The sequence below is a fragment of the Novimethylophilus kurashikiensis genome, from assembly GCF_003112435.1.
Taxonomy (GTDB): Bacteria; Pseudomonadota; Gammaproteobacteria; order Burkholderiales; family Methylophilaceae; genus Novimethylophilus; species Novimethylophilus kurashikiensis.
This window is the reverse complement of sequence record NZ_BDOQ01000003.1, coordinates 57672-114768: the sequence shown is the minus strand read 5'-3', so window position 1 is coordinate 114768 and position 57097 is coordinate 57672. Positions and strand designations below refer to the sequence as shown.

Here is a 57097-nt window from a genome sequence, read left to right as displayed (position 1 = left end):
ATATCGCTTGCTATGGAATGGCAAGCAGTGGCATGCCGATGTGATGTTGCCGGCCTGCGTGCGTGGGCGGCATGATTGGTTGCTGCGGTTGGAAACCGGGGATCGTGTCTACGACATCCCCTTCGTCAGCCAGTAACTATTCTGCCTTGACCGGCACGCGAACGTTCTGAGTGTTCAGCTTGCCTTGGCTGTCTTTGATGGACAGCGTTAATTCGATGTTTTCCCCGGCCTTTAGCGGCTTTTTCAGATCGAACAGCATGAAGTGAAAGCCGCTTGGCTCCAGCTTGACTGCGGTTCCGGCGGGTAGGTCAAGGATGTCTTTCATCCGCATTTTCATGACGCCGTTCTTCATCGACATCTCATGAATTTCCACGCTGTCTGCCACAGAGGTCTTGATGCCCACGAGCTTGGCTGCCTTGTCGCTGGTCAATGTCATGTAGGCAGCACCGACATCCTGGCCGGGCACCGTAGCGCGCGCCCAGGCATTGGCAACGGTAACGCCGGCATGCACCGCTTGGCTAATTGCGAGTAAAAGCAGGGCGAGCAACGCTTTATTCATGGTGCGGATCTTCCGGTAGTTGTTCTTTTTCTGGAATGCGGTAACTCTCGGTTGCCCACTGACCCAGGTCGATCAGCTTGCAGCGCTGGGAGCAGAACGGGCGATAGGGGTTGTCGGTACGGTATTCAATCAATTCGCCGCAGGTGGGGCAGGCGACTTTTTTGCGGGGAGCGGATAGCACGGCTTATAAATTGCAAAGAATGAGGTCGAAGCTTACGTCGGCATCGAACGGGCGGGGCTTTTGTGCGCCGTCCAGGCAGTTGAAACGGATGTTGATCGCATATTTGTTGGCACTCACCTCAGGGAAGCAGGTCGCTTCGTCAGAGAGTGTGACACGCAACATCTGCGCAGGTTTCGCGCCGCCCAACATTTGCTGGAACGCGCCTTGTTGGGCCACATAGCGCGTCTTGGAGCCGCTGCCGCGCAGGATGTGCAGGATGATGCGCAAGGCGTCGTAGAGCGGCAGTAGCGGCGCCAGCCAGCCTTCGATGCCTTCGCGGCGCAGTTCTGCCGGCTGCGCCAGCCAATAGTGGTAGGAGGGAACATCGAATTCGCAGGCACCACCAGGCATCACGGCACGTTGTTTGATGCCCATGAGCCAATCGTTCTCGCGCAGCGGTTGGCCGATGCGACCGGTCATGCCGCGCAGGCTGGCGCTGGTTTTTTCGATTTCGCCGACGACTTCATTCAAGACTTCTTCGGCAATGACGGGATTGCCGCGCAAGCCTTCCATCACCATGCGCTGGCGATCGAGTTCGTGCATCAGGTCGGTTTTGAGGTCGGAGCGGTCGACGAGGTCGAGAATCTGGAAGATGCTAAGCAGGGCGCAGTGATGACTGAACTCATCGGCCCCGGCGGCGTGGTGCTGCACCTTGATGAACAGGTCTTCGAGCCTGAGCAGGACGCGGACGCGTTCATTGAAAGGGTAGTCGTACGTGATCACTGATGTTCAGTTATGGCATAGGTTGTGCAGGCCGCAGTTTCATGCGGATTATGAAGTTGATTACCTAACTATGCAAGCCTTAAATACTTTTTGTGAAAATCGCTGATTTGTTTTTTCAGATTTTCGAGAGACGAATCGTTCAGGATGACATCATCTGCGCCATTCAATCTCGCCTTGCGGGAAATCTGCGCATCAATGATGGCCTGGGCTTCCGATTCACTTAATTTGCTGCGCGACATGGCACGTTGTATTTGCAATGGTTCCGGGCAATCGACCACGAGGATACGCTGAATCAGCGTGCGGTAAGAGTCGGTTTCGAACAGAAGCGGAACCACGAGTATGCGATAGGGTGCCTCGGTAGGCTGTGCAAGTTGCTCGGCGACGGCTTGGCGAATGCGAGGATGGAGGATGTCTTCCAGGCGCTTTTTTGCGGTAACGTCTTCGAACACCCGCTTGCGCATGGCAGCACGGTCTAGTGCGCCTTCTGTACCAATGAATTCGGGGCCGAAAGCAGCGGAAATTTCGGCGATTGCAGGTTTCCCGGGGGCGGTCAGTTCATGCGCAATGCGGTCGGTGTCGATCACTTCGGCGCCTAGCGTGGCAAACAAATCCGCTGCCGTGCTTTTCCCGCTGCCGATGCCGCCTGTAAGGCCGATGACCAGCATCGTTACGCCCCCAGGTAGAGCTGGGCGAGCTGCGGCCCCCAGAACAAGGCTGCGATACCACCGAGCGCCAGATAGGGACCGAATGGAATGGGTACGCTGCGCCCATGCTTGGCCAGCAGGATGAGTCCGATACCGACGATAGATCCAACCAACGAGGAGAGCAGGATCACGGCCGGCAGTAGCTGCCAGCCGAACCAGGCCCCGATTGCCGCCAATAGCTTGAAATCGCCATAGCCCATGCCTTCCTTGCCGGTTACGAGCTTAAACAACCAATACACCGACCATAGCGCAAGGTAGCCGGCTATGGCGCCGATGACGGCGGATTTAAGGTCGGTAAATCCATTTGAGAGATTGAACGCCAGGCCGATCCAGAGTAGCGGCAGGGTGAGGTCGTCCGGCAACAGCTGGCTGTCGAAATCGATGAAGGTGAGCGCGACAAGGCAGGCTACGAATAAAAACGCAACAAAAGCCTGTAACCCGAACCCAAATTTCCATGCGACTGCCCCTGCCAGCAGGCCGGTGAGAAGCTCCACCAAGGGGTAGCGCGGACTGATGCGGGTTTGGCAGCCGGCGCATTTGCCGCGTAGGAACAGATAACTGACGACGGGGATGTTTTCCATCGCCGAGATGGCATGGCCACAGGATGGGCAGGCCGAGCGCGGCACCATGAGGTTATAGGTTTCGACGGTGACGTTTTCTTCGTTGTTGAGTTCTGCGCATTGCTGCCGCCATTCGCGCTCCATCATTCGCGGCAGACGGTGAATGACGACGTTGAGGAAACTGCCAATCATCAGCCCGAAGAACACGGCAATCGCGGCAAACACAAGGGGTTGGTCGTTCAGGATTTCTATCATGGGTGCGATGATGGCATTTACGATGTAAAACTGGCAAGCTGGATCAGGCTGAGGTTGCGGGAGAATCGGGTAAAATCGTGCAGATGTATACCCTTATTCGTCCCTTGCTGTTCCGCCTCGACGCGGAGCGTACCCATCATCTCACGCTGAACGGCCTTGATACTGCATATAAACTCGGCTTGACCCGCCTCTTAGGGAAAATGCCTGAATGCAAGCCTCGTCAAGTCATGGGGCTGACTTTTCCTAATCCTGTCGGTTTGGCCGCAGGGTTGGACAAGAATGGCGCGCACATCGACGCCTTGGCTTCGCTGGGATTCGGATTTATCGAAGTCGGCACCGTGACGCCGCGTCCGCAACCGGGTAATCCCTTGCCTCGCTTGTTCCGCATCCCGGAGGCGCAAGGCATTATCAATCGGTTCGGATTCAACAACGAAGGCGTGGATGCCTTGATCGCGAATGTCGAGCGCGCGGAATATCGCGGCATTCTCGGCATCAACATCGGCAAGAATTTCGATACGCCCATCGAGCGTGCTACCGAGGATTACCTCATTTGCCTGCGCAAAGTGTATGCCCATGCCAGCTATGTCACGGTCAACATCTCCTCGCCCAACACCAAGAATCTGCGGCAATTGCAGGACAAGGAAGCGTTGGAAGGCTTGTTGTCTGCGTTGAAACAGGCGCAGGCAGAGCTTGCTGACCAGCACGACAAATATGTTCCCATTGCGCTCAAGATCGCGCCTGATCTCGAGCCGGAACAGATCCGTGAAATTGCTGAGCTACTCGTGGCGCATCGCCTGGACGCGGTGATTGCGACCAATACGACGCTTTCTCGCGAGGGTGTTGAGGGCTTGCCGAATGCGGCTGAAACGGGGGGACTTTCCGGCGCGCCGGTACGAGAAAAATCCACGGCGGTGATCCGCCAACTGGCTACCGCACTGGATGGTGCGCTCCCTATCATCGGTGTCGGCGGCATCGTGCAAGGGCGGGATGCCGTGGAGAAAATCGATGCCGGCGCCAGCCTGGTGCAGCTATATAGCGGCTTGATTTATCGCGGGCCGGCCTTGATCAAGGAAGCTTGTGCGGCCCTGGGGTGATTCAAGTTTTGGGCAATAAAAAAGGCGGCATTGGCCGCCTTTTTTATTGGTTGCTCGATAGGTTTACATCACACCTTCGTCGGCCGATTCTGCCGGCTCCGGCGCCTGCGATCCTTCGAAGCTGAGCGAAACGTTGCCATCAGGCCCGATATCCACGGTCACGCTACCGCCGTTGGCCAGCTTGCCGAACAGCAGCTCGTCGGCCAATGCCTTGCGGATGGTGTCCTGGATGAGGCGCGCCATGGGGCGTGCGCCCATTTGTGGATCGAAGCCGTTCTTGGCGAGGTAATCCTTGAGCGCGTCGGTGAAGTGGATTTCCACCTTCTTCTCGTGCAGCTGATCTTCCAACTGCATGAGGAACTTGTCGACCACGCGCAGGATGATCTCGTGATCCAGCGCACGGAACGAGATGATCGCATCCAGGCGGTTGCGGAATTCCGGTGTAAATAACCGTTTAATCTCACCCATCTCGTCGCCTGTGCTGGAGTTCTGCACGAAGCCCATGCTGCCCTTGGACAAGGTTTCGGCGCCCGCATTGGTCGTCATGATGATGGTGACATTGCGGAAATCCGCCTTGCGGCCGTTGTTGTCGGTCAGCGTGCCGTGGTCCATCACTTGCAGCAGGATGTTGTAGATGTCTGGGTGCGCCTTCTCGATTTCGTCCAGTAGCAACACCGAGTACGGATGCTTGGTAATGGCTTCCGTCATCAGGCCGCCCTGCTCGAACCCCACATAGCCCGGAGGCGCGCCGATGAGACGCGATACGGCATGGCGTTCCATGTATTCGGACATATCGAAGCGCACGAGCTCGATACCCAACGTATACGCCAGTTGGCGAGCGACTTCGGTCTTGCCAACACCGGTGGGCCCGCTAAACAGGAAGGCGCCGATAGGCTTGGCCGTATTGCCCAAGCCGCTGCGCGACATCTTGATGGCGGCAGCCAATGCATCGATGGCGGCGTCCTGGCCGAAGACCACGGACTTAAGGTCGCGGTCCAGCGTCTTGAGGGCGTTGCGGTCGTCCGAGGAAATGTTCTTGGACGGGATGCGCGCAATCTTGGCAATGATTTCCTCGATCTCCTTGTTGCCTATCACCTTCTTCTGACGAGATTTCGGCAGGATGCGCTGAGCCGCACCGGCTTCATCGATAACGTCGATGGCTTTGTCCGGCAAATGGCGGTCGTTGATGTACTTGGCCGACAGTTCAGCCGCCGTAGAAAGCGCAGCAGACGTGTACTTCACACTATGATGCGCTTCGAAGCGCGACTTCAAGCCCTTGAGAATATCGACGGTCTCGGCGATAGACGGCTCTTCCACGTCGATCTTCTGGAAACGACGGGAAAGCGCGTGATCTTTTTCGAAGATGCCGCGATATTCCTGATAGGTGGTCGCGCCGATGCACTTCAACTGACCATTGGACAGCGCCGGCTTGAGCAGGTTGGAAGCATCCAGCGAGCCGCCGGAAGCAGCACCCGCCCCGATCAGCGTGTGGATCTCGTCGATGAACAGGATCGCATTCGGATTGCCGCCTAATTTCTTCAACACGGCTTTTAGGCGCTGCTCGAAATCGCCGCGATACTTGGTTCCGGCGAGCAGGGCACCCATGTCGAGGGAGTAAATAGTCGCATTGGACAGGATTTCCGGCACATCGCCTTCTACGATGAGGCGTGCCAATCCTTCGGCAATCGCAGTCTTGCCTACTCCGGCTTCGCCAACCAGCAATGGGTTGTTTTTGCGGCGGCGGCATAAGGTTTGAATCACGCGTTCGAGTTCGAGCGAGCGGCCAATCAGCGGATCGATCTTACCGGCTGCAACTTGCGCATTCAGGTTGACCGTGAAGTTTTCCAGCGCGTTGCTGCCGGATTGTTCCTGTTCGGTTTCCTGCTCGGTGGTCGCACGCTTCTCGGCGTTGCTTTCCGCCGTCTTGGTGATGCCATGGGCGATGTAGTTGACTACGTCGAGGCGCGTCACGCCATGCTGGTGCAGGAAGAATACGGCGTGCGAATCTTTCTCGCCGTAGATCGCCACGAGGACATTGGCCCCTGTGACCTCTTTCTTGCCCGAGGACTGGACGTGCAGGATGGCGCGCTGGATCACGCGCTGGAAGCCCAGCGTGGGCTGGGTATCGACCTCGGCACTGCCGGAGACGACAGGCGTGTGTTCGGTGATGTAATCGGTGAGTTCGCGCCGCAACGTTTCAATGTCGACCGCGCAAGCTCGCAATACCTGGGCTGCTGTCGGATTATCGAGCATCGCTAGCAGCAGGTGCTCTACCGTTATCAGCTCATGGCGTTGCTGGCGTGCTTCCATGAACGCCATATGCAGGGAAACCTCGAGCTCTTGTGCAATCACTTTAACTTTCCTCCATCACGCATTGCAGCGGATGCTGATGTTCGCGGGCGAAACTGGTGACCTGTTGAACCTTGGTCTCGGCGACATCCCGCGGATAAATGCCGCATACTCCGGCGCCTTCGTTATGTACTTTGAGCATGATTTGCGTCGCTTGTTCACGGCTCTTGGAAAAGAACCGCTGCAACACCACCACGACAAATTCCATGGGAGTGAAATCGTCGTTCAGCAACAGGACCTTATAGAGGGGAGGGGGCTTGAGCCGGGTGTCGCCCGTTTGTTCTTTCAAGCGCTCTACAAATTTCGTGCTTCCCATGTTTGACCTATTTTGACCCTATCGGTGAATTTTTCAAGTCCCGGAAACCAAGAAATTTACGGCACGATTCGCACGCTTTTTACAACTTTATCCTGTGCCTGGATAACCTCCAAGGTGTGATCCGCGATCCTGAAACTGGTTCCCGGCTCGGGAATGTCCTCGAAATACTCCAATACCAGGCCGTTCAAGGTCTTGGGTCCTTCCAATGGGAATTTCAATTTAAGCTTGCGGTTGAGCTCGCGCAAAGTGGTGGCGCCGTCCACCAGCCAGCTGCCGTCGTTTTGGCGATGGAATGCGGTCGAGATCGATGGCGATTGCGTGGTGAATTCGCCGACGATTTCCTCCAGGATGTCTTCCAGCGTGACCAGGCCCTTGAGTTCGCCGTATTCGTCGACCACGAGTGCAAGCCGCTGCTGGTTTTCCTGGAATTGCTGCAACTGGGTGTAAAGCGGCGTTCCCATCGGCACGAAATACGGCTCGCTCATGACCTCCTTCAATGCTTCGATGGTCAGGTCGCCCGATTGCACTTGATGCAACACCTTGCGGATGTGCAGCACGCCGATCACTTCTTCCGCCTGACCTGCACGGACCGGCAATCGGGTGTGATGACTAGTGGCGATCTGGTTGGCAATGGCTTCGATCGGTGCATCGAAATCGATCGTCTCGATCTGGGTGTGCGCCACCATCACATCGTCGACCGTGATTTTTTCCAATTCGAAGAGATTGAGCAGGATGCTCTGGTGCTTCTTGGGAATGAAATTGCCGGCTTCGGTAATGATGGTGCGCAGTTCTTCCATCGTCACGGCATGCACGGTTTCGCTGAAATTCGGCTTGAGGCCGAGTATGGCTAGGATCGCCCGAACGAATAGATTGACGAACCAGGTGATGGGCTGCGTCACCTTGAGCAGGAAATACAGCACGTAACTCGATGCGAAGGCGATGCGTTCTGGGTAGGCAGCAGCAATGACCTTGGGCGAAATTTCGCTGAAGACCAGGATGGAGAACGCGATGCTGAGTGTCGAGAAGGTGAGTACCAGTTCGCCTTGGCCGAAGAGGCGCACGGCAATGATGGTTGCCAAGGTGGTGGTGGCCGAAACCGAGAATGTGCTGCCAAGCAAGATCACGCCGAGCAATTTGTCGGTCTTGGCCAATAAGGAGTTGGCGAGCCGTGCCCCGTGGTGGCCTTCCTTGGCCAAGTGGCGTAATCGGTAACGGTTGACGGCCATCAGGCCGGTTTCTGCTGCAGAGAAAAAGGCAGAGGTGGCGAGCAGCGCAACTAATGCGCCGAACAACGCCGATAAAGGGGTGTCGTCCAAAGTGGGAATTTAAGGCAGGAGATGACAGTAGTTTCCCCGCGAACGGGGAAACTTGTCAAGAAAACTCAGGGAGTTGCGTCAGCAGCTTCTTTCTTCTCGACCTTCACCAGGTCGTCGCGCGAAATGCCCAACCACATGACGATGGGGCTGGCGACCAGCACGGAAGAATAAATGCCGAACAGGATGCCGATGGTTAGCGCCAGCGCGAAGTTGTGCAGCACTTCACCGCCGAAGAACAGCATGGACAGCACCATGGTCTGCGTCATGGCGTGGGTGATGATGGTGCGCGACATGGTGCGCGTAATGGCGTTGTCGATGATTTCTGCCACGCTGGCCTTGCGCATCTTGCGGAAGTTCTCGCGTACTCGGTCGAACACCACCACGGATTCGTTCACCGAGTAACCCAGCACGGCCAGTACGGCCGCCAGCACGGTGAGGTTGAACTCCCACTGGAAGAAGGCGAAGAAGCCCAGGATGATGACCACATCGTGCATGTTGGCGATGATGGCCGACACGGCGAAGCGCCATTCGAAGCGCAGCGCGAGATAGCCCATGATGCCCAGCGATACTAGCAGCAGCGCCATTGCACCGTTGTCGTACAGCTCTTCGCCCACCTGCGGGCCGACGAACTCGATGCGGCGCATGGTGACGGCGTCGTCGTCTTTCTTCAAGGCCGTGAGGACGCTTTCGGACAACTTGGCACTGGTGACACCTTTTTTCACCGGCAGGCGAATCAGCACATCGTGGCTGGTGCCGAAGTTCTGTACAGAAGCTTCGTTGAGGCCAATGCTGTCCATGGACTTGCGGATCTTGGTGATGTCCGCAGGATGCGGATAGGCCACTTCCATCACGGTGCCACCGGTGAAGTCGACGCCGAAGTTCAAGCCTTTGGTCGCCAGGAAGAAGATCGCCAGGATGAAGGTGACGAGCGAGATGGAGGTGGTCAGACGCCCATAGCTCATGAAGGGAATGTCGTGCTTGATTCTGAATAATTCCATTTTTCTTTCCTAGCCGATGGCGACGTGAGTCAGCTTGCGGCGATGGCCGTAAACCAGGTTGACTATCCCGCGGGAAACCAGCACGGCGCTGAACATCGAGGTCAGAATGCCGAGGACGTGGACGATGGCGAAGCCGCGTACCGGGCCGGAACCGAAGCTGAACAGCATGATGCCGACGATCAGCGTGGTTACGTTGGAGTCCAGGATGGTGTCGAAAGCGCGGTCGTAGCCAGCGTGAATTGCCGCTTGCGGCGAGTTGCCGTTGCGCAGTTCCTCGCGGATACGTTCGTTGATCAGCACGTTGGCGTCGATGGCCATACCCAGCGTCAGTGCGATAGCAGCGAGGCCAGGCAGTGTCAGCGTGGCTTGCAGCAGCGACAGCACGGCGACGAGCAGCAGCAGGTTGACGCCCAGCGCCAACACCGAAATGCCGCCCATGACGAGGTAATACAGGATCATCATGATCGCGATGGCGGTGAAGCCCCAGAGCGTGGAATGCACGCCGCGCTTGATGTTTTCCTCACCCATGCTGGGGCCGACGGTACGCTCTTCGACGATGTCCATCGGAGCGGCCAATGCACCGGCGCGCAGCAGCAGCGAAACGTCGGTCGCTTCCTGAACGTTCTTCATGCCGGTGATCTGGACGCGGCCGCCGCCGATTTCCTCGCGGATCACAGGGGCGGTAATGACCTCGGTCAAGCCTTTTTCCACCAACAGGATGGCCATGCGCTTGCCGACGTTTTCACGTGTCACTTGCTTGAAGATGCGGGCGCCACGTCCATCCAGGTTGACGTGGACGGCGGACTGGCCAGTTTGTTGTTCGATACCGGGGCTGGCGTCGGTGATGTATTCGCCGGTCAGCACCACCTGCTTTTTGACCAGCACGGGGATGCCGTTGCGCTCGATATAGAGCTCGTCGCCGAAGGGCACGGGGTCGTTCTTGGTGGCAGGGATCGGATGATCTTCATCCACCAGGCGAATTTCCAGGGTTGCCGTACGACCGAGGATTTCCTTGGCCTTGGCGGTGTCTTGCACGCCCGGCAACTGCACCACGATGCGATCCAGGCCTTGCTGCTGGATGATGGGTTCGGCCACGCCGAGTTCATTGACGCGGTTGTGCAGCGTAGTGATGTTCTGCTTCAAGGCGAAATCCTGGATGCGCTTTTGCGCTTGCAGGCCCAGGGTGGCGACCAGCAGTTTGTCGCCGTTGCTGCCTTCAGCTTCCTTGACGGTCAGGTCAGGGAAGTTCTTGCCGATTTCGTTCTCGGCCTTGGCGAGTTCGGCTGCATCCTTGAACTTGACCTGTACCGATTGGCCTTCGCGGCTTACGCCGTTATAGGCAATGCGCTTCTCGCGCAGTACTGAACGGATATCGCCGGAGTAGCGTTCGACGGCCTTGTCGATGGCGGCTTTCATGTCGACTTGCAGCAGGAAGTGCACGCCGCCGCGGAGGTCCAGGCCCAGGTACATAGGCAGGGCGCCGATCCCTTGCAGCCAGGCCGGGGAGCGCGACAGCAGATTGAGCGCCACGACATAGCCGCTGCCCAGCTTATTGGCCACAAGATCCTTGGCCTTGATCTGCGTATCCGGGTCGCTGAAGCGCACCTTGATGCTGTTCTTCTCCAGCGCAATCGTTTCGTAGGCCAGCTTTTCCTGCTTGAGCAGGGATTCGACTTCACCCATCAGCGCCGGATCGACATTCCCGGCGCTCTTGGCGGTCGTGATCTGAATGGCCGGCGATTCGCCGAAGAGGTTGGGGAGGGAATACAGCCCGCCGAGCAGCAGCGCGACGGCAATAAAGATGTACTTCCAGAGCGGATAGCGATTCATGGCGCGGCCTTAAGGGTTACAGGCTTTTGATGGTGCCCTTGGGCAACAGGGTCTGGATGGTGTGCTTTTGCACGTTGATCACGACTTCGGGTGCGATCTCAACGCTCACAAAGCTTTCGCCGACCTTCACCACCTTGCCGACGACGCCGCCCGAGGTGGCGATTTCGTCGTTCTTTTGCAGTGCAGCGAGCATCTTGCTGTGTTCCTTGGCCTGCTTCATCTGCGGGCGAATCAGCATGAAATAGAACAATACGAAGATGACGACGATCGGCAAAAAGCTGGTCAGGGTCGGCGCGGCTGCAGCGACGTCGGCTGCGTAGGCATTGCTGATGAACACGGGGATATTCCTTAAATTAACAAGCGAAAAATGTCGAGGATTCTAGCACAGCGAATTTCTTTGACGCTCGAACTCGGCGACGAAGGCAGCAAAGGTACCGGATTCAATGGCGCTGCGCATGCCTTGCATGAGTTCCTGGTAGTAATGCAGGTTGTGAATCGTGTTGAGGCGGGCGCCGAGGATTTCGCCTACCCGATGCAGATGGTGCAAATAGGCACGGGTGAAATTGCGGCAGGTATAGCAGGCGCAATCGGGGTCCAATGGGGCAGTGTCATCCTTATATTTGGCGTTCTTGATCTTGACGTCGCCGTGACGGGTGAAAAGCCACCCATTGCGGGCATTTCGCGTTGGCATCACGCAGTCGAACATATCCACGCCGCGGCTGACGGCGGCGACCAAATCCTCGGGGGTGCCGACCCCCATCAGGTAGCGTGGTTTATCCGCCGGCATTTGCTTGGGCAAATGGTCGAGAATCCGCAGCATGTCCTCCTTCGGTTCGCCAACCGATAGCCCGCCGATGGCATAGCCATCGAAGCCGATATCCGTGAGGCCGCGCAGCGACACGTCGCGCAAATCCTCATACATGCCGCCCTGGATGATGCCGAACAAGGCATTCGGATTGCCTTCATGAGCAGACTTGGAGCGCGCGGCCCAACGCAGCGACAGTTCCATCGAGGCTTTAGCCTGGTCGTGGCTCGCGGGGTAGGGCGTACATTCGTCGAAGATCATGACGATGTCGGAATTCAAGACTTTTTGAATCCGCATTGATTCTTCGGGGGTGAGGAAGCAGGCGTCGCCGTTGATGGGCGAGCGGAATTTCACCCCTTCCTCGGTGATCTTGCGCAAATCTCCCAAGCTCCATACCTGGAAGCCACCGGAATCGGTGAGGATAGGGCCGTCCCAGCCCATGAAACGATGTAACCCGCCGTGTGCAGCGATGACCTCCAACCCTGGGCGCAGCCACAGGTGGAATGTGTTGCCGAGGACGATGTGCGCCCCGATTTCTCTGATTTCGGCCGGGCTCATGGCCTTGACCGTGCCGTAGGTGCCGACCGGCATGAAGGCCGGGGTCTGCACCGTGCCGTGCGCTAAGGTCAATGTGCCGCGTCGCGCGGCCTGGTGGGTGTGGATAACATTGAATTGCATGATGGGGCGGCATACTACCACACAGGCCTTTTTTGCGACTTTGCTATACTAGAACGCATGGAAAACCCACAAATCGACCGTCGCCGCCGCGCCCGTCCGCTGCTCGACCCCAAATTGCGCGAACGTGGCATTTATTTATTGCCCAACCTGTTTACGACGGCTGCACTGTTCGCCGGCTTTTATTCCATCGTGCAGGCCATGAACGGGCAGTTCGAACTGGCTGCCATCGCTATTTTCATCGCCATGGTGCTGGATGGCCTCGATGGCCGGGTGGCACGCCTTACGCATACCCAAAGCGCATTCGGTGCAGAATACGATTCTCTTTCTGACATGGTCTCGTTCGGCGTGGCGCCCGCGCTGGTGATGTATGTCTGGGCCTTGCAGCCCATGGGCAAGCTGGGGTGGATTGCGGCCTTCATCTATTGTTCCGGCGCCGCCTTGCGCTTGGCGCGGTTTAATACCAAGCTCGATGAGAGCGACAAACGGTATTTCCAGGGGTTGCCCAGTCCATCCGCTGCGGCATTGCAGGCCGGGCTGGTGTGGGTGGCGACGTCCTACAACATCGATGGCAAGCAGATTTTCTTCGGCTGGCTGCACATGAAATGGCTGGCCTGGGGTATGACCGTGTTCGGCGGGCTGACCATGGTGAGCGATCTTCGCTATTTCAGCGGCAAGGATTTCAACTTGCGGCGTAGTGTCCCCTTTGTCGTTATCTTGTTGATTGTTTTAGCCTTTGTGCTGGTTTCCTACAGTCCTCCTGAAGTGTTGTTCGTGCTCTTTGTGCTTTATGGCCTGTCGGGGTATGTGGGCTGGGCTATGCGCCTTCTTCGCAAGCCTGAAAAACAGTAGCGTCTGCGTTTAATTTCTCGCCGGAAAACGGTACAATGCCGTCCTTTTAGATTGCATCTATTAGGATCGCGTAATGGCTAACCAAGAAGTGGATCAGAGCAAGCGGCGCTTTCTGATTGCCGCGACGACGGCAATGGGCGGTGTCGCCACTGCTGCTGTGGCCGTACCTTTCGTCATGAGCATGCTGCCGTCCGAGCGTGCCAAGGCGGCAGGGGCCCCGGTGGAAGTGGATATTTCCAAAATCGAGCCCGGTGCCATGGTTACCGTGGAATGGCGCGGTAAACCGGTGTGGTTGATCAACCGCAACCAGGAAATGCTGGACAATCTCGTCAAGCACGACGAAAAGCTTTCCGACCCCAAGCTCGACGTTCCCCAGCAACCCGAATACGCAAAGAACGCCACGCGTTCGCGCAAGCCCAATCTCATGGTGCTTGTCGGTATCTGTACCCACCTCGGTTGTTCCCCGACTTCCAAGCTCAAGGCCGGTGAAGAAGGCATGGGTTCCGATTGGCCGGGCGGTTTCTTCTGCCCCTGCCACGGTTCCAAGTTCGACTTGTCCGGTCGTGTGTTCAAGGGCTCTCCGGCCCCGATCAATCTGGAAGTCCCGCCGCACTACTACATCAGCGACTCGCGTCTCTTGATCGGTGAAGACGGGAAGGGAGCTTAAGCCATGCAAAAATATCTCACCTGCGCGTTGAACTGGGTGGATGAGCGTTTCCCGCTTACCGCCAACTGGAAGGCGCACCTTTCCGAGTACTACGCTCCGAAGAACTTCAACTTCTGGTATTTCTTCGGTTCGTTGGCCATGCTGGTGCTAGCGATCCAGATCATCACCGGTATTTTCCTGACCATGAACTACAAGCCGGATGCCGAACTCGCGTTCGCTTCCGTCGAGTACATCATGCGCGACGTGAACTGGGGCTGGCTGATTCGCTACATGCATTCCACCGGCGCTTCCATGTTCTTCGTGGTGGTTTACCTGCACATGTTCCGCGGTTTGCTTTACGGTTCCTACCGTGGCCCGCGCGAACTGATCTGGCTGTTCGGCGTGGGTATTTTCCTGTGCCTGATGGGCGAAGCCTTCTTCGGTTACCTGCTCCCCTGGGGCCAGATGTCCTACTGGGGCGCACAGGTGATCATCAACCTGTTCACCTCCATCCCTTTCATCGGTCCGGATGTCTCCCTGTGGTTGCGCGGCGACTACATGGTGTCCGATGCCACCCTCAACCGCTTCTTCGCCTTCCACGTGATCGCGTTGCCGCTGGTGCTGGTGGGGCTGGTCGTGGCACACATCATTGCGCTGCACGAAGTGGGATCCAACAACCCAGACGGCATCGAGATCAAGAAGAACAAGGATCCGGTGACGCATATTCCGCTCGATGGCATTCCCTTCCATCCTTACTACACGGTGAAGGATATCGTCGGCGTCGTCGTGTTCCTGATGGTGTTCTCCGCGATCGTGTTCTTCGCGCCTGAGATGGGCGGCTACTTCCTCGAAGCCAACAACTTCATCCCGGCCGACCCGCTCAAGACCCCGCCGCACATTGCGCCGGTCTGGTACTTCACGCCGTACTACTCCATCCTGCGTGCCGTGCCGCCGTTGTTCAACTCGCAGTTCCCTGGCGTGGTTGCCATGGGCGCCTCGGTGATGGCCTTCGCTGCACTGCCCTGGCTGGACAAGAGCCCGGTCAAGTCCATCCGCTACCGTGGTCCCAAGTACAAGTCCTGGCTCGCGGCTTTCGTGGTGAGCTTCCTCATCCTGGGTTACCTCGGTACTGAGCCTTCCAACGTCTGGGGCCAGTTCGGCGCCGGCGTGCCTCTGGTGGGCGGTGCCGACCGCGCAACTGTGGTGGCGCGCGTGCTGACCGTGGTGTATTTCCTGTTCTTCGCGTTGATGCCTTGGTACACGAAGAGCGACAAGACCAAGCCGGTTCCAGAAAGGGTTACGGGATAATGAAAAAGCTGATTTCACTGCTGGCGCTGGTCATGCCTTTGCTGGCCCAGGCCAATGAAGGCGTCCACCTGGACAAGGCCCCGATCAATCCGGCCAACCAGGCTTCGCTGCAACGCGGCGCCAAGATGTTTGTCAATTACTGTTTGAATTGCCACTCGGCATCGTCCATGCGTTACAACCGGTTGAAAGATATCGGTCTGACCGAGGACGAGATCAAGGGCAACCTGATGTTCGCCGGTGAAAAAGTTGGCGAGCCCATGGGCATCGCGATGAACAAGAAGGAAGCCAAGGGCTGGTTCGGTGCAACGCCGCCTGACTTGTCCGTGATTGGTCGTTCACGCGGCGCGGATTGGCTCTATACCTATCTGCGTGGTTTCTACCGTGACGAGACTCGTCCGACCGGCTGGAACAACGTTGCGTTCGATAAGGTAGGCATGCCGCACGTGCTCTACGAATTGCAAGGCGTCCAAACCCTGCAAACCGAAGAAGTCAAGGATGCGGATGGCAACAAGGTTGAAACGCACAAGCTGGTACTGGACAAGCCGGGCAAGCTGTCGCCTGCCGAGTACGACGCGACTGTGGCCGACCTGGTGAACTATCTCATGTTCATGAGCGAACCGGCCAAGACGACGCGCATGAAACTCGGCATCCTGGTACTACTGTTCCTGGGGTTGATGTTCATCCCGGCGTATTATCTCAAGAAAGAGTATTGGAAAGACGTGCATTAATCGGCTAATTTGCCGTATTACATCCAGCGGGGTACGCGGAGGTTATTCTCTGCGTTCCCCGCGGTTTCATTTCAGAGGTTGAAAACTAATCATGATGACACTTTACTCCGGCACCACCTGCCCCTACAGCCAACGTTGCCGTATCGTGCTGTTCGAAAAGGGCATGGATTTCGAAGTGATCGACGTTGACGTCAGCAATAAGCCTGACGACCTCATCGAGCTCAGCCCCGACGGTCGCCTGCCGGTGCTGGTCGAGCGCGATTTGCGCCTCGATATCTCCAATATCATCAATGAGTACATCGACGAGCGTTTCCCGCATCCGCAACTGATGCCGGCCGACCCGGTCATGCGAGCTCGTGCTCGCCTGTTCCTGCACAACTTCGAGGAACAGTTGTTCGCGCATATCGCCGATATCGAGAAGGAAACCAAGAACGCAGCCAAGGCACGCGCCGCTATTCGCGACGGCTTGACCATGATTGCGCCTATTTTCACCAAGCAGTCCTACATGCTGGGCGAAGAGTTCTCCATGGTCGACGTGGCTATCGCACCGTTGCTATGGCGCCTCAACCACTACGGCATCGAATTGCCCAAGCAGGCTGCACCTTTGCTCAAGTACGCGGAACGCATTTTCTCCCGCCCGGCATACATCGAAGCAATGACGCCGTCCGAAAAGGCAATGCGTAAGTAAATATCAGCTGGAAACACCATGGAACCGACTTCGACCAAGCCCTATATGATTCGCGCACTCTATGAATGGTGCGTGGATAACGGCTTTACGCCGCACCTGATGGTGGCGGTAGATAGCGGTACGCGCGTACCGATGAGTTATGTGAAGAACGGCGAGATTGTCCTCAACATTAACTATTCGGCTACCAAGGATTTGATGATGGGCAACGATGCCATCACCTTCTCCGCGCGCTTCAACGGGGTTTCCAGCGACATTTACGTGCCCATCAGTGCTGTGCGCGGCATCTTTGCTCGCGAGAGCGGACAGGGCATGTTCTTCGACCCGGAGCCGCAATCCGCCGCGCAGTTCGAGCCAACGCCCGGCCCCAGCGGCAATTCTCCCGCACCTCCGCCCAAAGGTCGCCCCAGCCTTAAAGTGGTCAAGTAGAGGCATTCGTCCAGCGAGTTCTGGTAGAATGCCGAACTTTCCAAAGCCGGCGTAGCTCAGTTGGTAGAGCAGCGCACTTGTAATGCGAAGGTCACCAGTTCGATTCCGGTCGCCGGCACCATCTGTTTGGATATAGATATAACCAAGCAGATAGCATTTTATAAAGCCCGCAAATGCGGGCTTTATTGTTGTTAATCAATCCAAATATTTCCCTGCTTGAGAACAATCAAGCTGTAAGTAAGCCATTTAAAAAGGCTTGCTCAGTTTACCTTGGGTATGTCGCTCCATTGGGTGGTGTAAGCCGGGCTTAAATGCGCTTGCCGCATTGCCCATGAGTGCTCTATGCCTTGCGCGGCAATCGTGAGCTTGGCTTTGCCGAAGCGTCGGTTTACCTGGTCGATGGCTTCCATCAGTCTGGATGCACGTTGTGTCGTTTCTGCCGATTGGAAAAGATCGCCTTGCGCGACGGTTGCATTGCTGAGTTCACCTAGAACAATCCCTGCTTTCTGATATCTGTGCCCCGCGCGGTAGATACGTTGCAGCCCATTCAAGGCTGCATGCACCATATGGAACGTGTCGTGAGTGGGTGCCTCGAATGGGAGCGTGATCGAATTCCCATAAAAGGGTTGTTCGGTGTGAGGGCTGGTTCGAATCATGACTTGAATGATGCTGGCCTTGGAGTGCTGTGCCCGCATTTTCTCGGCCGCCCGGGCGGTATGGTAGGTGACGGCCTGTTTAAGATCGTTTAACTCGGACACGCATACGCCAAAGGACCGGCTGCTGACGATTTGCTTTTTAGGCGGTGCGATTTCTTCGAGGGATAGGCAGGAAACCCCATTAAGCTCGCGCACGATTTTCTCGATCACCACACTGTAATGCTGACGTAGGTGACGAGGCTGAGCGCGCTTGAGGTCCAGCGCGGAGCGGATGCCTAATTTATGCAGTTGTAATGCCATTCGCGTCCCTATCCCCCATACGGTCTCGACAGGTAGCTGCTCTAGCCATAAATCTAATGTCGATTCTGGCGTTGTCGAAATATCGCAAATCTCGTTGAATCCCCCTGTTTTCTTACCCAAGTGATTAGCCAGCTTGGCCAATGTCTTGCTCGGACCCATGCCGACAGAAACCGGCAACCCGGTCCACCGATCAACTGTGGATCGAATGGATTGCCCGAGTTCGGTGAAGGATGTCTTTTCCGGTCGGGCGACCCAAAGGAATGATTCGTCAATGGAATACACCTCCTGTGCGAACCCGAAATGGGCTAGGGTCGCCATGACCCTGGTACTCATGTCGGCATAGAGCGGGTAGTTCGATGAGAAGACATGAACACCTTCCTGTTGGGCAAACTTGGCGGTTTGAAACCAGGGTGCTCCCATCTTGATCCCTAATGCCTTGGCCTCGTTGCTGCGTGAGATGATGCAGCCGTCGTTATTGGACAAGACGACAACCGGTTTTCGTGCGAGGTCGGGTCTGAAGACACGCTCACAGGAAACGTAGAAATTATTGACGTCTACCAATGCGATAGTCGAACGGGTCATTTGAATTTCCTCATGATGCCGGTGACCTTGCCCCAGATTTCCCAATCGTCTTTGCCACTAGTGGGCATGGGCAAATCTCGATGGTTAGCTGCCAACAGGCAAAGGGTATTGGATGAATCGCGGCCAAGTATCCTGATCAGAAATTCGTTTTCCGCAAGCGCGACCACGATATCGCCGGGATGGGGTGGGGGCGTACGGTCGATGACAAGGATGTCCCCATGCAAGATTCCAATATCCAGCAGGGAGTCGCCTTGCATGGTCATGAAAAAAGTAGCGGATTTATTGCTGACGAGATACTCGGTCGGGCTGAGCGCCGCTTGTACATAATCGTCGGCAGGCGATGGAAACCCGGCGGCAATTTTTGATAGCAGGAGCGGGATGCGGGTAAGAGGTCGGTCGCGGTAGGTAACAAATCCAGATGGCGGGATGATTGCAGTTGGCCGCGCGGTCAATCTCGGCTGGGGTGACACTGAAAGCATGTAAGATAAATCTCAAATTGTACGATCGTACAATTAAAGCATTTCAACAGCCACTTGAAAAGAGGCATAAAGCGCTACGACCTTTTTAAGGTCGTCAATTCGGATCAAAACATCGCGAGAACTTTCATATTTGCAATTTATCTGATGGCAGTAGGGCGTCGAATACCCCGATAAATTACATCCTTTGGAGCCTTGATGATGCGAACTTTGATCGTGGCAGCAGTTGTAATGCTATGGGCAGAAAATGTCAGCGCAGATCCTTCGCCGCAGTTGGTGCTGCAAGTACACCAGGCGGTAGTGCAGGTGCATGTGGAGGACAAGCACGGGGAACACGGGCTGGGTTCTGGCGTCGTCATTGCGCCAGATTATGTCGCCACCAATTGCCATGTGTTGGCCAACGCCCGTGGCGTCCTGGCGGCCCAGGGCGAGGACAATTATTTTCCTGTCGCACTCAAGACCGATTGGCGGCATGACCTGTGCCTGCTTAAGTTCGAGCGCCTGCCGCTCAAGCCGATTGTGCTGGGCGACACGAGCCAGTTGCATTACGAGCAATCGGTATTCTCGATCGGGCATTCCAACGGTTCGGTGGCGCCGATCATCACCTTCGGCAAGGTCAAGGCCATTTATCCGCTGGACGACAGCCGCATCATCCGTACCTCGTCTGCGTTCAGGATGGGGGCGAGCGGCAGCGCCTTGTTCAACGACGATGGCGTGCTGGTGGGCATCAATACTTTCAAGAGTCCGGGGCGTAACGGCTATTACTACGCGCTGCCGGTAGAGTGGATCAAGCGATTGATGGATGCGCCGGAAGTCGCCCTGACAGCGGCCACGGAACCCCCGTTCTGGGATGTGCCTGAAACCCAGCGTCCCTATTTCATGCGCATCGTGCCGCCTTTGCAGGCCGAGCAATGGGATGAACTGGGACAGCTATCCACTGCCTGGTCGCAACAGGAACCGGCCAATGCGGAAGCCTGGTACAACCTTGGACTTGCTGAAGAGCATCAGGGCAAGAACACAGAGGCAGAAGCCCATTTTCACAAGGCGATGGAAATCAATCCGCAGCATGCAGGGGCACTCTACGAATTAGGTCTGATGGCCTCGCGCCAGGGCAACCAGGCCGAGATGCATCGTGTCGTAGCGGCGTTGGCAGGACTCGACGGGGATATGGCGGAAGAATTAAAGCAGGCGACGGGCTGTGCCACCCAATGCTGAACAGGTGTCATGGTCGAAAAGGGCGCCGCAAGGCGCCTTTTTAATGTCCGACTATTGCTGTGCTAATATTGAGGCCATTTTTCGCCTGATCGAGCACTCATGCGCTATCCCGTTACTATCTTGCTTGCGCTCTTTTGCGCAGCCTGCGGTTCTTATTCCGCCAATCTTCCTTCCATCAAGCCTTACAAGATGGATATCCAGCAGGGCAATGTCGTCACGCCCAAGATGATGATGCAACTGCGTCCCGGCATGTCGAAGTCGCAGGTCCGATTCATCATGGGTACGCCGCTTCTGATCGATACATTCCATGCCGATCGCTGGGACTATTTCTACCAGATGCGTAAGGAAGGCAAGATCATCGAGCAGCGCCGCGTGATTCTCGAGTTCGATGGCGACGCTCTGGCTCGTGTGCGTGGTGATGTCATCCCCGCCGGTTCCGATGCCTCGGCCGTGGCTGAACCATCCAAGACCGAACCCAAGTCGATCGCCAAGCCCAAGGAAAAGGAAAAAGGCTGGCTCGACAAGCTGAAATTCTGGGGAGATGACGAAGAGGCTCCCAAGGCGCCAGCCAAGGCCGCAGAACCTGTGAAACCCCTAGAAACGATCAAGCCCGCAGAGTCCGCCAAGTCCATGGCGGCGCCTGCACCTGCTCCGGAAAGGGCGCCAACTGTCGAGCCTGAAGCTGCACCTGCGCAGACGGAATCCCTGCCGCCTTTGGTCGACCCAAGTATGCAGCCAAAGTCGGAATCGGCTGTGCCTCAGGAGGTACCGGCCAAGTCGGTAGCTCCGGCATCTGCTCCTAAGGCCGAAACCAAACCTATCCCGAGCAAGCCGGCTGTCGAAACCAAGCCTGCAAAGGCGCAACCCGATGCTAAGGCGATGACCGCTCCCGAACCGCCTAACGATTTGCCGCCGGAAGATTCCCCGGATTTTTTTGAAAAAATGCTAGAGAAAATTGGCTTCTAACATGCTGAACGTTGTGATTGCCGGAAGCACCGGCCGTATGGGGCATGCCCTACTAGAAGGCGTTGTTGCCGATCCTGAATTGCGTCTTCATGCAGCCCTGGATCGGGTCGGTGCGCCCGCCTTGGGCCGTGATGCTGGCGAGCTGATCGGCGCGCCTTGCGGCGTTGCCGTGACTTCAGACTTGAACGCCGCTCTGCAAGGTGCCGACGTGCTGGTCGATTTCACCCGTCCCGAACCGAGCATGGAATATCTTGCTGCGTGCCGCAAAGTCGGTACCAAGCTTGTTATCGGCACCACTGGGTTCACGCCCGAGCAAAAGCAGGCCATTAGCGATGCGGCTAAGGATATCGCCATCGTGTTCGCGCCCAACATGAGCGTGGGCGTGACCTTGCTGATCAACCTTGTGCAGGCGGCTGCCAAGGTGCTGTCCGAAGGCTACGATATCGAGGTCATTGAGGCACATCACCGTCATAAGGTGGATGCTCCTTCGGGCACTGCGCTGCGCCTAGGTGAAGCCGCTGCTGCAGCATTGGGTCGCGATCTTGCCCAATGTGCAGTCTACGGTCGTGAAGGCGTGACCGGTGAACGCGATCCTTCCACGATCGGATTCGCCACTGTTCGTGGCGGTGATGTGGTGGGCGACCACACCGTGCTCTTCGCTGGTATCGGCGAACGCGTGGAGCTCACTCACAAGGCCAGCAGCCGCGCTACGTTTGCACTGGGCGCCTTGCGTGCTGCCAAGTTCCTGGCTGACAAACCTAACGGTCTGTTCGACATGCAGGACGTGCTCGGCCTGCGCTAAAACCTTCGACTTGGCTCCCGGTTTTTGTATCCGGAGCCGAGTCGACCCGAATACCAGTACTACCTGAAGCAATAGTTGGTGCAATCGCCATTGCTTTAGCGGTTCCCGGGGTCCATGATTTCCCCGTTCAGCTGGCTGCCTCCTCTATCTAGATATTGAGATTAGGGAAACCCTGAATGTGCACTAGGGAAATACCTATCTTGAGATCAGTTTCCTCTCATAGTTATCCTGTGAAATTTGATGTTTAATCATGTAGGTAAGTGATGGGAGTGAGGATTAGTCCCACAGTCGATTCAATCCTGACTTTACATGGGACGAAGTTAATACCACGCTGAAGTCAGCCTTGACGCAATAATTCCAACAAACGGCGAATAATAAAAAGTCGGCTATCAACGATGTCCATCAAACTCAAGATCTTCCTCTACCTGCTGTTTCCCATCTTTGCGGCGGATGTGCTGATTCAGCTTTATGACTTTGTGGGGATGCGGGCCAATACCGTACAGCAGATTCGTCATGCCCAACTTGAGAACGCAGAAAATAACGCCAATCGTGTGGATGCCTTGCTGAATCGGGTGAGCGCCGTTGCCAGCACCACAGCCCAATTTCTATCCGTCAACGAGGATTTATCCGAGCAATCCTTGTATCAGGTCCTGAAGCATGTTGTAGGGAGTAACTCGCTGATTTATGGAGCTGCGATTGCTTTCGAACCGGGCGAGTTTGAAGGGCGAAAGCTATTCTGTCCCTATGTCTTCCGTTCGCCGTCCGGTGTGAAAGGCATGGATATCGGAACCCAAGCCTATGACTATACGCAGCCGCAATGGGAATGGTATTACCTGCCCAGAAAGTTGTCGAAACCGGTATGGACCGAGCCTTATTTCGATCGAGGTGCGGGCAATATCAAGATGGTGACGTTTTCCGTGCCGTTCTATCGGCATTGGCATGTGGCCGGGATTGCGACAGTGGATCTCGACCTTGGGCGTATGCTTGATTTTGCCGATATCAAGAAACCCGCAAATGGAGATGCCGAGTTTTATATCCTCAGTAAAAGCGGCATGCTCTTGTTTCCGCAAGGAAAGACCGCGCAAATCGACTCTCTGGCGACCAGCGTGCCGGGCTTGAAGAAGGATGATGCAGCCATGCTGCAACCCTTGCTGAATGCTCGTCAACCTCGCCTCTTGGAGCTTTCCGGGGCGAATGGAACCCAGCGCTGGGCCGCGCTTGTTCCTATTAAAACCTGGGATTGGGTCCTGCTGTCGAAGGTGGAGCCGGAAGCCGCATTAAAGGCTGTCAATGGCCTCGGTTGGCAGGTCATCGGATTTATTCTATTGAGCCTGGTGCTGGGAACTGTAACCGCCTGGTTTCTGATAGGTCGCATCGTCAATCCGCTTGGACGTCTTGCACGTGCAGTAAATGAAATAGCACATGGCAATTTATCAGTACGCGTGAAGGTGGAGAGTGAAGACGAGGTGGGGCAGCTTGCCCAGCACTTCTCCATCATGGCGCAGCGTCTTGCCGAGCGCGAACATGCCTTGGTCACGCTCAACTCGGCGCTCGAGTCACGTGTGGTTCAACGGACCACTGCCTTGCAAGAGCGCCAGGTGAAGCTCGAAACTATTCTGGAAACCGCCTTGGATGCAGTGGTCCAGATTGATGTGATGGGAGTGATCACCGGTTGGAATGGGCAGGCGGAGAATATTTTCGGCTGGAGTCGGGCTGAGGCAATGGGTCGGCTGTTGCACGAGACGGTAATCCCCTTGAGGAATCGGGAGGTTTATCTGAACGGCCTGGATGGCTATCGGGAGACTGGCGATTGGCCGATATTGAACAGCCGTTTTGAAATGCGAGTACTTCACCGGTCCGGCCACGAGTTTTTGGTGGAGTTGACTGTCACTGCCGTCACGACCGAGGGCAGGCGGGAATTCAATGCCTTTATTCGCGATATCACAGACCGCCGCCAGGCGGAGGAACATATCAAGCAACTGGCCTATTTCGATTCGCTGACCCAACTACCTAATCGCCGCTTGCTGATGCAGCGGTTGCAGCACGCGTTGACGGGGGCCACCCACAACGAGCATCACGCAGCCTTGCTGATGATCGATCTGGACAACTTCAAAACCATCAACGATACCTTGGGACACGATACGGGAGACCTGCTTTTGCAGCAGGTTGCGCAACGGCTTGTTGAGTGCGTGCGGGATGTGGATACGGTCGCGAGGTTGGGCGGTGATGAATTCATGGTGCTTCTGGACCGATTGAGTGCCGATGCCGAAGTGGCGGGGGAGCAGGCGCAGAGCATAGGCGAGAAGATTTTGTTGGCCTTGGGCCGACCTTATCTGTTTGGCGAGCAGGAACTGGTCAGCCCGCCAAGCATTGGGGTGACGGTGTTCGAGGTATCCGCCAGCGTGCCAGAAGAAGTGATGAAACGGGCGGATATTGCCATGTATCAGTCCAAAAAGGCGGGAAAGAATACGCTCAGGTTCTTCAATCCAGACATGCAGGCGACTATCGAGGCGCGTCATCAGATGGAGCGATGGCTGCAGCAAGCCTTGGCCAAGAACGAATTCCGCATTCTCTATCAATTGCAGGTCACGGAAGAGCGGCAGGAGCAATTCGCTTGTGGTGCGGAATTGCTATTGCGGTGGCAGCATCCGGTCAGAGGTCTTGTTTCTCCGGCTGAATTCATCCCCTTGGCGGAAGAGACGGGTTTGATCGTGCCGATCGGTCAGTGGGTGCTGGAGACGGCTTGCCGGCAGATCAAAACTTGGGAGTCGGATCCGTTAAGGCAGCATCTGCAATTGTCGGTCAATGTCAGCGCGCGTCAATTCCGCCATCCCGAGTTCGTCCGGCATGTGTTGAATGCGCTGCAGGTTTCTGGCGCCAACCCTAGGAATCTCAAACTGGAACTCACCGAAAGCCTGGTATTGGAAAACCTTGCCGAGGCTATCGCGAAGATGCAGGCTATCAAGCAAGTGGGCGTGCAGTTTGCCATGGATGACTTCGGCACCGGGCATTCCTCGCTTTCGAACCTGAAAAAGCTGCCTTTGGATCAGATCAAGATCGACCAGAGTTTTGTGCGGGATCTGCCCGCCAACCATGATGATGCCGTGATCGTGCAAACCATCATCTCGATGGCCAGGAATCTGGGCATGGAGATCATTGCCGAAGGCGTCGAGACGCAAGCGCAATGTGAGTTTCTTGCAGTGCATGAATGTCGTAATTTCCAGGGCTATCTCTTCAGCAGGCCAGTAGATATCGATGAATTCGAGCGGCTGTTGCTGCGATTTCCTGTTGCCGAACAGGCCGCTCTCACGCATCTAAAGTCTGGCGTTTAGAGCGCCGACGGAACTGCCAGGAATGAGGGCTGTCCATCATTGCTGCCGAGCCGGGCGCATTGGAATGTGGTCGTGCTGTCTAGCCCGAATTGATGAATGAGCTGTTTTACGCTATACTGTTAAGAATTTCGAAGCGGGATGGACGTATGTCCGTCCCGCTTTGCACATCCGCCGCATCCGGCGACAATAGTCAAGCAATACAAGGGGTTAAATCGTGCCGCAAAATACGCCAGCCATTCTCGTACTCGCAGATGGAACCGTGTTTAGAGGCATTGCCATCGGGGCAAGCGGTTCCACGGTCGGTGAGGTGGTGTTCAACACTTCCATGACCGGCTACCAGGAAATCCTCACCGATCCCTCTTACACGGGTCAGATTGTCACCCTGACTTACCCTCACATCGGCAACTACGGTGTCAATACGGAAGACGTCGAATCCGGCAAGGTCTACGCCGCCGGACTCGTTATTCGCGACCTGCCGCTTACCGTAAGCAATTGGCGCGCAGGCATGTCCCTGTCGGACTACCTCAAGACGAGTAATGTCGTCGCTATCGCCGATATCGATACTCGCAAGCTCACCCGCGTTCTCCGCGAAAAAGGCGCCCAGGCCGGTTGTATCATGGCGGGTGAAGTGGATGAGGCCAAGGCGTTGGAACTGGCGCGCAGCTATCCTGGCATGGCTGGTATGGATCTGGCCAAGGAAGTCAGTGTCACCAAGTCTTATGTCTGCGAAGAAGGCGAGTGGAGCCTCGGCGAAGGCTATGCCAAGGCCGGAAATTCCAAGTTCAACGTTGTTGCGTTCGACTACGGCGTCAAGCGCAACATCTTGCGCATGCTGACCTCGCGCGGCTGCAAGGTGACTGTGCTGCCTGCCCAGGCCACGGCGGAAGAGGCGTTGGCGCTCAATCCGGACGGTATTTTCCTGTCCAACGGCCCGGGAGATCCGGAGCCATGTGATTACGCGATCAAGGCGATCAAGACCTTGGTCGATACCGGCATCCCGACCTTCGGTATCTGCCTCGGTCACCAATTGCTGGGCCTGGCTTCTGGCGCAAAGACCGTCAAGATGAAGTTCGGCCACCACGGCGCGAACCACCCGGTGCAGGACGTAGATGACAAGCGCGTGTTCATCACCAGCCAGAATCACGGTTTCGCGGTCGATCCGGCAACTTTGCCTGCCAACGTGCGTGCAACCCATGTGTCGCTGTTCGACGGCAGCCTGCAAGGCATTGCCCGTACCGACAAGCCGGCATTCAGCTTCCAGGGCCACCCTGAAGCCAGTCCCGGCCCGCGCGAAATGAGTTATTTGTTCGATCGTTTCATTGAATTGATGGAAAAACAGCCGAGGACCAAGAGCTGAGAGTGAGCTGTTTTGCGCTCGACTCTCACTTCATAACGCTCGACTAGAACACTATGCCAAAACGTACAGACATCAAATCCATCCTCATCATCGGCGCCGGCCCCATCGTCATCGGTCAGGCCTGCGAATTCGACTACTCCGGCGCTCAGGCCTGCAAAGCGCTGCGCGAGGAAGGCTATCGCGTCATCCTGGTGAACTCCAACCCGGCGACCATCATGACCGACCCGGACATGGCCGATGCGACCTACATCGAGCCGGTGACCTGGCAGATGGTGGAAAAGATCATCGCTGCGGAGCGTCCGGACGCACTGCTGCCGACCATGGGCGGTCAGACAGCGCTGAATTGCGCACTCGACCTGGATCGTCATGGCGTTCTGGCAAAGTACAACGTCGAACTGATCGGTGCTTCCAAGGAAGCCATCGACAAGGCCGAAGACCGTGAGAAGTTCAAGGCTGCGATGACCAAGATCGGCCTCGGTTCCGCACGTTCCGCTGTCGCGCACAGCCTGGAAGAAGCCCTGCAAGTGCAGGCGACCATCGGTTATCCCGCCATTATTCGTCCGTCCTTCACCATGGGCGGCTCCGGCGGCGGTATTGCCTACAATCGCGAAGAATTCATCGCCATTTGCGAACGCGGTCTTGAGGCCTCGCCCACCCACGAGTTGCTGATCGAAGAATCGCTGCTGGGCTGGAAAGAATACGAGATGGAGGTGGTGCGCGACCGCAAGGACAACTGCATCATCATCTGCTCCATCGAAAACCTGGACCCGATGGGCGTGCATACCGGCGACTCCATTACCGTCGCGCCCGCACAGACGCTGACGGACAAGGAATACCAGATCATGCGCGACGCCTCGCTGGCAGTGCTGCGCGAGATCGGTGTCGATACCGGCGGTTCCAACGTGCAGTTCTCGATCAATCCGCAAGACGGCCGCATGATCGTCATTGAGATGAATCCGCGTGTTTCGCGTTCGTCTGCTTTGGCTTCTAAGGCCACAGGTTTCCCCATTGCCAAGGTTGCAGCCAAGCTGGCCGTTGGTTTCACGTTGGATGAGCTCAAGAACGATATTACCGGCGGTGCAACTCCGGCTTCGTTCGAGCCCTCCATCGACTACGTGGTCACCAAGATCCCGCGTTTCGCCTTCGAGAAATTCCCGCAAGCCGATTCCCGTCTCACCACGCAGATGAAGTCCGTGGGCGAAGTGATGGCCATGGGCCGCACGTTCCAGGAATCCTTCCAGAAGGCCCTGCGCGGCCTGGAAGTGGGTGTGGACGGCCTGGATGAAAAGACCACCGACCGCGACTTGATCGAGAAGGAACTCGGCGAGCCCGGTCCTGAGCGCATCTGGTACGTGGGCGACGCCTTCCGCGTCGGCATGAGCGTGGAAGAAGTCCACGATCATTCCAAGATCGACCCGTGGTTCCTGGTGCAGATCGAAGACCTCATCAAGCGTGAAAACGCCCTTAAGGGCCGTGCACTGGGCGACCTCAACAAGGACGAGCTGTTCCAGCTAAAGCGCCGCGGCTTCTCCGACCGCCGTCTGGCCAGGCTGCTCGGTACAGACCAGCATGCCGTGCGTGCCATTCGTCACGCCCTCAACGTTCGCCCGGTCTACAAGCGCGTCGATACCTGTGCGGCCGAGTTCGCGACTTCCACGGCCTACATGTACTCCAGTTATGAAGAGGAGTGCGAGGCCCGTCCGACGGACAAGAAGAAGATCATGGTGCTGGGCGGCGGTCCGAATCGTATCGGCCAGGGCATCGAGTTCGACTACTGCTGCGTGCATGCGGCATTCGCCATGCGCGAAGACGGCTATGAAACCATCATGGTCAACTGCAACCCGGAAACTGTCTCGACCGACTACGACACGTCCGACCGCCTGTACTTCGAGCCGTTGACGCTCGAAGATGTGCTGGAGATCGTCGCCGTCGAGAAACCGGCCGGTGTGATCGTGCAATACGGCGGTCAGACCCCGCTGAAATTGGCGCGCGACCTGGAAAAGGCTGGCGTGCCCATCATCGGCACCAGCCCCGATGCTATTGACCGCGCAGAAGACCGCGAGCGCTTCCAGCAAATGCTGCATGAGCTCACCCTCAAGCAGCCGCCCAACCGTACGGCGCGTACTGAAGAAGAGGCTTTACGTCTCGCGACTGAGATCGGTTATCCGCTGGTGGTGCGTCCGTCCTATGTGCTGGGTGGTCGTGCGATGGAAATCGTGCAGGAACAGGCTCAGCTGGAACGCTACATGCGCGAAGCGGTCAAGGTTTCCAACGATTCGCCGGTATTGCTGGATCGCTTCCTCAACGATGCCAAGGAAGTCGATGTCGACGCGATTTGCGACGGCGAGGACGTGCTGATCGGCGGCATCATGGAACACGTGGAGCAAGCCGGTGTGCATTCCGGCGACTCCGCCTGCTCGCTGCCGCCTTACAGCCTGACCAAGGAAATGCAGGACGAACTGCGCCGCCAGACGGTCGTCATGGCCAAGGCGCTGGGCGTGGTCGGCCTCATGAACGTGCAGTTCGCGATTCAGGGTGAAACGGTCTTCGTCCTGGAAGTGAACCCACGGGCCTCGCGTACCGTGCCATTCGTATCCAAGGCCTGCGGCCTGCAACTGGCCAAGATCGCAGCACGCTGCATGGCCGGTCGTACGCTTAAGGAACAAGGCGTGACCCACGAGGTCGTACCTCCATATTATTCGGTGAAGGAAGCGGTGTTCCCCTTCATCAAGTTCCCGGGTGTCGATACCATTCTCGGGCCGGAAATGAAGTCCACCGGCGAAGTGATGGGCGTGGGTACGACCTTTGCAGAAGCCTTCGTCAAGTCACAGCTCGGCGCAGGTACCAAGCTGCCGTCTTCAGGTCGGGCGTTCATCAGCGTGCGCAAGGAAGATCGCGAAAAAGTGGTCGAGATTGCGCAATCGCTGGTCGGTCTCGGCTTCCAGTTGGTGGCGACCCGCGGTAACGCAGGCGTACTGTCCGAGGCAGGCTTGCAAGTGACACCGGTCAACAAGGTGACGGAAGGTCGTCCGCACATCGTCGACATGATCAAGAACGGCGAAATCAGCTTTATCGTCAATGTGGTCGAAGATAAGCGTGCAGTGCAAGACTCCTACGCTATCCGTCGTTCTGCGTTGCAGCACAAGGTGACCTACTACACCACGCTGGCGGGTGCCAAGGCCGCTTGTGCCGGTATGGCCCACATGCAGGAGCTGACGGTGGAGTCCTTGCAGCACTTGCACAAAAAACTCGCCTAACGATATTATTCAGCATACGAAACCACACCGGCATGACCGGCGTGGTTTCTTCTTTTTTATACGGGAAGTTTTTACTTTTTAGGAACCCAGCAGTGATCAAGATTCCATTGACCGTTAAAGGGGCCGAATTGCTCAAGGCCGAACTCCAGCGCCTGAAGAGCGTGGACCGCCCCGAAGTGATCCAGGCTATCGCGGAGGCTCGGGCCCAGGGTGACTTGTCCGAAAATGCAGACTACGATGCCGCCAAGGAGCGCCAAAGCTTTATCGAAGGTCGCATTGCCGATCTCGAGGCCAAGCTTTCCAATGCGCAAATCATCGATCCCACCCAACTGAATGCTGATGGTCGTTGCGTGTTTGGCGCCACCGTTGACCTGGAAGACCTCGATAGCGGCGACAGCGTCACCTACCAAATCGTGGGTGATGATGAAGCCAATATCAAGCTCGGTAAGATTTCCGTCGGTTCGCCCATTGCCCGAGCACTTATCGGCAAGCATGCCGGCGATATTGCCGAAGTGCAGGCTCCGGGTGGTGTTCGCGAATACGAAGTGCTGGACGTTCGCTACGTCTAGGAGATAGGCGCATGCAAAAACTGGCCGATCATCTCGCTGCGCTGATTGTGGTTGCCTGGGTGGGCGGCTTGTGGGCCGTGGGCTATCTCGTCGCGCCGACCTTGTTTCACACGCTGGGCGATAATCGGCAGTTGGCTGGCTTGCTTGCCGGAAAAATGTTCACCTGGATGTCGTATGTCGGCATCATCTCGGCGTTTTACCTGCTGACGCACCGTGCGGTGCGCCATGGCGGTGCGGCGCTCAAGCAAGGGTTCTTCTGGATTGTGCTAGCCATGTTGCTGCTGACGCTGGCCGGAGAGTTCGGAATTCAGCCGATTCTGGCCAAGCTGAAATCGCAGGCCGGGGCGGTGGATGTGATGCAAAGCATTTTTGCCGACCGCTTCCGTACCTGGCATGGGGTTGCCAGCATCGGCTATCTGATTGAAAGCCTGCTGGGCGTGGCGCTGGTGCTAAAAGAACGTTAGTTCTTGGGCAGGACGATCTTCGGTTCCTTGGCGGGACGATAGATCACCAACTGCTTGCCGATGTGCTGAACTTGCGCTGCACCCAGTTGTTCGCAGATTTCTTCATAAAGTTGAACCCGCAACTCGCGTTCGTCGCCGGCGACCTTGATCTTGATGAGTTCGTGCGCGGTGAGGCTGCGGTCGATTTCCTTGAGCACGGTTTCCGTGAGGCCGTTGTTGCCGATCATCACGACGGGGTTGAGGTCGTGGCTCGCAGAGCGCAAAAAGCGCACTTGTTTCGAATTGAGCGTTAGCATATGTATCTGATTTTCAAAGGACCGCATTCTAGCAAATGAAGCGTAGCCGCACCAGCAAAGCTTGGATGCAGGAGCATCTGAGCGACCAGTTCGTCAAGCGCGCCAATCAGGAAGGCTACCGCTCGCGCGCCGCCTACAAGTTAATGGAGCTGGATGACAAAGATAAATTGATTAGACCGGGAATGGCCGTTGTCGATCTCGGTGCAGCGCCCGGCAGTTGGTGCCAGGTGGTCGTGGAACGGCTCAAGGGCAAGGGGCGCGTGTTCGCGCTGGACCTTCTTGAAATGCATCCTATGCATGGCGTCGAATTCATCCAGGGCGACTTTACCGAGGACGCGGTGCTGCAACAGCTGGAAAATTTGCTCGGAGAGCAGCCGGTAGACCTTGTTATTTCCGATATGGCCCCCAACATGAGTGGCATGAGCGTCATCGACCAGGCGCGCTCCATGCACCTGGCCGAGCTGGCGCTGGATTTTGCTCAACATTGGTTGAAACCGGGCGGAAACTTTTTGGTCAAAGTTTTCATTGGCAGCGGCTTCGAGGAGTTGGTCAAAACAATGAAGCCGCAATTCGACAAAGTCGTCATTCGCAAACCCAAGGCCTCACGTGATCGCAGTGCCGAAACCTACCTGCTGGGGCTCGGTGCCAAGCGCGATGGGAAAACTGGCGTTTAACGGGCAATCGTATAGAATGGAAGCGCGTTAATACGCGAAATCTTTAGGAATTTCAATGAACAACATCCTCAGAAACATCGCAATCTGGCTCCTGGTGGCTCTGGTGCTGATGACCGTGTTCAATCAGTTCGGCGGGCAGCACAGCAACGAGACGCAACTGGTCTACTCGCAGTTCATCGACGAGGTCAAGAACCGCAACGTTTCCAAGGTTTCCATCGAAGGCCACGTCCTGCATGGCGTGAGCAACGACGGCAAGCGTTTCACCACCTACGCCCCGACCGACCCATGGCTGGTGTCCGATCTGTTGAAATACGGCGTTGTCGTGGAGGCGAAGCCGCAGGAAGAGCCGTCGATGTTGATGAGTATCTTCGTCTCGTGGTTCCCCATGCTGCTATTGATCGGCGTTTGGATATTCTTCATGCGCCAGATGCAGGGCGGGGGACGCGGCGGGGCGTTCTCATTCGGCAAGAGCAAGGCGCGACTGTTGGATGAGGACAACAACCAAGTCACTTTCGCCGACGTTGCCGGTTGCGACGAGGCCAAGGAAGAAGTCAGCGAGTTGGTCGATTTCCTGCGCGACCCCACTAAATTCCAGAAACTCGGCGGTCGTATTCCGCGCGGCGTATTGATGGTCGGTAACCCGGGGACCGGTAAGACACTGCTTGCGCGTGCCATTGCTGGCGAAGCCAAGGTGCCGTTCTTCAGCATATCCGGTTCAGACTTCGTCGAAATGTTCGTCGGTGTCGGTGCAGCCCGGGTACGTGACATGTTTGAGCAAGCCAAGAAAAGTGCGCCCTGCATCATCTTCATCGATGAAATTGACGCGGTTGGTCGCCAGCGCGGAGCCGGCCTCGGCGGCGGTAACGACGAACGCGAACAGACACTCAACCAATTGCTGGTCGAGATGGACGGCTTTGAGGGCAGCGTGGGCGTGATCGTCATTGCTGCGACCAACCGTCCCGACGTGCTCGATCCCGCCTTGCTGCGTCCTGGCCGTTTCGACCGCCAAGTCGTGGTGCCGCTGCCCGATATCCGCGGCCGCGAGCAAATTCTGCTGGTACATATGCGCAAGGTACCGATCGATGCCGACGTCAAGGCCGACATCATCGCCCGCGGTACGCCTGGCTTCTCAGGTGCTGACCTTGCCAACCTCGTGAACGAGGCTGCCTTGTTCGCTGCCCGCGGCAACAAGCGCGTGGTGGATATGGAAGACTTCGAACGCGCCAAGGACAAGATCATGATGGGTGCCGAGCGCCGCAGCATGGTCATGAACGACGAGGAAAAGCGCAATACGGCTTACCACGAGTCCGGCCACGCCATCGTCGCCAAGACCCTGCCGAAGTCCGACCCGGTGCACAAGGTCACCATTATTCCGCGCGGCCGGGCCTTGGGTGTGACCATGCAACTGCCGACGGAAGATCGCTATTCTTACGACCGCGTATTCCTGCTTAGCCGCATTGCCGTGCTGTTCGGGGGCCGCATCGCGGAAGAGCTGTTCATGAATCAGATGACGACCGGCGCTTCCAACGACTTTGAGCGTGCAACGCAAATGGCGCGGGATATGGTCACCCGTTACGGCATGTCTGACAAGCTGGGCCCCATGGTCTACGGCGAGAACGAAGGTGAAGTATTCCTCGGCCGTTCGGTGACGACGCACAAGAACATGTCGGAAGCCACCATGCAGCAGGTCGATGCGGAAATCCGCCGCATCATCGACGAGCAATATGGTCTTGCCCGCAAGATCCTCGAGGATAACCGCGACAAGGTCGAAGCCATGGCCAAGGCGCTGCTGGAGTGGGAAACCATTGATGCCGAACAGATCGACGACATCATGGCCGGCCTGCCTCCGCGTCCGCCCAAGCCCACGCCGATGAGCAGCGTGCCGCCGTCCGACAATAATAGCGGTTCTGCCGGTGCAGTTGCCGCCAAGCCGACGACGCGCCCTGCACAAGAACTTTAATCCTTAACTTCCAGAAGCCGATGGCGAGCCGCTAGAATAGAGCGCTCGCCATTTGCTTTTTCTGCACATGATTTTTCACTGCGGCCATTATCAACTCGACTTGTCCACACCTAAGGTAATGGGCATCGTCAACGTGACACCGGATTCCTTCTCGGACGGCGGACAGCATGCCAGCGTCCAGGCAGCGATTGCGCATGGCATGAGGTTGGTCGAGGAGGGCGCAGACATTCTCGATATCGGCGGGGAGTCCACCCGACCCGGTGCCGATCCCGTCTCATTGGAAGAAGAGCTGCGTCGCGTCATCCCGGTGATCGAAGGCCTGTCTAATAGAGTCGACGTGCCGATATCGATCGATACCTACAAGCCCGAAGTCATGAAGGCGGCCATCGCGGTAGGTGCGGATATCATCAATGACATCTGCGCCCTGCAGGAACCGGGAGGCCTCGAAATTGCCGCCGCCAGCAACGCAGGCATTTGCCTCATGCACATGCAGGGTACGCCCCAGACCATGCAGGCCGAGCCGTACTACGACAACGTGGTGGAAGAAGTGAACACTTTCTTGCTCCAACGTGCTGAAGCCGCCTTGGCGGCGGGCATTCCGCGCGAACGCATCATGTTGGATCCCGGTTTCGGCTTTGGTAAGCGCAGCGTGCACAACATTGCGCTGCTGCGTGAAATGCCATCGCTCTGCGCGTTGGGATATCCCGTGCTGGCCGGTCTTTCGCGCAAGTCGGTGTTGGGGCGGATCACCGGTAATCGGGTGGAAGACAGGATACCGGCGAGCGTAGCCGCCGCCGTGGTGGCTGCGATGAAAGGGGCGCGAGTACTGCGCGTGCACGACGTGCGTGAAACCAAAGACGCCTTGGCGGTCGCGGCGACCGTGTTGTAAGTCTAGAATTCAAAGAAGATCATTCAAGAAGCAAACGATGACAAGAAAATATTTCGGTACCGACGGTATACGCGGCAAAGTGGGAGAAGGCCCGATTACGCCTGAATTCGTCATGCGTTTGGGCTATGCCGCCGGCAAGGTGTTGTGCGGACTTGACTACCATCTGGGACAAGGCGAGCACCCAGCCGTATTGATCGGCAAGGACACGCGCATTTCCGGCTACATGCTGGAATCCGCTCTGCAAGCCGGATTATCCGCCGCGGGTGTCGACGTGCTGCTCACCGGCCCGATGCCGACGCCTGCCGTCGCCTATCTGACGCGTGCACTACGCGCACAGGCTGGCATTGTCATTTCTGCATCGCACAACCCGTTCGAGGATAACGGCATCAAGTTCTTCTCGGCTGACGGCACCAAATTGCTCGACGGTATCGAGAAACAGATCGAAGCCGAGCTTGATCGCCCCATGCAAATCAAGCCCTCGGCACAACTCGGCAAAGTGCGTCGCATCAATGATGCAGCAGGCCGTTACATCGAATTCTGCAAGAGCACTTTTTCTAACGCGCTCGACCTGCGCGGCAAGAAGATCGTGCTTGATTGCGCTCACGGCGCGACCTATCACATCGCCCCGCATGTCTTTCACGAGTTGGGGGCCGAGGTGATGAGCATCGGTGTCAAGCCGGACGGCTTGAACATCAACGACAACGTTGGCTCCACGCATCCGGCTACCTTGATACAGGCCGTGCTCGACTATCAAGCGCAGCTGGGTATCGCTTTCGACGGCGATGGCGACCGTGTGGTCATGGTGGATGCGCAGGGTAATATCCTCGACGGCGATCAACTGCTCTATCTTATTGCTGCGCATCGCCAGCGTAGCGGCAAGCTGCAAGGCGGGGTAGTCGGTACGCTGATGAGTAACCTCGGCTTCGAGCATGCGCTGGGACGACTCGATATTCCCTTTGTTCGCGCCAAGGTGGGCGACCGTTACGTGCTGGAACTGCTCAACGAAAAGGGTTGGCTGCTCGGCGGGGAAAACTCCGGCCACATCATTTGCCTCGATAAGCATACGAGCGGGGATGGTATCGTCGCTGCGTTGCAGGTGCTGGAGGCCATGTGCGAAACCGGGAAATCACTTCAAGCGCTCCTGTCCGATCTCACCATGTACCCGCAAGTGCTGGTCAACGTGAAGGTGGCGGGGCGTATCGACCTGGACAATCATGCTGCCATTCAGGCCGCCGTCACAGAGGCGGAAAGCCAGTTGGACGGCCGTGGCCGCGTGCTGCTGCGTGCATCCGGAACCGAGCCCAAGATCCGGGTGATGGTGGAGGGGCAAGAGCGTACCCTGGTCGAAGGCCTGGCCGATCGTATTGCCGAGGCAGTGCGTGCCGCTTGCTAGTCGTGCTTCATCAAATAAAAACAAAAGCTTAACAATAATTCCATAATCCCATGCCAAGCTGGCTGCATGGGAAATCAAGCACTCCACCCCATTCGCCACCGCATGGGGCATTACGTCAGCCACCTGGGCGAGTTCGACCTCGCGCTGTGTGTCCGCTTCAACCGTTCCAGCCGCCGCGTATGGGTCCGCCAGCTATTCTGCATCGTAAGCAAGCTGGGCGACGGATGGTTCTGGTATGTGGTCATCATGGGCATTCTGCTGTCGCAGCAATTGGAAGGCTTGACGGCCAGCCTGCATATGATCGCCGCCGGCCTGACGGGCACATGGATGTACAAATCGATTAAGGGCAAGGCTTCGCGTCCGCGTCCGTTTGAAGTTGAACAAGCGATTTCTCTGGGCATGCCACCGCTGGACCGCTTCAGCTTCCCTTCCGGCCATACCCTGCATGCCGTCGTGTTCACCATGGTCGCGCTGGAGTATTACCCGGTACTGGCCTGGCTACTGATTCCGTTTACCTTCCTGGTAGCGGCTTCCCGCGTCGTGCTGGGCTTGCACTACCCCAGCGATGTCTTGGCTGGCGCCATCATCGGCGCGGTCATCGCCCAGATTTCCTTCCTGTTCTGAGCCAGCGGCCCCGTGCCGTAAGGGTGGATGGGCTGGGGATGCCGTGTTTGCAAGTGCATCAAACACTGTTGCCTCAAGCGTGCCTGCCAGGATCGATCCTTGATTTGCGGATCGGCCTCCCACAAGGGCTGCAGGCCAGATAGCAGGCGCTCTATGTGCGAAAGCAGGGTTTGCGTATGGGATACGTAGTAAACGAAATGCTCGAACACTCGCTTGTCCAACAGCAAGGCGGCGCGATAGAGCGTCTGCGGCAGCCTGAGCAGGCGCAGCAGCCTATCTGCGTGTTCTAGTTTCCACAGGGCGCGCGCCACCCGCCACGGCTGGCAGCGGAAGCCGCGGGAGAGAAAGGCGGTAAGCACAGTTCGGTGCTGCCGCAGTAACCGGTGCGGTGTCGTATCGGTCAGGGGTGCCAAATGTGCATCGGCTGCCCATTCCGAACAGATATGCGTGAGCATCGAGGTTTCTAGCCACATGGCTTCATGGGCCGGCACGAAATGGTTGTGGGCCACTATGTCGACATACAAGTGACTGGCGTAGCCGATGGCAATGGCTAAGTCTTCGTCGCTGTGGGCGCTGCTCAATAAATGCCGGCATTGCTCCCATTGGTGCGTGTGGCGGAAGGTCGGGGATACGAGGGCCAAGTCGGGCAGACACGCGCCCGCCATGACCAACTCTGGGAAGCGCTGGACGGCTCGTCGCAGGTTGGGGTCGAGCAAAGGCAAGGTCCAGACCAGCCATTGGGCGAAATAAACATGCGTCATCAACCCCCAGGCATGTGCATCAAGGCTGTGCAGGGCCAGCGGGGCGAGCCAAGCGAAGCGGACCAGTTGCTTTTGCATGACGCACAGTCTCGATACTGTTCATGAAGCCGCCATGACAGCCTCGTGATCTTATGATGACAGTGCCTCGCACGATGAGGATTGTTATACTTCGCCGGATAACAATTTTGAAAGCTCGCAATGGAAAGCCCTTTCAAAGGTAAAACCGGCCTCGTCCGGCTGTGGAACGCGCTGCATTATTCGCTTGAGGGCTACAAGGCCGCCTTCCGGCACGAGGATGCCTTCCGTCAGGAAGTGCTGATGGCGGTCATCTTGATTCCCTTGGGGCTGTATCTAGGCAAGACCGGCGTCGAGCGTGCCTTGCTGGTGGCCAGCGTGCTGCTGGTGATGATGGTGGAGTTGCTCAATTCCGCCGTTGAGGCGACGGTTGACCGGATTTCTTTGGAAAACCATGCTCTGGCCAAGCGCGCCAAGGATATCGGCAGCGCCGCCGTGCTGACCAGCCTGACGTCTCTCGTCGCCGTGTGGGGGCTCATCCTGATCTCGCGCTGAGGCGCTGACATGTTGCTGTCATGATGGCTGCCTACCATACCGTGAATTCCACTCACGGATCAGGCAGCCATGAAAATCCTGTTCGTCTCCGACGTTTATTTTCCCCGCATCAACGGCGTTTCCACTTCCATCCAGACGTTTCGACATGAACTGCGTGAGCGCGGTCACGTCGTTCATCTGATCGCTCCTGATTACTACATGCCGAGCGACGACGAAAGCGACATCCTGCGCGTGCCATCCCGAAGTTTGCCGATGGATCCGGAAGATCGCCTGATGAAATATTCCTGGGTGATAAAACACTTGCCGAGGCTGCGCGCAGAGAACTACGATCTCGTGCATGTCCAGACGCCTTTTGCTGCGCACTATCTCGGGCTCAAGCTGGGGCGCACGCTGGGTATTCCTTGCGTCGAGACCTATCACACCTTTTTCGAGGAATACCTTTACCACTACATTCCGTTCCTCCCCAAAAGTGTGCTGCGTTTCGCGGCGCGTGCTTTCTCGCGTCATCAAGGCAATGCGCTGGACGGTATGGTCGTGCCTTCGCGGCCCATGCTTGATGTACTGAGAAAGTATGGAGTGAATGCCAACGCCGAGATTATCCCCACCGGACTGCGACCGGAAAGCTTCAATCTGGGAGATGGTCCGGCATTCAGAAAGCGCTACGGAATTTCCCAGGAACGCCCGGTCATGCTGTTCCTGGGACGAGTCGCCCATGAAAAAAACATCGGATTCTTATTGCAGGTAGTGCAGGCGGTGAAGGCGCGGATTCCCGATGTCCTGTTGTTGATTGCAGGCGAAGGGCCGGCGCGTGAGGGGCTGGAACGTGAAACGGAAGCGCTGGGGTTGTCCGGAAATGTTCAATTCATCGGCTATCTTGACCGCCATACGGAACTCAATGACTGCTATCGTGCAGCCGATGTATTCGTGTTCTCATCGCGGACGGAGACGCAGGGCCTAGTGCTGCTCGAGGCCATGGCTCAAGGCGTGCCAGTCGTCTCCACTGCGGAAATGGGCACCAAGGACGTACTCAAGGATGGTTACGGCGTTTGGATCGCCGAGGAACAAGTGAATGACTTTTCCGAGAAGGTAGTACGCTTGTTGGAGGACGATGCCGCTCGCGGAGCCTTGAGCCTTGCAGCCGGACACTATGCCCGCCACTGGTCTGCCGGGAGCATGGCAGAAAAAATGCTCGACTTTTATCAAGCGCTGCAAATGCAATCCATGGTAGCCAGCTACCAGCCGGGCTAGAAGCGACGGTTCAATCGAACAGAGAAAGCAACTCGGCAGAAAACGCTGCCGAATACTTGATCAACGCCTAGATCGAATTTTGGCACTTTTTTTGTCCTTGGCTAGATGCACTGTCTGGTCTCTGGAACCGGCATGCCTTCTCGTTAGGATACCCCTCAGATAATTCCCAATATTAAAAATACAGCATCTTTGATAGACTCCCTCAAAAGAGCAAAAACCATTAATTTCCCGCATAGCGGGCAGGTGAGTCGTAGCTTTTTAGAATAAGAGATAACTACCCCAGATATGGCCTCAAGGTCGCCACTTTCGCTACTCCGAATTTACCTGCGCTTTGCGGCCGTCCTGCTGGTGATGGTCTTGTTCCCCGCCGCAGGGTATGCGGCATTTCCTGCGGTACTCCAGGGACAATGGTTCCAGATCAATGCCGATCAGGCATGTCATGGAGCGCTCATTCCGAGTGGTGGACAGCCTGTTGCCGGGAAAATTGCTCCCACTGGCGGATGCTTCGTCATGCAGGCAGACATTGCCTTGGATCAGGGTGGCCGTTATGTCATCGATTTCAAGAACTCCAGCGTCATCGGCTATTTCCGTCACGAGATTTATAACGACAGCGGCCAATTGTTGGCCAGGTTGGAAGGCGGCATTCAGAACAATGCCGAAAATCCGTTTTTCCTGCGGCACGGACGGGAAATCGACCTCACGCCAGGCCGCTACCGTGTCTTGACCTTGCTGGATTCGCCTTTCTTCTTGGCCCAGCCCCAGCCTTATATCGATACATCCAGCCATTACCAGCAAAGTATCATGCCTGGCAACGCGCTGGTGCTGATGTGCATGGGGGTGTTCATGGGCCTGGGGGTCTACTATGCCGCGCTTGCGGTGGTGCGACGCCGATTGGCAGAAGGCATGTACACCTTGTTCATCCTCGGTAACCTGCTTTATAACGGCACCGCCTTGCTGGTGTATCCGCAGCTGTTCGGCATGCACTGGTTTTATCTCATCAGCCTGCCGATCCTGTTCTCCAACTGTGCCTATATCTTCTTCGTCATGGGCCTGCTGGAGATCAACAAGCAATCCCATGCCCGGCTTTATCGCGCCGGCATCGCGATATTGAGCGTCCTGAGCCTGTTTATCCTGATGGCATGGTTTAAACCGAATTGGTCGCTCGAGCTCGATCGTTATGGGGTGGGACTTTTCCTCACTTACGGCCTGACTGCCGGTATCGTACGTGCTCGACAGGGGCATCCTTCGGCGCGCATCTATCTCATCGCTATCGCTGCATTTTTCATTCTGGGTACGGCGGCTATTTCACAAGCTCGATTCGATGCCATGTATACCTTGTATATCGAGCATTTGGGGCTGGGTGCCGTGGCCGTAGAAGTGGTCCTGCTGGCGCTGGTGCTTTCCTACCAATTCGCCCAGTTGCATCGCGACAAGGAGTTTGCGCTGGCGAGAGTGGAGCACAGTACGCGCATTGCCTATACGGATGCATTGACCGGATTGCCGAATCGCTACGTTCTAGAGCTTGAACTGGAGCGGTTGCCGTCGCATGGGAGCCTGACATTCATCGATTTGGATGGGCTCAAGCACTACAACGACCAATACGGTCACGAGCGCGGCGACGACTTGCTGCGCAGTTTTTCCAGCCACTTGGCCGAGCGTCTCAACCGTCGGGCCAACCTGCATCGTCTGGGGGGCGATGAATTCGCCATTACTTGCCATGACGGCGATCTGACCTGGGTGGAAAACATGATTGCCGAAGCCGTATCCCGCATGCAGTTGGCCGGTTACGAATTTGCCGGCGCGAGTAGCGGTTCGGTGCATGTGCACGAATGCCCAAGCCGCAAAGAACTCAAGCATACGGCAGATACCCGCATGTACGAGAACAAGCGGCGGCGGCAAAACCGCGACCGGTAGCGCGACAGCACGGGTGATCCCGACTTCGTCACCACCGGCCGCTTTGATGGCATCGACTTTAAAAGGGAGAAAAAATGCAAAAAAAGCGTCTGGATGTCGGCATGCTGTGGCCGGTGTTGGCCTTGATCCTCGTTCCGTTGGCCATGGCTTGGTTGGCTTATCCATCACATCTTCCGCCAGGCTTCGGGATATTTCCGCCGGCGTTCGTCGCAGCGCCTCCCGGCTTTAGCCTTCCTATATTCATCCTCATAGCGCTTGCGGAGGCTGCTGTCGCGGTGTTCCTGTTGTTTCCGTCCTGGTTCGGGTTCAAGCCGGTAACTCCGGCACCCATGCCGCAAAAGGCCAAGCTGCCGGTTTGGTTCTGGATAGGTGCGGCGGCAACGCTATTTTTCTGGTGGTTGATGTGGAAACGTGTCACCCCTTTCGGCGATCTCGTCTATTACGCTTTTTCTCCGCTTTGGTGGGGCTTCATCCTCACGCTGGACGGGTTGGTCTATCGACGTGCCGGCGGCAAGTCCTTGCTGGCGTCTAAACCGAAGACCTTGCTGATCAGCGCGATGGTATCCATCGGCGGCTGGATTTTTTTCGAATACCTCGATTATTTCGTGCTCGGCAATTGGTACTACCCCAACGGTCACATGCCGGAGCTCAGTCATGCCAAGATCGTCGTGTTGTTCCTGATCGCCTATACGACGGTATGGCCGGCATTGTTCGAGTGGTATAACTTATTAAATACGTTCCCTACATTGGTCGCTCGCTACGCCAATGGGCCTAAGCTGTCTTTGCCTGGAAATCTGATGCTTTGGGGAGGTCTGGCATCCGTTGCTGCCATGGTGTTCTTGCCTTACCCGCTGTTCTGGGTGATGTGGATCGGGCCGCTTGCGGTGTTCGCGGGGATGCTGATCAGCAACAATCTACCATCACCCTTTGCAGCACTGGCGCAAGGTAATTGGAGTCCTATGCTGTTGATCGCGTTGGGCTCCCTGTTCAATGGATTCTTCTGGGAATTCTGGAATTGGTGCAGTGCCAACCCTAATCCCTTGCCTGCCACTAACCCTAACTACTGGATTTATGACATTCCATACGTCAATGTGATCCATATTTGTGCCGAGATGCCGCTCCTCGGTTTTGCCGGATACCTGCCTTTTGGCATCCTGGTCTGGGTTCTGTTTATTTGGGCTGGCGAAGTATTCGGGTTCGACAGCGATATTACGCTGGATTAAATCTCTCACCCTGCCGCCGCTTACCAGCGGCGGCTCACCATGAAGTGCAGGAACAGCGCTTCGTTTCTTAGCTGGGCATCCGAGCCAAAAATCGGCAGATCGCTATTGGTGTAATTAACCTTCACCCTGGGGTCGTACTCCAGGCCGCCGGTAAAAGTCCATTCCGGTGACCAACGGTAGGCTGCGCCCAGCGTGATGTGATGTTCGAGGATGCCCGCCAGTTGGGGCGTTGTGTGCTTCTTGGGGATCGGGTTCTGGCCGTAGTTGTAGCCGGCGTATAGCGTCGTCTTGTCATCCAGCGTATAAGCCAATCCCGTTGCGATGACCCATTGGTTTTTCCAGTCCATGGTCGCCGATTGCGGGGGAAGGCTGGCCGGAGCAAGCGGGTTGTCGGGATTGCTGACGCGAAGTGTGCTTGTTCCTAGGGCGTCAGCCCAGTTAATCCAATTCAGCTTGAGCGAAAGCAGCCAGTTTTCATTCGGCTTGAAAGCGGCACCGAAGGCGATTTCGCGCGGCAGGGCAAAGCCGTGGATGCTGACGTCACGGTAGGTCACGTTCCCTACCTTGAAATAATCGCCGCTCAACGGCAAATCCGTCTTCTCGGTATAGGCCGCACCCAGCGTGAGGTTGGGCGAGACGCGATACTGCGCGCCCAGCTTGAAGCCGACATTGAGCGCACTGGCATCCTGGAGGTCGAAGCCCCCCGGCGTATGCTTGAATACCTCTTCATCGAGCGAGGCATAAACGATAGCCAGGCTGGCACCTAGCGAGAGGTTGTCGGTGACCTGGCAACCCATGCCTGGCGTGACCTTGGCAATGCCGAATAGCGAGGAAAACGTATCCTTGGTACCGGCAAACGTCTTGAGGCTATTGAACACGCCGCCCGCGCCACCTTGGGCAAACAGCCCGATGCCGGCCGTACATGGCAGGCTTTCCAGCGATCGTGCATAACCGCCGCCGCCCAACAGGGTGTACTGGTTGGATGCAGATTCGTTATTGCCGAACTGGTCCTTATGGGCGAGATCAATCGTCCTCAGGATGGAGCCGAATACGTCGAGTGCCTGACCGTTGATTTGCGTCAATCCTGCCGGGTTGGTGTTGAGCGCGCTGGTATCGCGCGCCACAGCTACATCGGCACCGCCCATCAAGGTGGACTCTGCACCGAAACCGATCAGGTTGAAGCCGTTGGTAGCGTAGGCGGGAAAGCTGGCGAGAAGCGGGAGAATGAAGGCTGCGAGCGCTGCCGATCCGGATCGCTGCGTGAGGCGCGTCGAGAAAAACAAAATCGGAACCCCCTAAATTAGACTGAGCTGTATTTTTTAGTAGTTTCCCACAAGTGGCTCAGGCGTGTCTGTAGGTGGATTCCTATTAGATGTATTTTTTATAATGTTTATTAACGACTTGTTTAATTCAAACCCTGATATTTGATCTCGCTGTAAATGCGCCATTTGGTGTTGGGGCAGCCCTGCTGGAAACGCTTGAAAACCTCGGTGTTTCCCGTCAGCGTATCGATGACTTTGCGATCCCAAGCCAGTACTTGATATTCCAGGGCTTCAAGAAAATGTGCGAGTTCTTGTACGACGTTCATCTTCCCTTTCTCCTTTCACAATGCAGCAATTGAATCAAGCCGTAGCCAGATCGACGGCTACGGGGCGGAAATCGAGTGCGGAAAAGTCGTCATGCACGCCTTCGCCGAACTCGAGAATGGTGTCGTCCTCTTCGTCATGGAACCAGTTGAGGATGACGCGGTTGCTGGTGCAGGCGGTTTCGTTAAGCAACTCGAACATGCTGTAGAGCATCTTGGTCGCCGCGCTGTTGAAATAGGTCAGCCTGAAATTGATGTGGATTTCCTGGCCGTCAACACCCCGTAAATACCCTTCGAGCGCAGAAAGCAGTGGCTGGAAAAAATCGGCTGCATTTTCGGGATAGGCTTCGCCGGTCAGCGTCAGTTCGTGGCTGGAGAAGCGAAAATCCACTTCAGGCGAATGTGCGGTGCGTGCGAGGTATAAGTCGTTCATGGCAGGTCCTTTATACGGTGGCTTTCAGGTAGAAATAGGCGACATCGCGGTTTTCGGGCATCTCGACCAGCGAGTACTCGATAGGCTCGCTGGCATCGCGGGCCAAGGTGAGAAACCCCAGTCCTGCGCCCTTGCTGACGGTGTCGCCGCTGTGGTCGGCCTTGAGTTGCTCGCGGTAGGCTTGTTTGATTTGATCCAGCGTCATGGCCTGCAACGGTTCGATCTTGTCGCGAATGCGCTGGATATGGCGGCTTTCGACCAGGTTGCCGCACACGATGTAGAACTTGTCGCCCTGCTTGCCGACGGCCACGGCGCCGACCCTCTGGGCATTGGTCCCCGGTACCGGCGGTGAGTAGTGCAAGGCGTTCTGCACCATTTCGATGAAACTGGAAAACAGCTTTCTGGCTTTTGGGCCACCAGTATCCTGGCTTTCCAGGCGCTGCTTGAGCGCATCGCCCATGGTGGCGATCACGTTCTGGGACAGGTCGCCGTTGTAGTAGAACAGCACGCCGTTGAAATCGGCGGTATTGCGGAACACGCTGAACAAATCGAGTTGCATGGATTGATCTTTTTCTAAGTTAAATGCAGGTTCTGGGTTGAATGCGATTCGGGTTAAATACGAAATCCCAGCAGGCTCACGTCGTCGCGGCGCCGCTGCTTGCCCTGGTAGGTGTAGAAGGCCTGCATGATGCGTTCCTTCTGAGCCACCAACGGCAGCTCGCTGTTTTCTACCAGTAGATTGCAAAAGCGTTTTTTGCCGAACGCTATGTCCTTGGTGCCGCCGATCTGATCGATGATGCCGTCCGTGGTGAGGTACACGCGCATGCCTTTGGAGAGCGCGATTTCCTTGTTGGTCCAGGTATAGTCCATCGGGGTGTCGACATAACCCACACCCTTGCGGTCGCCCTCGATGACGGTGACTTCAGTCGCGCCGTTTTCCAGGGTAAAGAGCGGCGTCTTGGCGCCGGCATAAATCAGCTTGCAGGATTCCACCCAGCAAAATGCCGTATCCATCCCGTCGTCCGATTGTTCCTTGTCCGGACTATGGGCGAAGCGCTGGCCTTCAATCGGCACGATGTTGTGTTCGCCGATCTGGCCCAGGGCGATCTTGACCTTGCGGTTCATCATTGCCAGCGCTCCAGCTGGGTCGCGACGGTTGTCCTCGAGCAGGATGTGATCGAGGAAAGACGCCATGATCAAGGTCATGAATGCGCCGGGCACACCATGACCAGTGCAGTCGATCAAGGCGATAAAAAAGCCATCCTCGAATTTCTTGCAGAAGTAATAGTCGCCGCCGACCTTGTCGCGCGGTTCCCAATGAATGAAGTAGTCGTGCAGCGCCGCTGCCATGTCCTCGCGCGAGGCGCGCAAGAAGGATTTCTGGATGACGCTTGCGTAGTTGATGCTCTCCATCACCAGGCGGTTTTTCTCGGCCTGCAGGTGGGTCACGATCTTCACCAAGTCTTCGCCGGTGCCGACGCCCAGGTATAACCCCGCATCGTCGGTGATCACGAACCCGTCGTTGAGCGTCTTGCCGCCGGCGCCGACGACCTTGAAGCTCAACTCCTGGATACTCATGTGCTCCGATACTACGAGCGGCTGCTTGTCCATGAAGGCGATGCAGCTCTTGCGGCCGAACAACTCGCGGCGAAACGGCTTGGCAATGCCGTCCATGAAGATGTTGCGGTTGATGAGCCCGATGGGCAGGCCGTTTTCCACGACCGGGAGACTGACGACATCAGAGCGCTCGCTCAAGAGCTGCATGACTTCGTCGTTGGTTTGGTGCGGGGCTACCGTGGGTGCTTCGCGCAACAGGCTGCGCGCAATGTATTCAGATTCGATTTCGCTCAATCCCGCCCGGGATTCGGCGATGGCAGCAGGGCTTAACATGTGCTTGGACTCTTTCTTGTCAGGATGAGCAAGAGTAAGACGCGGCTGTTAAGGCGACATGTCGTTTACATGATGGTTTTGTGTCAGGAAATCCCTACTTCAGATTAGAGAATCTGAAAAAAGCCACCATGTCGTGCAATTGGGATGAACGTTCAGCCAATTCATGCATGGCGTGGCGAGTGGCATCGATCTGTGTGGAGCCGGAGGCCGAGGTACGCGCCACGGTGTCGATGGTGAGCACGATGCCGCCCATCGCATGGGCCTGCTGCTCGGTGGCCTGAGCGATTTCCGACATCATCGTACTTACGGCTTCCACGGCCTGGTCGATTTCCATCATCAGACCGCCGATGGCCTCGCCCTGAGCGGCGCTGCGGCGTGCTTCTTCCTGGGCGATGTGGATTTTCCCCAGGGTTGCCTGCGTTTTCTGCTGCACCACTTGAACTGCGGAGGTAATGTCGGCAGTCGACGTCGCTGTGCGTTCCGAAAGCTTGCGCACTTCGTCGGCTACGACTGCGAAGCCGCGCCCAGCTTCGCCTGCACGTGCCGCTTCGATCGAAGCATTCAGCGCTAGCAGGTTGGTTTGCTCGGCGATATCACGAATGATGTTGCTCACGCTGCCGATGCGTTGCATGGCGGCGTCGAGTTCCGACATGGTTTGTGTAAGTTCGCTCACCGTGCCGTCCAAGTGCCGGAGCATGGCAATCGTCTCCTCGCCGGTCTGCTTGCCGGCCTTGATGCGTTCCCGCGTACGTCTGGTTTCGGCTGATGCATTGCCGGAGCTTTGTGCGATGTCGTTGGCGATCTTGCCTACGGCCTCGATAGCCACGCTGACTTCTTGTGCTTTTTCAGCCTGGACCCGCGCGCTGGCGCTGACGCCGGTGGCCATTTCTGCGACTTGGTTGGCCGCACCTGAGGTTTGTGCCGTGGTGTCGCTGGCATTGCGCAGTACGTCTTCCATCCGTGCAACAAAACTGTTGATGGCTCGCGCCATCTGGCTGATTTCATCATCCCCCTGCGCCGGAATGCGTTGCCCCAGATCGCCTTGCTGCAAGTGCTGGGTCGCCAGGTTAAAGGCCTCGACGCGTAAGCGCAGGCTACGGTTGAAGCGCAGTTGGAAAACACCGATCAGTACGCCAGAGACTAGCAGCGGTAGCAGTACTACCCATAGCACGCGTTGCACTTGCGAGGTGATGGCAGCTTTTGCGCTGGCTTCCAACGTGTGGTTGTCGGCAATGGTTTGGTCAAGCAGCCCGATTATCGGTTCCAGGTCGGATTTATAGAGCGCATCGGGAATCTGCAGCGCATCTTCCGGGTTCTCGGTCGCAATGCGGATAGCGTCTGAAAATCCCTTGCGATAGTTCGACCAGTGCTCCAGTACAGGCTTGGCTTGAGGTTGAGGCAATTGACCAAGGCTGGTGCGGATATGCTGGTCGATTTGGGCAAGCTTGTCGGCCGTATCCGGGAGGATCGGATCGGCTCGCGACATGGACAGTGCTTCTGCCTTTATCGTCAGCAGGCTGCGACTGATGCTCTGTCTATCCTGGTAATCGTCGAACTGCTGACGCAAGAGATGCAGATTAATGCTGACAAGCAAGGCCACACCCGCAAGGGGTAGGACGGTGATTGCGCTGAGGAGACGTAATTGCTGTTGTAATTTCATGATCAGGGAAGTAAGGAAATCCTGACCATCGTATTAAGGTTTTATTGCAATTTAATTACGGTAAAGCGATTAACCGAATTTCGGCTCCATGATCTGCTCATGATTCTGCGTCGGGATACGCCGCTCGACGAACAGGCTGTTGCCGGGAATCTTCTTGGCTTGTTTCTTGGCCACAGCGGCGGCAGCCGAGACTTCGTGGTGTGAACTAAAGGTGGCGGGTTCGACCAGCACGCTGCCGATGGAGAAGCTTACCAACGGTTGAAAACCGCGTTTGCCTTGCCGATCTTCGGTTTCGATACCGCCGCGCATACGGTCGTTTTCATTGTAGAAAGACGGCACGTTCTCGCTGAAGCGGGCGAGCAGCGTACGGCAGCGGCGCTCCCAGTCTGCGCTTTGGAATAGGATGATGAAGTCGTCGCCGCCTATATGGCCTAGAAAATCCCGGTCTGGGTCGCAGATTTCCTTGAGCAGCCGCCCGCTCATTTGGATGATTTCGTCACCCTTCTGGTAGCCGTATACGTCGTTGAAAGGCTTGAAGTGGTCGAGGTCGAAATAACAGGCCACGAAAGGCAGGTTTTCCTGCAGCAGGCAGTCGATGTGTTCGTTTATCGGCACGTTGCCCGGCAGCAGGGTCAAGGGATTGGCGTAGCGCGCGGCGCTAATCTGCATTTTGGTAATGAGGCGCAGCAGGTCGTGACCACTTCCCATGCCCACATAGTTGCCCTTGTCGTCGGTGATGATGAATCCCATCGACAGGTGATGCGGTTCGCTCGCCAGGATCAGGTCGCTCAACGCATGGATGGTCGTGGCGGTGTCGACGATGAGGGCCGACTTGTCCATCATCATCTCGCAGGGCTTGCGGCCGTAAAGTTCGCGGTGAAAAGGGCGGGCGAAACGGTCGATCATGGTGTCGCGTGCAATGATGCCGAGCGGCAGGCCGCTGCGCACCACAGGAATGGAATAGAGCTTGGGGTGCTTCTCGAAAATGGCATAGACGTCGTCGTTGTGACAGTCCGGATCGACAGGCGGCACTTGTTTGATGAGTTTTTCGACGGTGGCGCGATGATTCGATAAATAGCGTTGGCTGCCGCTGAAATTGCTGCCGATGAGGACTTGCGAGATCTCGGTCGGCAACTGGAGTTCCGGTTTCGGGTTGGGGCGGGCGATATGATAGCCCTGACCGTAAGCAATGCCGAGATCGCGCACGGCAATCAGTTCGGCCTCGGTCTCGATACCTTCGGCAATGACGCGGGCGCCTGATTTGTTGGCAATTTCCTGGATGGAACGCACGAACTGCAGCTTCAATGGATCGAGATTGATGCCCTGGATGAAGTGCATATCGATCTTGATGTAATTGGGGCGGAGCTCAGACCACAAACGCAGGCCGGAAAAACCTTCGCCCAGGTCGTCGATAGCGATCTCGAAGCCCATGTTGCGGTAGTGATGCGCGGCTTCGCGCAGCAATTGGTAATCCGTGGTCGGCGCGTTTTCGGTGATCTCGATGATGACCTGCTGGGGCTGGAGGCCGATTTCCTCAATGAATTTCAGCGTCTGGCCGGTTTTCCAGTCTTGCTGCAACAGCACATCCGGGCTGATGTTGAGGAAGACCTTGCCCTGGCCACCCAGGCGGGCGAAGGACTCGAGCACGATGCGGCGGCACAGGTATTCCACCTCGGCGACACGGTTGTGCTCACGGGCAGCCTTGAACAGCGTGACAGGGGAATGCAGAGGGCTGTCGGATGGGCCACGAATCAAGCCTTCGTAGCCGACGACCTTGGCTGTGGCAATGTCGAGGATAGGTTGGAACAGCGCGTTCAGGCGCTGGTTTTCGACGATTTCATGCAAGCGCTGACCGAGGTCTTCCTGCGCAGGACGCTGTGTTGCGGTGAAATTGCGGATGTCGAGGATGGTACTCATGACGGCCCCCATTTTTCTCTATTTAGGGGGCCAATCATGGTCCAGTTTTATGACAATGGTGTGACGTGACCGTTACATCGAGCGATCAGGCGTGAGGAAATCCTGACTTACAGGAAATGCAAACCCAGCCACCAGAACGCTGCCGCTATCAAGCCGCTGGCTGGGATCGTCAGTATCCAGGCAATGACCAAATTGAAGGCGATGCCCCAGCGGACGTCCCGGGTGCGTCGGGCGGAGCCTACCCCGATGATGGCGCCTGAGATCGTATGCGTGGTCGAGACCGGGATGCCGCCCAAGGTCGCCATGCCTAGACTGATGGCGCCGCCCATCGATGCGCAGGAGCCGCTCACGGAATTGAGCTTGGTGATCTTGGTACCCATGGTTTTGACGATGCGCCAACCGCCCATGTAGGTGCCGAGGGCAATGGCGAGATAACAGGAATACACCACCCAGTTGGGAAGCGTGCTGGCATCGGTGGTGGACACGCCTGCGCTGATCAGCAGTAGCCAGATTACGCCGATGGTTTTCTGGGCATCGTTACCGCCGTGTGCGAGGCTATAGGCGCCGGAAGCGACGAGCTGAATGCGGTCGAACCAATGGCTCACCTGGCCGGGGGTGCGGTCCCTGAACATCCAGGCGACCGCCACCATGAGCAGGCCGCCCAGCAGGTAGCCGACCAGCGGCGACAGTACGATGAACAGCAGAATCTTGCCGAAGCCGGACCAGATGATGGGCCCAGTGCCCCCGGCCTTGGTAATGGTCGCGCCCACCAGGCCGCCGATGAGGGCGTGCGACGAGGATGAAGGGATGCCGTAGTACCAGGTGATGAGATTCCACGACAGCGCACCGCATAGCGCGCCGAATATCACGTGGTAATCGACGAAACCCGGGTCAACCGTGCCTTTGCCAATCGTCGCCGCCACATGTAACTGGAACACCCACAAGGCGATGAAGTTGAACGCGGCTGCGAACAGCACGGCTTGTTTCGGTGTCAGTGCGCCGGTGGCGACGATGGTGGAAATGGAGTTGGCGCCGTCGTGGAAACCGTTCATGAAATCAAACGCCAGCGCCACGACGATCAGCAGCACCAACACCCAGAGGTGGATCGATGCGGCTTCCATTACGAATTCTCGATCAGGATTTCTTCGATGGTCTTGGCCGTGCCTTCGCAACGGTCAAGCACACCCTCGAGCAGGAAGTAAAACTCCTTCATCTTGATTGCCATCCACGGATCCGCGCCTTCGCGGAACAAACGTGTGATCGCGTTCTTGAGCACCTGGTCGCCTTTGGATTCGATCTCGTCGATTTCCTGGCACAGTGCAGCGGTTTCCTTGCGGCGGTCCTTATCGCCCAGGCTTACCATGGCCCGGTTGAGGCGCAGGCAGGCGTCGGCACCCAGGGCTGCCAGCTCGCGGGCTTCGGGGGTGGAGGCCTGGATGTTGTACATCTCGATGGCGTTGGCGACATTACGTAGCGCGCTCAGGATCTTGTCCATTTCCAACGTCAGATTGTGAATCTCGTCGCGGTCTAGCGGCGTTATGAAAGATTTATGCAGCAGGGAAATCAATTCGGCCTTGATCTTGTCGCCGCTCTTCTCGTTGAAATCGACTTCCTTGACCAACAGCTCGATGCCGTCGTTGCCGGTCCCAAGGTTGTTGACCAACCGTAGAGTGGCGTTGGCACTGGCAACCACCCGGTCGGAGTGTGCGGCGAGTAGTTCGAAAAACGCGACGCGTTGAGGCATGAGTCCGCTGAACATAACGACTTCCTGACTTTGAAATAATAAATTCATGAAATTGTAACAAATCGGACAGGGTTTAATCGTTCGCCAGGACGCGAAAAAACAAAACGCCCGCGCAGAGGCGGGCGTCCAGAGCCGGAAGAACCCGTGCTTTAGCCGAACTTGCCGGTGATGTAGTCTTCCGTCTCGCGGCGCTGCGGCTTGGTGAACATGGTATCGGTGTCGCCGATTTCGATCAGTTCGCCCAGGTACATATAGGCCGTGTAGTCGGAAACGCGGGCGGCTTGCTGCATGTTGTGGGTCACGATGACGATGGTGTAGTCGTTCTTGAGTTCGTGGATAAGCTCTTCGATGCGGGCCGTCGAAATCGGGTCCAGCGCGGAGCAGGGCTCGTCCAGCAGCAGCACCTCAGGACGAACGGCGATGCCGCGGGCGATGCACAGACGTTGCTGCTGGCCGCCGGAAAGGCTGGTGCCGGCCTGGTCGAGCTTGTCCTTCACTTCGTTCCACAGCGCGGCCTTTTGCAAGGCCCATTCCACGCGGTCGTTAAGTTCGGACTTGCCCACGCGTTCGTATAGCTTGATGCCGAATGCGATGTTGTCGTAGATCGACATGGGGAACGGCGTCGGCTTCTGGAACACCATGCCGACGCGGGCGCGGAGCAGGTTGAGGTCCATCTTGGGGTCGAGGATGTTCTCGCCGTCCAGGATGATCTCGCCCTCGGCGCGCAGGTTGGGATAGAGCTGGTACATGCGGTTGAAGGTGCGCAGCAGGGTGGACTTGCCGCAGCCGGAAGGGCCGATGAACGCCGTCACGCGCTTGTCCGCAATATCGAGGTTGACGTTCTTCAAGGCGTGGAACTTGCCGTAGTAGAAGTTCAGGTTCCTCACGGAAATCTTGTTCGATTCAGCCATGTGCGGCTCCTGTGCGTATTCAGGGTGCATGAGATGGGGGGCTTGGATATGTAGTTGGGTCATTAATGTCCCGCTTCGCTCTTCTTGAATATGGAACGCGCCAGGATATTGAGACCCAGCACAAAAAGGGTAATCAGCAGTGCGCCGGCCCAGGCGAGGTGATGCCAATCCTCATAGGGGCTCATCGCGAACTGGAAGATGATGGCGGCCAGGCTCGCCATCGGACCGTTGAGGTCATTGCTCCAGAATTGATTGTTCAATGCGGTGAACAGCAACGGTGCGGTTTCTCCACTGATACGTGCGACGGCCAACAATACGCCGGTCAGCATGCCGGCACGGGCTGCGCGGTAAGACACCATAATCACGACCTTCCACTGCGGTGCGCCTAAGGCCGCCGCGGCTTCACGCAGGCTGTTGGGCACCAGTTGCAGCATGTTTTCAGTCGTGCGAACCACCACCGGCAACACGATGAGTGCGAGCGCCAAGGCACCGGCCCAGCCTGAGAAATGCCCCATGCGATGCACCACACCTTCATAGACGAAGAGGCCGATGACGATAGATGGCGCAGACAGCAGGATATCGTTGACGAATCGCGTGGTCGGTGCGAGCCAGCCTGCGCGGCCAAACTCCGCGAGATAAGTGCCGGCGAGGACTCCGACCGGCGTGCCGATCAGGGTGGCCATCAATACCATATACAAACTGCCGGCAATGGCGTTGAGCAGGCCACCGCTGCTTCCCGGCGGCGGGGTCATCTGGGTGAACACCTTGGTGGTGACATGCCCGAGGCCGTTGCTGAACAGCGTCCACAGGATCCACGCCAGGAAGAACAGCGCAAATGCCACCGTGAACAGCGAAACGCCGAGGATGATCGCGTTGGTGACGCGACGGCGCAGGTAACGGGTTCGATCGAGCGTGGTCATGCTTGCTTGCCTTCCTTGGATGCCAGCTTGATCAGCAACAGCTTGGCCAGCGCGAGAACGATGAATGTAATGACGAAGAGCATCATGCCCAGGGTAATCAGCGAAGAACTATAGATGTCGCCCACCGCTTCGGTAAATTCGTTGGCGAGAGCGGAAGAAATCGTGTTGCCCGGCATCAAGAGCGAGGTCGAAAACTCATGCGCATTGCCGATGACGAAGGTGACGGCCATGGTTTCGCCGAGTGCACGACCCAGGCCTAGCATGACGCCGCCGACGACGCCGACCTTGGTATAGGGCAGGACGACGTTCCATACAACTTCCCAAGTCGTGGCGCCCAAGCCGTAGGCGGACTCCTTGAGCATTGGCGGCACCACTTCGAATACATCGCGCATGACCGAGGAAATGAACGGGATCACCATGATGGCGAGGATGAAGCTTGCCGTCAGCATGCCGATGCCCATGGGCGGTCCCTGGAAGAACTGACCGACGAGTGGCCAGTTGCCCATGTGATCGTTGATCCAGGGTTCCAAGTTGTCGGCAAACCAAGGCGCGAAGACGAACAGGCCCCACATGCCGTAGATGATGCTGGGGATGCCGGCGAGCAATTCGATGGCAATACCGAGCGGGCGCTTGAGCCAAGCCGGCGTGAGTTCAGTAATGAAGAGTGCAATGCCGAAGCTGACCGGAATGCCGATCAGCATGGCGATGACCGAGGTGACTAGCGTGCCGTAGATGGGCACCATGGCACCGAATTCCACCGTGACGGGGTTCCAGGCATCGTTGGTAAAGAAGTGGAAACCGAAGGTCTTGAGTGCCGGCAAGCTTGCCAGCAACAGGGTAATGAGGATGCCGAACAGGACGCCGAAGACCAGGAAGGCAAACAGCTTGGTGGTGTTGCGGAACACCAGATCCATGATGGCTTGCAGATTGCGCGGCTGGGTTTGAGGCGTATCGGACATGTCGATTTATCTTTACTCGTAAGAATCGGCGAACCTTGAGGTCAAGTGTTCGCCGATGTGTTCATGTTGCCTGGCATCTACGATACCAGGCTAGGTACTGCGACTGCGGTTACTGCCAGACTGCGCTGCCGTCCTTGCCCTTGATGTTGGTGCTCCAGTGCTTCTGGATCAGCTTGACTGCGCTGTCAGGCAACGGCACGTAGTCCAGGTTTTCGGCCATCTTGTCGCCGTCGGTAAAGCCGTAGTTGAAAAACTTCAACACTTCCTTGGCGGCAGCCGGATTATCCTGCACTTTGTGCATCAAGATAAAGGTGGCTGCAGCGATAGGCCAGGATTCCTTGCCCGGCTCGTTGGTGATGATCTCGTAGAAACCAGGGGCCTTTTCCCATTCTGCATACTTGGCGGCAGCCTGGAAGCTGGAAAGACCGGGCTTCACGAATTCGCCTTCCTTGTTCTGCATGATGACGTAGTTGAGGCCGTTCTGCTTGGCGTAAGCATATTCCACGTAACCGATGGAGCCCTTGATACGCTGCACGTAAGAGGCCACGCCTTCGTTGCCCTTGCCGCCTACACCGGCAGGCCAGGAGACGGAAGTGTCGGCGCCGACCTTGGTCTTCCATTCTTCGCTGACCTTGGTGAGGTAGTTGGCGAAGTTGAAGGTGGTACCGGAACCGTCGGAACGGTGAACCACGGTGATGTTGGCAGAGGGCAGGGCCAGGTTGGGGTTGAGTGCCTTGATGGCTGCATCGTCCCATTTGGTGATTTTCTTCAGGAAGATGTTGGCCAGCACTTCGCCGCTGAGGCGCAGCTTGCCGGAAGCAACGCCTTCGACGTTGATGACTGGCACCACGCCGCCTACAACAGCCGGGAACTGCATGAGGCCGTCCTTGTTCAGTTCGGCTTCGGTCAAGGGCTTGTCGGAAGCGCCGAAGTTCACGGTCTTGTTCTGAATCTGCTTGATACCGCCACCGGAACCGATGGATTGATAATTCAGCTTTACGCCGGTCTTGGCGTTGTAGGCTTCAGCCCACTTGGCGTAGATCGGATAAGGAAAGGTCGCGCCGGCGCCGGTGATGTCCACTGCTTGAGCGGTCGCGGCAAAGGCAAGACCAACAGCCGCAACAGCGCCGGTCAGTGTACGGACAATCGTTCGCATCAAAATCTCCTGGTTGAGGGTTTGTAACGGTGCGAATGTTATTTCTTAATTATGACAGTTTTATGAAAAAAACTCAGGAGGCGTTGTTGTAACAAGGTTTGTGAGGCGATTGGAGAAGCAGCTAAGATACCGTATCGGTAATAGGGAGTCAGGTCATGCAGGTACTTTTGCAGGGAAATGGACTCGAACACCTGCCAGTTTTTGCGACGAGCCTCGCAATCGGCTTGCTGATCGGGCTGGAGCGCGAACGTAGCCCGGCGGCGCGTGCCGGATTACGCACCTTCGGCCTGGTCGCCATGCTGGGTTCCTTGCTCGCGCTGATTTCCGAACGTGTCGGATCGGCCTGGGTGCTGGCGTTCGGGTTTGCGGGAGTCGCTGCCCTCATCGTCACGGCCTATCTCGGCGACGACGATGACGAGGATCCCGGCACCACTACGCAAGCTGCACTGTTGCTGTGCTTCGGCCTGGGTGCTGCCGTCTGGTACGGGTTCGGTGTCCTGGCGACCATGCTGGCCATCACGACCACCATACTTCTGCATTACAAGCCGGAATTGCAGACGATGAGCCGCAATTTGTCGCGCAACGACCTGCAATCGATCCTGCAGTTTGCGGTGCTGTCGTTCATCATCCTGCCTATCCTGCCCAATCACGATTACGGTCCTTACGACACCCTCAATCCGTACCAGACGTGGTGGATGGTGGTATTGATCTCCGGTGTCAGCTTGGCGGGCTATGTCGCTTTGCGCCTCGTGGGACAGCGCTACGGTGCACCTTTGCTTGGCTTTTTGGGTGGCATGGTGTCGAGCACCGCAACGACTTTGGTCTATGCGCGCCACGCCAGGGAACAGGCCATGTCGGGGCTGTCTGTCGTCGTCATCCTAATCGCGAATCTCGTTGTCTTGGTCAGGCTCGGGGTTGTGAGCAGTTTCGTCAGTCCAGCCATTCTTCCGCAATTGTTGCCGGTACTGGGCTGTGGGCTGGTGCTGGGGGCAGTCGGCGCGTTTTACTGGTGGCGCAGGATGAATGGGGACGAGGCGGTCATCATGCCGAAGATCGAGAATCCGACCGAGATCAAGACCGCGCTTTCATTCGCTGCGCTCTACGCGCTGGTACTGTTGGCCGCGGCTTGGCTCTCCGACGTGGCAGGGCAGAAAGGCTTGTATCTGCTTGCGCTAGTGTCGGGATTGACCGATGTAGACGCCATTTCGCTCTCCAGCTTGCGCCTGTTTCAACAGGGTAAGTTGTATGGTCAACAAGCGGTGACGGCGATCGCCATCGCGTATCTTTCCAATCTCGGCTTCAAGCTGGGGCTGCTTGGCGTTGTGGGCGGCAGTGCGCTGGC

55 protein-coding genes and 1 tRNA gene (2 of these 56 only partly in view) are annotated in these 57097 nt (G+C 56.9%); 27 read left to right on the top strand and 29 right to left on the bottom strand.

Annotation, left to right across the window (positions count from 1 at the left end; genetic code table 11):
* On the top strand, positions 1 to 136 hold the 3' portion of the coding sequence (locus NMK_RS04080; protein WP_109014498.1) for a hypothetical protein. 92 nt of this gene lie to the left of the window's left edge; 136 of the gene's 228 nt are visible here — the last part of the coding sequence; its start codon lies beyond the left edge, outside the window; it ends in the stop codon at positions 134 to 136.
* Here the strand turns inward: NMK_RS04080 and NMK_RS04075 are convergent, their stop codons facing one another.
* From NMK_RS04075 to NMK_RS04055, 5 genes are all read right to left on the bottom strand, one after another.
* Entirely contained in the window at positions 137 to 559 is a 423-nt protein-coding gene (locus tag NMK_RS04075; RefSeq protein ID WP_109014497.1) for a copper chaperone PCu(A)C, read from the bottom strand.
* Positions 552 to 740: a DNA gyrase inhibitor YacG gene (locus NMK_RS04070; RefSeq protein ID WP_109014496.1), complete on the bottom strand. Its 189-nt coding sequence runs from the start codon at positions 738 to 740 to the stop codon at positions 552 to 554. Before NMK_RS04070 ends, NMK_RS04075 begins: the two co-directional genes overlap by 8 nt.
* A gap of 3 nt (positions 741 to 743) precedes the next feature.
* Positions 744 to 1502: a cell division protein ZapD gene (zapD, locus tag NMK_RS04065; RefSeq protein WP_109014495.1), complete on the bottom strand. Its 759-nt coding sequence runs from the start codon at positions 1500 to 1502 to the stop codon at positions 744 to 746.
* A gap of 68 nt (positions 1503 to 1570) precedes the next feature.
* Positions 1571 to 2167, bottom strand: coding sequence for a dephospho-CoA kinase (gene coaE, locus NMK_RS04060; protein ID WP_109014494.1), 597 nt, complete (start codon positions 2165 to 2167; stop codon positions 1571 to 1573).
* A gap of 2 nt (positions 2168 to 2169) precedes the next feature.
* A complete protein-coding gene (locus tag NMK_RS04055) occupies positions 2170 to 3021 on the bottom strand; it encodes a prepilin peptidase (RefSeq protein WP_109014493.1) in 852 nt (283 codons plus the stop codon).
* An 83-nt stretch (positions 3022 to 3104) separates the two neighbouring features.
* Here NMK_RS04055 and NMK_RS04050 point away from each other — a divergent pair, with 83 nt between their 5' ends.
* On the top strand, positions 3105 to 4115 hold the full coding sequence (locus NMK_RS04050; protein WP_370848450.1) for a quinone-dependent dihydroorotate dehydrogenase: 1011 nt from the start codon (positions 3105 to 3107) through the stop codon (positions 4113 to 4115).
* A gap of 63 nt (positions 4116 to 4178) precedes the next feature.
* Here the strand turns inward: NMK_RS04050 and clpA are convergent, their stop codons facing one another.
* The 7 genes from clpA to tgt all read right to left on the bottom strand — a co-directional run bounded on the left by clpA (position 4179) and on the right by tgt (position 12407).
* On the bottom strand, positions 4179 to 6467 hold the full coding sequence (gene clpA / locus NMK_RS04045) for an ATP-dependent Clp protease ATP-binding subunit ClpA (protein ID WP_109014491.1): 2289 nt from the start codon (positions 6465 to 6467) through the stop codon (positions 4179 to 4181).
* A 1-nt stretch (position 6468) separates the two neighbouring features.
* Positions 6469 to 6780: an ATP-dependent Clp protease adapter ClpS gene (gene clpS, locus NMK_RS04040; protein ID WP_109014490.1), complete on the bottom strand. Its 312-nt coding sequence runs from the start codon at positions 6778 to 6780 to the stop codon at positions 6469 to 6471.
* A 56-nt stretch (positions 6781 to 6836) separates the two neighbouring features.
* Complete coding sequence (locus tag NMK_RS04035; RefSeq protein ID WP_109014489.1) at positions 6837 to 8096, bottom strand: HlyC/CorC family transporter; 1260 nt, start codon at positions 8094 to 8096, stop codon at positions 6837 to 6839.
* Between the two features lie 65 nt (positions 8097 to 8161).
* Positions 8162 to 9094 carry a protein translocase subunit SecF gene (gene secF / locus NMK_RS04030; RefSeq protein ID WP_109014488.1) on the bottom strand — a complete coding sequence of 311 codons (933 nt, stop codon included), beginning with the start codon at positions 9092 to 9094 and terminating at the stop codon, positions 8162 to 8164.
* 9 nt (positions 9095 to 9103) lie between these two features.
* Complete coding sequence (gene secD / locus NMK_RS04025) at positions 9104 to 10924, bottom strand: protein translocase subunit SecD (protein ID WP_109014487.1); 1821 nt, start codon at positions 10922 to 10924, stop codon at positions 9104 to 9106.
* 16 nt (positions 10925 to 10940) lie between these two features.
* On the bottom strand, positions 10941 to 11261 hold the full coding sequence (gene yajC / locus NMK_RS04020) for a preprotein translocase subunit YajC (protein ID WP_109014486.1): 321 nt from the start codon (positions 11259 to 11261) through the stop codon (positions 10941 to 10943).
* A 42-nt stretch (positions 11262 to 11303) separates the two neighbouring features.
* Entirely contained in the window at positions 11304 to 12407 is a 1104-nt protein-coding gene (gene tgt / locus NMK_RS04015; protein WP_109014485.1) for a tRNA guanosine(34) transglycosylase Tgt, read from the bottom strand.
* Positions 12408 to 12464: 57 nt separating this feature from the next.
* On the opposite strand from tgt, the gene pssA reads away from it, so the two are divergent.
* The 7 genes from pssA to NMK_RS03980 all read left to right on the top strand — a co-directional run bounded on the left by pssA (position 12465) and on the right by NMK_RS03980 (position 17173).
* On the top strand, positions 12465 to 13256 hold the full coding sequence (gene pssA, locus NMK_RS04010) for a CDP-diacylglycerol--serine O-phosphatidyltransferase (protein ID WP_109014484.1): 792 nt from the start codon (positions 12465 to 12467) through the stop codon (positions 13254 to 13256).
* A gap of 73 nt (positions 13257 to 13329) precedes the next feature.
* On the top strand, positions 13330 to 13923 hold the full coding sequence (gene petA, locus NMK_RS04005) for a ubiquinol-cytochrome c reductase iron-sulfur subunit (protein WP_109014483.1): 594 nt from the start codon (positions 13330 to 13332) through the stop codon (positions 13921 to 13923).
* 3 nt (positions 13924 to 13926) lie between these two features.
* Positions 13927 to 15210: a cytochrome b gene (locus tag NMK_RS04000; protein WP_109014482.1), complete on the top strand. Its 1284-nt coding sequence runs from the start codon at positions 13927 to 13929 to the stop codon at positions 15208 to 15210.
* On the top strand, positions 15210 to 15938 hold the full coding sequence (locus NMK_RS03995) for a cytochrome c1 (protein WP_109014481.1): 729 nt from the start codon (positions 15210 to 15212) through the stop codon (positions 15936 to 15938). Before NMK_RS04000 ends, NMK_RS03995 begins: the two co-directional genes overlap by 1 nt.
* Positions 15939 to 16029: 91 nt before the next feature.
* Positions 16030 to 16626 (top strand): glutathione S-transferase N-terminal domain-containing protein, encoded by a 597-nt coding sequence (locus NMK_RS03990; protein WP_109014480.1) that lies wholly within the window; start codon positions 16030 to 16032, stop codon positions 16624 to 16626.
* Positions 16627 to 16644: 18 nt separating this feature from the next.
* Complete coding sequence (locus NMK_RS03985) at positions 16645 to 17052, top strand: ClpXP protease specificity-enhancing factor (protein WP_109014479.1); 408 nt, start codon at positions 16645 to 16647, stop codon at positions 17050 to 17052.
* 45 nt (positions 17053 to 17097) lie between these two features.
* Positions 17098 to 17173 (top strand) — tRNA-Thr (locus NMK_RS03980).
* Positions 17174 to 17312: 139 nt separating this feature from the next.
* Here the strand turns inward: NMK_RS03980 and umuC are convergent.
* A complete protein-coding gene (gene umuC, locus NMK_RS03975) occupies positions 17313 to 18590 on the bottom strand; it encodes a translesion error-prone DNA polymerase V subunit UmuC (protein ID WP_109014478.1) in 1278 nt (425 codons plus the stop codon).
* Positions 18587 to 19069 carry a LexA family protein gene (locus NMK_RS03970; RefSeq protein WP_109014477.1) on the bottom strand — a complete coding sequence of 161 codons (483 nt, stop codon included), beginning with the start codon at positions 19067 to 19069 and terminating at the stop codon, positions 18587 to 18589. Before NMK_RS03970 ends, umuC begins: the two co-directional genes overlap by 4 nt.
* A gap of 195 nt (positions 19070 to 19264) precedes the next feature.
* Here NMK_RS03970 and NMK_RS03965 point away from each other — a divergent pair, with 195 nt between their 5' ends.
* The 8 genes from NMK_RS03965 to NMK_RS03930 all read left to right on the top strand — a co-directional run bounded on the left by NMK_RS03965 (position 19265) and on the right by NMK_RS03930 (position 31028).
* Positions 19265 to 20281 carry a S1 family peptidase gene (locus NMK_RS03965; protein ID WP_109014476.1) on the top strand — a complete coding sequence of 339 codons (1017 nt, stop codon included), beginning with the start codon at positions 19265 to 19267 and terminating at the stop codon, positions 20279 to 20281.
* Positions 20282 to 20380: 99 nt separating this feature from the next.
* On the top strand, positions 20381 to 21247 hold the full coding sequence (gene bamE / locus NMK_RS03960) for an outer membrane protein assembly factor BamE domain-containing protein (protein ID WP_109014475.1): 867 nt from the start codon (positions 20381 to 20383) through the stop codon (positions 21245 to 21247).
* Position 21248: 1 nt separating this feature from the next.
* Positions 21249 to 22049, top strand: coding sequence for a 4-hydroxy-tetrahydrodipicolinate reductase (gene dapB, locus NMK_RS03955; RefSeq protein ID WP_109014474.1), 801 nt, complete (start codon positions 21249 to 21251; stop codon positions 22047 to 22049).
* A gap of 395 nt (positions 22050 to 22444) precedes the next feature.
* Positions 22445 to 25381, top strand: a complete 2937-nt coding sequence (locus NMK_RS03950) for a bifunctional diguanylate cyclase/phosphodiesterase (RefSeq protein ID WP_109014473.1) — start codon at positions 22445 to 22447, stop codon at positions 25379 to 25381.
* Between the two features lie 214 nt (positions 25382 to 25595).
* Positions 25596 to 26738, top strand: a complete 1143-nt coding sequence (gene carA / locus NMK_RS03945; RefSeq protein ID WP_109014472.1) for a glutamine-hydrolyzing carbamoyl-phosphate synthase small subunit — start codon at positions 25596 to 25598, stop codon at positions 26736 to 26738.
* 53 nt (positions 26739 to 26791) lie between these two features.
* On the top strand, positions 26792 to 29995 hold the full coding sequence (gene carB, locus NMK_RS03940; RefSeq protein ID WP_109014471.1) for a carbamoyl-phosphate synthase large subunit: 3204 nt from the start codon (positions 26792 to 26794) through the stop codon (positions 29993 to 29995).
* A 92-nt stretch (positions 29996 to 30087) separates the two neighbouring features.
* Positions 30088 to 30564: a transcription elongation factor GreA gene (greA, locus tag NMK_RS03935; protein WP_227871355.1), complete on the top strand. Its 477-nt coding sequence runs from the start codon at positions 30088 to 30090 to the stop codon at positions 30562 to 30564.
* 11 nt (positions 30565 to 30575) lie between these two features.
* Complete coding sequence (locus NMK_RS03930; protein WP_109014469.1) at positions 30576 to 31028, top strand: DUF4149 domain-containing protein; 453 nt, start codon at positions 30576 to 30578, stop codon at positions 31026 to 31028.
* Here the strand turns inward: NMK_RS03930 and yhbY are convergent.
* Positions 31025 to 31324 (bottom strand): ribosome assembly RNA-binding protein YhbY, encoded by a 300-nt coding sequence (gene yhbY / locus NMK_RS03925; RefSeq protein ID WP_109014468.1) that lies wholly within the window; start codon positions 31322 to 31324, stop codon positions 31025 to 31027. The genes NMK_RS03930 and yhbY overlap by 4 nt on opposite strands.
* Before the next feature lie 35 nt (positions 31325 to 31359).
* On the opposite strand from yhbY, the gene rlmE reads away from it, so the two are divergent.
* From rlmE to NMK_RS03900, 5 genes are all read left to right on the top strand, one after another.
* Positions 31360 to 31998, top strand: a complete 639-nt coding sequence (gene rlmE / locus NMK_RS03920; protein WP_109014467.1) for a 23S rRNA (uridine(2552)-2'-O)-methyltransferase RlmE — start codon at positions 31360 to 31362, stop codon at positions 31996 to 31998.
* A 55-nt stretch (positions 31999 to 32053) separates the two neighbouring features.
* The gene (gene ftsH, locus NMK_RS03915; protein WP_109014466.1) at positions 32054 to 33958 is read left to right on the top strand and encodes an ATP-dependent zinc metalloprotease FtsH; all 1905 of its coding nucleotides are present in this window, start codon (positions 32054 to 32056) and stop codon (positions 33956 to 33958) included.
* Between the two features lie 67 nt (positions 33959 to 34025).
* On the top strand, positions 34026 to 34847 hold the full coding sequence (gene folP / locus NMK_RS03910; protein WP_109015049.1) for a dihydropteroate synthase: 822 nt from the start codon (positions 34026 to 34028) through the stop codon (positions 34845 to 34847).
* A 37-nt stretch (positions 34848 to 34884) separates the two neighbouring features.
* Positions 34885 to 36240, top strand: coding sequence for a phosphoglucosamine mutase (glmM, locus tag NMK_RS03905; RefSeq protein ID WP_109014465.1), 1356 nt, complete (start codon positions 34885 to 34887; stop codon positions 36238 to 36240).
* A 66-nt stretch (positions 36241 to 36306) separates the two neighbouring features.
* Positions 36307 to 36864: a phosphatase PAP2 family protein gene (locus NMK_RS03900; protein ID WP_370848367.1), complete on the top strand. Its 558-nt coding sequence runs from the start codon at positions 36307 to 36309 to the stop codon at positions 36862 to 36864.
* On the opposite strand, the gene NMK_RS03895 is transcribed toward NMK_RS03900, so the two are convergent.
* Positions 36795 to 37703 (bottom strand): zinc dependent phospholipase C family protein, encoded by a 909-nt coding sequence (locus tag NMK_RS03895; protein ID WP_109014463.1) that lies wholly within the window; start codon positions 37701 to 37703, stop codon positions 36795 to 36797. The two genes, NMK_RS03900 and NMK_RS03895, sit on opposite strands and share 70 nt — an antisense overlap.
* A gap of 120 nt (positions 37704 to 37823) precedes the next feature.
* Between NMK_RS03895 and NMK_RS03890 the strand changes: the two genes are divergently transcribed.
* The 4 genes from NMK_RS03890 to NMK_RS03875 all read left to right on the top strand — a co-directional run bounded on the left by NMK_RS03890 (position 37824) and on the right by NMK_RS03875 (position 42580).
* A complete protein-coding gene (locus NMK_RS03890) occupies positions 37824 to 38195 on the top strand; it encodes a diacylglycerol kinase (protein ID WP_109014462.1) in 372 nt (123 codons plus the stop codon).
* A gap of 69 nt (positions 38196 to 38264) precedes the next feature.
* Positions 38265 to 39443, top strand: a complete 1179-nt coding sequence (locus NMK_RS03885) for a glycosyltransferase (RefSeq protein ID WP_109014461.1) — start codon at positions 38265 to 38267, stop codon at positions 39441 to 39443.
* Between the two features lie 285 nt (positions 39444 to 39728).
* Positions 39729 to 41357 carry a GGDEF domain-containing protein gene (locus NMK_RS03880; RefSeq protein ID WP_227871354.1) on the top strand — a complete coding sequence of 543 codons (1629 nt, stop codon included), beginning with the start codon at positions 39729 to 39731 and terminating at the stop codon, positions 41355 to 41357.
* 74 nt (positions 41358 to 41431) lie between these two features.
* Complete coding sequence (locus NMK_RS03875; RefSeq protein WP_109014460.1) at positions 41432 to 42580, top strand: mechanosensitive ion channel protein MscS; 1149 nt, start codon at positions 41432 to 41434, stop codon at positions 42578 to 42580.
* 20 nt (positions 42581 to 42600) lie between these two features.
* Here NMK_RS03875 and NMK_RS03870 read toward each other — a convergent pair whose 3' ends face one another.
* From NMK_RS03870 to pstS, 13 genes are all read right to left on the bottom strand, one after another.
* Positions 42601 to 43863 (bottom strand): OmpP1/FadL family transporter, encoded by a 1263-nt coding sequence (locus NMK_RS03870; protein WP_306419334.1) that lies wholly within the window; start codon positions 43861 to 43863, stop codon positions 42601 to 42603.
* 122 nt (positions 43864 to 43985) lie between these two features.
* Positions 43986 to 44168 carry a hypothetical protein gene (locus NMK_RS03865; RefSeq protein WP_109014459.1) on the bottom strand — a complete coding sequence of 61 codons (183 nt, stop codon included), beginning with the start codon at positions 44166 to 44168 and terminating at the stop codon, positions 43986 to 43988.
* Between the two features lie 34 nt (positions 44169 to 44202).
* Positions 44203 to 44598, bottom strand: a complete 396-nt coding sequence (locus NMK_RS03860) for a DUF1987 domain-containing protein (protein ID WP_109014458.1) — start codon at positions 44596 to 44598, stop codon at positions 44203 to 44205.
* Between the two features lie 10 nt (positions 44599 to 44608).
* Positions 44609 to 45157: a SiaB family protein kinase gene (locus tag NMK_RS03855; RefSeq protein WP_109014457.1), complete on the bottom strand. Its 549-nt coding sequence runs from the start codon at positions 45155 to 45157 to the stop codon at positions 44609 to 44611.
* A 53-nt stretch (positions 45158 to 45210) separates the two neighbouring features.
* On the bottom strand, positions 45211 to 46488 hold the full coding sequence (locus tag NMK_RS03850) for a SpoIIE family protein phosphatase (RefSeq protein WP_109014456.1): 1278 nt from the start codon (positions 46486 to 46488) through the stop codon (positions 45211 to 45213).
* 94 nt (positions 46489 to 46582) lie between these two features.
* Positions 46583 to 48148: a methyl-accepting chemotaxis protein gene (locus NMK_RS03845; protein ID WP_109014455.1), complete on the bottom strand. Its 1566-nt coding sequence runs from the start codon at positions 48146 to 48148 to the stop codon at positions 46583 to 46585.
* Positions 48149 to 48217: 69 nt separating this feature from the next.
* On the bottom strand, positions 48218 to 50065 hold the full coding sequence (locus NMK_RS03840) for a GGDEF domain-containing protein (protein ID WP_109014454.1): 1848 nt from the start codon (positions 50063 to 50065) through the stop codon (positions 48218 to 48220).
* A gap of 107 nt (positions 50066 to 50172) precedes the next feature.
* Complete coding sequence (locus tag NMK_RS03835; RefSeq protein WP_109014453.1) at positions 50173 to 51186, bottom strand: inorganic phosphate transporter; 1014 nt, start codon at positions 51184 to 51186, stop codon at positions 50173 to 50175.
* Positions 51186 to 51824, bottom strand: a complete 639-nt coding sequence (locus NMK_RS03830; protein WP_109014452.1) for a DUF47 domain-containing protein — start codon at positions 51822 to 51824, stop codon at positions 51186 to 51188. The genes NMK_RS03835 and NMK_RS03830 overlap by 1 nt, the downstream gene beginning before the upstream one ends.
* Before the next feature lie 134 nt (positions 51825 to 51958).
* Positions 51959 to 52720 carry a phosphate ABC transporter ATP-binding protein PstB gene (gene pstB, locus NMK_RS03825; protein WP_265415757.1) on the bottom strand — a complete coding sequence of 254 codons (762 nt, stop codon included), beginning with the start codon at positions 52718 to 52720 and terminating at the stop codon, positions 51959 to 51961.
* A gap of 62 nt (positions 52721 to 52782) precedes the next feature.
* Positions 52783 to 53640 (bottom strand): phosphate ABC transporter permease PstA, encoded by an 858-nt coding sequence (pstA, locus tag NMK_RS03820; protein WP_109014451.1) that lies wholly within the window; start codon positions 53638 to 53640, stop codon positions 52783 to 52785.
* The gene (pstC, locus tag NMK_RS03815) at positions 53637 to 54599 is read right to left on the bottom strand and encodes a phosphate ABC transporter permease subunit PstC (RefSeq protein WP_109014450.1); all 963 of its coding nucleotides are present in this window, start codon (positions 54597 to 54599) and stop codon (positions 53637 to 53639) included. The genes pstA and pstC overlap by 4 nt, the downstream gene beginning before the upstream one ends.
* A gap of 109 nt (positions 54600 to 54708) precedes the next feature.
* On the bottom strand, positions 54709 to 55755 hold the full coding sequence (pstS, locus tag NMK_RS03810) for a phosphate ABC transporter substrate-binding protein PstS (RefSeq protein WP_109014449.1): 1047 nt from the start codon (positions 55753 to 55755) through the stop codon (positions 54709 to 54711).
* Between the two features lie 155 nt (positions 55756 to 55910).
* Between pstS and NMK_RS03805 the strand changes: the two genes are divergently transcribed.
* Positions 55911 to 57097: the 5' portion of an MgtC/SapB family protein gene (locus NMK_RS03805; RefSeq protein WP_109014448.1), read on the top strand. 70 nt of this gene lie beyond the right edge of the window; 1187 of the gene's 1257 nt are visible here — the first part of the coding sequence; it begins with the start codon at positions 55911 to 55913; the stop codon falls past the right edge of the window.

Bases quoted from the DNA above. Each gene is read 5' to 3' on its own strand.
- NMK_RS04050 (WP_370848450.1), top strand. From the start codon at position 3,105: ATGTATACCCTTATTCGTCCCTTGCTGTTCCGCCTCGACGCGGAGCGT.
- NMK_RS03985 (WP_109014479.1), top strand. From the start codon at position 16,645: ATGGAACCGACTTCGACCAAGCCCTATATGATTCGCGCACTCTATGAA.
- NMK_RS04055 (WP_109014493.1), bottom strand. From the start codon at position 3,021: ATGATAGAAATCCTGAACGACCAACCCCTTGTGTTTGCCGCGATTGCC.
- carB (WP_109014471.1), top strand. From the start codon at position 26,792: ATGCCAAAACGTACAGACATCAAATCCATCCTCATCATCGGCGCCGGC.
- NMK_RS03930 (WP_109014469.1), top strand. From the start codon at position 30,576: ATGCAAAAACTGGCCGATCATCTCGCTGCGCTGATTGTGGTTGCCTGG.
- pssA (WP_109014484.1), top strand. From the start codon at position 12,465: ATGGAAAACCCACAAATCGACCGTCGCCGCCGCGCCCGTCCGCTGCTC.
- pstB (WP_265415757.1), bottom strand. From the start codon at position 52,720: ATGGCTGAATCGAACAAGATTTCCGTGAGGAACCTGAACTTCTACTAC.
- pstA (WP_109014451.1), bottom strand. From the start codon at position 53,640: ATGACCACGCTCGATCGAACCCGTTACCTGCGCCGTCGCGTCACCAAC.
- NMK_RS04075 (WP_109014497.1), bottom strand. From the start codon at position 559: ATGAATAAAGCGTTGCTCGCCCTGCTTTTACTCGCAATTAGCCAAGCG.
- NMK_RS03850 (WP_109014456.1), bottom strand. From the start codon at position 46,488: ATGTTAAGCCCTGCTGCCATCGCCGAATCCCGGGCGGGATTGAGCGAA.
- NMK_RS03875 (WP_109014460.1), top strand. From the start codon at position 41,432: ATGCAAAAAAAGCGTCTGGATGTCGGCATGCTGTGGCCGGTGTTGGCC.
- tgt (WP_109014485.1), bottom strand. From the start codon at position 12,407: ATGCAATTCAATGTTATCCACACCCACCAGGCCGCGCGACGCGGCACA.
- pstC (WP_109014450.1), bottom strand. From the start codon at position 54,599: ATGTCCGATACGCCTCAAACCCAGCCGCGCAATCTGCAAGCCATCATG.
- NMK_RS03830 (WP_109014452.1), bottom strand. From the start codon at position 51,824: ATGTTCAGCGGACTCATGCCTCAACGCGTCGCGTTTTTCGAACTACTC.
- folP (WP_109015049.1), top strand. From the start codon at position 34,026: ATGATTTTTCACTGCGGCCATTATCAACTCGACTTGTCCACACCTAAG.
- NMK_RS03900 (WP_370848367.1), top strand. From the start codon at position 36,307: ATGGGAAATCAAGCACTCCACCCCATTCGCCACCGCATGGGGCATTAC.
- secF (WP_109014488.1), bottom strand. From the start codon at position 9,094: ATGGAATTATTCAGAATCAAGCACGACATTCCCTTCATGAGCTATGGG.
- yhbY (WP_109014468.1), bottom strand. From the start codon at position 31,324: ATGCTAACGCTCAATTCGAAACAAGTGCGCTTTTTGCGCTCTGCGAGC.
- secD (WP_109014487.1), bottom strand. From the start codon at position 10,924: ATGAATCGCTATCCGCTCTGGAAGTACATCTTTATTGCCGTCGCGCTG.
- glmM (WP_109014465.1), top strand. From the start codon at position 34,885: ATGACAAGAAAATATTTCGGTACCGACGGTATACGCGGCAAAGTGGGA.
- rlmE (WP_109014467.1), top strand. From the start codon at position 31,360: ATGAAGCGTAGCCGCACCAGCAAAGCTTGGATGCAGGAGCATCTGAGC.
- ftsH (WP_109014466.1), top strand. From the start codon at position 32,054: ATGAACAACATCCTCAGAAACATCGCAATCTGGCTCCTGGTGGCTCTG.
- NMK_RS03885 (WP_109014461.1), top strand. From the start codon at position 38,265: ATGAAAATCCTGTTCGTCTCCGACGTTTATTTTCCCCGCATCAACGGC.
- NMK_RS04000 (WP_109014482.1), top strand. From the start codon at position 13,927: ATGCAAAAATATCTCACCTGCGCGTTGAACTGGGTGGATGAGCGTTTC.
- clpS (WP_109014490.1), bottom strand. From the start codon at position 6,780: ATGGGAAGCACGAAATTTGTAGAGCGCTTGAAAGAACAAACGGGCGAC.
- bamE (WP_109014475.1), top strand. From the start codon at position 20,381: ATGCGCTATCCCGTTACTATCTTGCTTGCGCTCTTTTGCGCAGCCTGC.
- umuC (WP_109014478.1), bottom strand. From the start codon at position 18,590: ATGACCCGTTCGACTATCGCATTGGTAGACGTCAATAATTTCTACGTT.
- NMK_RS03865 (WP_109014459.1), bottom strand. From the start codon at position 44,168: ATGAACGTCGTACAAGAACTCGCACATTTTCTTGAAGCCCTGGAATAT.
- NMK_RS03845 (WP_109014455.1), bottom strand. From the start codon at position 48,148: ATGAAATTACAACAGCAATTACGTCTCCTCAGCGCAATCACCGTCCTA.
- NMK_RS03950 (WP_109014473.1), top strand. From the start codon at position 22,445: ATGTCCATCAAACTCAAGATCTTCCTCTACCTGCTGTTTCCCATCTTT.
- dapB (WP_109014474.1), top strand. From the start codon at position 21,249: ATGCTGAACGTTGTGATTGCCGGAAGCACCGGCCGTATGGGGCATGCC.
- NMK_RS03890 (WP_109014462.1), top strand. From the start codon at position 37,824: ATGGAAAGCCCTTTCAAAGGTAAAACCGGCCTCGTCCGGCTGTGGAAC.
- NMK_RS03855 (WP_109014457.1), bottom strand. From the start codon at position 45,157: ATGCAACTCGATTTGTTCAGCGTGTTCCGCAATACCGCCGATTTCAAC.
- coaE (WP_109014494.1), bottom strand. From the start codon at position 2,167: ATGCTGGTCATCGGCCTTACAGGCGGCATCGGCAGCGGGAAAAGCACG.
- NMK_RS03995 (WP_109014481.1), top strand. From the start codon at position 15,210: ATGAAAAAGCTGATTTCACTGCTGGCGCTGGTCATGCCTTTGCTGGCC.
- NMK_RS03970 (WP_109014477.1), bottom strand. From the start codon at position 19,069: ATGCTTTCAGTGTCACCCCAGCCGAGATTGACCGCGCGGCCAACTGCA.
- NMK_RS03965 (WP_109014476.1), top strand. From the start codon at position 19,265: ATGATGCGAACTTTGATCGTGGCAGCAGTTGTAATGCTATGGGCAGAA.
- petA (WP_109014483.1), top strand. From the start codon at position 13,330: ATGGCTAACCAAGAAGTGGATCAGAGCAAGCGGCGCTTTCTGATTGCC.
- NMK_RS03895 (WP_109014463.1), bottom strand. From the start codon at position 37,703: ATGCAAAAGCAACTGGTCCGCTTCGCTTGGCTCGCCCCGCTGGCCCTG.
- NMK_RS03880 (WP_227871354.1), top strand. From the start codon at position 39,729: ATGGCCTCAAGGTCGCCACTTTCGCTACTCCGAATTTACCTGCGCTTT.
- NMK_RS03840 (WP_109014454.1), bottom strand. From the start codon at position 50,065: ATGAGTACCATCCTCGACATCCGCAATTTCACCGCAACACAGCGTCCT.
- NMK_RS03990 (WP_109014480.1), top strand. From the start codon at position 16,030: ATGATGACACTTTACTCCGGCACCACCTGCCCCTACAGCCAACGTTGC.
- NMK_RS03860 (WP_109014458.1), bottom strand. From the start codon at position 44,598: ATGAACGACTTATACCTCGCACGCACCGCACATTCGCCTGAAGTGGAT.
- NMK_RS03835 (WP_109014453.1), bottom strand. From the start codon at position 51,186: ATGGAAGCCGCATCGATCCACCTCTGGGTGTTGGTGCTGCTGATCGTC.
- pstS (WP_109014449.1), bottom strand. From the start codon at position 55,755: ATGCGAACGATTGTCCGTACACTGACCGGCGCTGTTGCGGCTGTTGGT.